Source organism: Leptospira bourretii (assembly GCF_004770145.1).
In the GTDB taxonomy this organism is placed as follows: Bacteria; Spirochaetota; Leptospiria; order Leptospirales; family Leptospiraceae; genus Leptospira_A; species Leptospira_A bourretii.
Genome location: NZ_RQFW01000018.1, coordinates 230,226 through 287,896 on the forward strand (window position 1 = coordinate 230,226; position 57,671 = coordinate 287,896).

Genomic DNA, 57,671 nt, shown 5'->3' on the forward strand with positions numbered 1-57,671 from the left:
TTCAATTCAAAGGATATTTCATTGAACTTGTCGTCCAATCCTTTCCACCACCAGGAGTGGAAGCAATTGCGGAATGGTTACCTCCAACGAGAGAGATCCTCATTTTAGGTTTTTTACCTATGTTACCTTTACTATTATTGGTCTTTAGAGAAAAAATAAATAACGCATTCCAACCAAAAAGTTTAGTATTTTTATTTATCGGAATCCTTAGTCTGATTTTTGCGGGATCTTCCATGAGGGTTTTTGAAATGAGTTGGCTCATGTTCTTTATATTCGTTTTTTTGAATATAAGAATTTCAAATAAATTCCAAATCCTCATAGGGCTTGCACTATTTGTAATCCAATTTCCAATTGCTTACGAAAAGATGGGGCAGCAATTTCGATCTTCAGAAACTAAATATGGCTATATTGTAACTGAATGGATTCGGTTCAATATCCCAAAAGGGGAGAAAATTTTCCTATCTTGGGCAGACTATCCGTACTTTACTTTCAGAATTCCCGAATATAGATTTTTATTTGGACTCAACCCTTTGTATGCCTGGTCTTACAACCAAGACCAATACTTTACACAAAAAGCTTTTTTCGAAGGGGATGTCCAAGGTTTCCAACACATTCCCAAGGTTATGAACTATAACACCGTTGTGATCAATAAACATTATTATAGTTTCTCTAGTTCCGAATTCAAAAAATTATCAACAGATTATCGATTAGTTTTTGAAAATGAAAAATATGATATCTTCGTTAAGATAATTCCAACAAACACAAGTAAAAAAGACAGTACCATACCAATTAAGTAAATAACTCCTCCCGTAGAAGGCAAAACGGGAGTCTCAGCATTCTTAATATCATTTCTTAAGATAAATTCTCTTCCAGTATCATCTAACAAGATATCAACGCTATTTAATACTCGCCCTTTAAAAAAGGAATGTGATTCGGATTGGGTACTATTAGTCTCTATCCTACTTCGAATCTGATTCAAAAAAAGATTCAGAGTCTTAATAGTCTTGTCATCTTTTGGAGGTAATAGTTCTGATTCTTGTATCAGAACCGATGGGACCTTGTTACTTAAACTTTCCATAAAAGAATTTTCACCAAACCCTTTTTCCTTACTCATCACAACCACCGCAGAAAAATAAGGTGCAAGAGAATCTATTTGTTCTAGTTGTTTTCGATTGATCCTAATGATTTTTGTTCTGTAACCTGCATTGTTTAGATGCATTTGTAAAAAGTTGCTTGTTTTCAGAAAGTCTCTATATCCGTAATCAGAGTTTGAATTAAAGAGATCAGAATGAATGAGGCCAATAGGTTTCATTTGTTTTTGAACCGAGTTTGGTAGAATTTTTACAATCGTAAATGGTGATTCCACGGCAACGGTTTGTATACGATCCCTATGCCATTCCAAATAATTATGGTATTCCGGTGTAAACCCAACTAAATGCGTCACTCCAGAACGGAGTAAAAAATCTAAATAATATCCAGAGTCTTTCCCTTCCTGTCGGAGAGATATAAGAGAATCTCTCCAATCCACATCAGTTCCCCAACGAAAACAATGCCCAAAACCAAATTCCTGCCAATGAAACACTAGAGTGGAATAATAAGAAGACTCAACTGTCAAACCAAGATTGTTTCGAAGGCCAGCATTGTATAAAAGTGGTAACCAAAAATGAGGAGTCCCAAACATTAACTTCGATTTAACAATTTCCGGTTGGACCAATGCCTCTTTGGGTAGGGACTTCAATCTTTCTGCCAATCTACCATATAACTCCAGTTCTTCTGTAGTCCTTGCCTCACTCCAAAGTGGGGAAGAGTATTTCTGATATTTTGTCGGATCAAAGTTCAAAAACAAAACAAACTGAACGATGACTACAAAATAAACCAAAGGGAATAAAGGAAGTTTTCCTGTTTTTCCCCCAGAAATAGAACGAATGCCAAACGGAAACAGGATCGAAAAGGCAATAAAGAAACAATCGAAGGCGCGGTAATTATGGATTTTAAAATTCGGGAGGATGTAACCTAAAGAATAATCTAGTGACAACCAAAAGAAGACGAGTGTTATGGTTGTGATCAGTTTACTTCTCGGCGAATTATGAAATTTTCTAAAATTGAACAAGAATAGAAATAATGCGACGAAAGATAACCATCTACCCGACCGAAACAATTCAATTCCATATGCCAATGTTAAATTTTCGCCATTTGTTGATGCTAACAATGCTACATCATAAACATCCTTACCCAAAATAGAAAGTAACGGAGGATACGCGTAGCCATAAAATACACCACTTGTATACTCTGAATAATGAAAATAGCTATAACCGACAGGAATGATGAGAAAAAGAATAAGAACTGATGACAAAAATAGGTTTCGGAGATTCTTTAAGACAAAAAGCCGATACTCAAAAAAATATAATACCAAAATCAAACAGTAAAAAATGGAACTGAGTAAATGCGAATAAAAAATAATAGACGTTAATCCTGAGAAAAGAACCAAATCAATAGACTTTAAACTTTTTCGGTAGTTATCTAATGACACTATGCCAAAAAGAATCAATGAATGAGAAAAACTAGAAATCACTGTCCCTTCAACAATACCTACCAAACTTGTTCCTTGTAACCCCTCTCCCGCATAACTAAAGTAAAACAAAACAGCAGAAAATCCCAATAGAACACGGATGTATCTTGGATAAAGAGACCATAAAAAATGTTTTCCAAACAAATAAATGGAATAGAATAAACTTATAATTGTTAGAAATATTGATACTGAAAAAGCGGATTCGATACTGACAGAAAAGATAAAATGAATTTGATAAACTAGAAAATAATAGAATGGAGGATAAAAATAAAAGATAGGAAATCCACCGAACCAAACATCAGACCAACCAGTGGCAGAACCAGACTGAATTTGTTTCGCAAATTCTTTAGCTAAAACTATGTGGCCTGGAGTATCCCATCCACTCAAAGTTTCTCCAGAAAACAAATACCAAAATTTTATCGGAAGTGATAGTAATATGAAAATGCCGAGTCCATAAGCCAAAGATTTGGCCCATACAACTCGGCGATAGGAAAGTCGATCCATTACAAAAAAATAATGGATCTGATTAGTTTGGCAATCTTATATTCCTCTTTCTCCTATTCGAAAGTTTGGACACTCTATACGGTAATGATTTCTTTTTCCATCTGCACTGAGATACATACCTTCGTGAACTAAGCGGTATTCACCAGATTTGGTTTCAGCACCAGTTTCCCAAAGTAATTCTAAACTTTCTTCATTTTTACCCCAAAGGCCCTTTTTTTGATAAATAAATTTTGTATCAAAGTCTGCGTCGGAACGAATCGGCTTCCAAGTAACACCATCAAGAGCCTCAACCCACAAATAGGAAGAAATTTTTGGATATCCAACATTGGGATGTGCAGAGGCCACTCGACAAGAGACCGCATCTCCTTTTTGATACGTCTCTGCGTTTGGTTGGATGATATTTTGAGGTTTATTTGAAACCACATCAGCAGAAGGAATTTTTAAAGGATGAACTCGATCAGACAAATCCAAAGGCATAAGCGTCGTAGCAGGTGCTTGCGTACCAGTTTTCAATTCCAATGACATTTTATGAAACTCTTGTCTTAGAGCATTTAAACTTTGTGGTCCATGTAAGGTATGACCACCTTCATAGTTTTGTGTAGAATATTCTTCCGGTGTTGTGATGTATCCCGAAAAATCATTTGTTAATCCAGACAATACAATTTCGGAAGCCCCTTCTTTTAGTACAGACTGCACTTCTTTTTTTAATCTTCGACTCGACATTGTTGTGACTTCATGTGGTAACACCAAAATCGATAAATTTCCAATAGTTGCAAGTCCATAAGGCAAAATTTGCGGAAGACTCGGAATGGGTTTTGTCTCCCCCATAGGGAACAGAACAGCTTTCGGATTTTGGCATTCTCTCAACTCTTGAGAAGGTGACTGCAACATGAACCTTGCAATCCAATCAATGTAGAATCGACGATTTTGGTTTGTCATACCTTCGTGGAACAACCAATGCCCTCCTCCTTCTTCAGTAGAACCAGCAGCAAATGAATATCCATAGGCAGAAGGACATGTGATTTCTGTTTTACCAGTCCCAGAAAATTCGCTACTAACAGGATGTTTGCTCATATCAATAAACCGTTGCGTGAATGAAATGCCACCTGACAATCGTTTGCCTTCTGATTTTAAAATCTCTTGGCTTGCTAAAAATTGTCTTTTCCCTATGATAAAACTACTGTCATACATGTCCTTTCCTGGACCGGTGTTATCTAAATTAAGATTGGGTGAAACATCACCTTCGTTTGCTTGAGCAAAAATCGCAACAAAATCGTTTATACCCTGTTTTTTGGCTTCTGACTCTGCCAATAAAGATGCAATCCCTTTGTTATCTGAAGAAATAAGACGATTGTCAAAAGTAATGTTGGTTGGATGTACACCATACCAATTTACGAATCCAATTGGAACTCCCGATATAGATACTGTTAGTTGGAGCATTTCTCGATCAATATTATCTGAGAAAGTTTTTCTTTCCAATTCTGGGTTGGCTAGATATGCAGAAAGACTCCGGTTAACACCCGCTTCCTTCACCATAGCTTTGCCGACGATCAATTCTGCAGGTTTTAATTTTTGATAAGCCTCTTTAATTGATTCAAAAATTCCATCTCTAAGAACCGCATAAGATTCTGAATAAAATTCTTTTGAATAAAAAGAAACTTCAGAATAGTGAAAATGTCCCGCTGGACCACTATGTGTATGTGATGCATTGATTAACACATTCCCATAGTTAAACGAAGGATCTAGTTCCAGTTGAAGCCTTTTGACAACATCTCTTTGAATTTCAAAAGGAATTCCTCCTACCTCAGCAGTCACATAAGCCAATAGTTTTTTGGAACTTTGGTCTCGAATGACTAGGGAACGCGCATACTGCCTTGTATGAATCCCAAGTCCAGTTTGGTCTTCTCTAGCATAACCCCAAAACATAACACCAACAGACGGTCCCGTGATGTCTTTTTTTGCCATCGCGGCTGAATAGACAGGTTTCTCTTCAGAATGGAGAGAAAGTGTGAAACAAAAGAGAACAATAAGTGAAATTCGAAACTGCATCTTTCAGATTGTAATTGTTTAGCCTGAAATGTCAATCCCGAACAATTGTCGACTAATTCTAAATTCAGATCATACAGGAAGGAGTCATTTCTCAAAAAACTCACCATTTTGATTAAAAAAAAGGCAAAAGGAAATCAAAACGGAAAGGTAAGTCACTGAAGAAAGTAAGGACGTATCCAAAGAAATTCGAGAACCTGGAAAATACCGAACTTTAAAGGATTTACTTTTGTATACTTTACTCCAAACAAAATTAGGAAGATTTCGCATTTTGGCTTTTTTGGAAGGCCTTTCATTTCTCACGATTCTCTTTGTGACCATGCCCCTCAAGTATCTGTATCAAAAACCAGAACCGAATAAGATCGTGGGTCTTGTCCACGGATTATTATTCCTTCTGTATTTGGTGGAACTGTTCCAAGTCAAAGTGGAATTAGGTTGGAAACTGAAAAAAACTTTTTTAGCTGCCCTTGCCTCCGTTCTTCCATTTGGAACTTTTGTAGCTGAACGTTATTTATATTTGAAAGATGATTCGAAAGAATCAAAATAAAAAGGATCAGGAAAATATTTATTTTTTTCTAAGCACTGATTGGTGGAAATAGATCAACTTGTAAATTTGTGTTGAGCCACTTTCGTTTTACACAACAAATGGGGACTTTGACAGTCAATTAAACTTCTAGACAATCACCAAAACCCTAGAGAGTTCCTTGCGAATTCCTCTAGGGTTTTTTCTATAGGATCATGAAAGCCTTCCGCCTCCTTTTCCTTTTGGTTATTTTTAACATTAGTTTGAATGCCCAAACAACCAAGGTGGCAAAAAAGCAAAACCCTACCAAAAAGGAAGTCCTTCCCGAAATTGAAAAACCTGTTATAGAGCCAAAAGATCAGTACCAAATTCGACTCATCATGGAAAATGATGCCTTTGGAGCATTTTCTGACCGTTATTATACCAATGGATCTCGATTAGAATTTCATATGACTGCGGGAGAATCCAATCCTACCAGAAGAATATTAGGATACTGGAATGATTTATTTATTACCCCATCTCAAACCACAAAACATCTGCAAGGATTTGCATTAGGACAAGAGTTTTATACACCAACTAATATCACAAAGGCGGATGTATCCTATGGAGACAGGCCTTATTCAAGCCGGGCCTACTTTAGTAATTCTTTAACAACTGCAACAGAAGACACAAGTATCACAACAGAACTAGAAGTGGGAATGATAGGACCATCTGTAGGTGGCAAGTCAGCCCAAATGAATTTTCATAACTTAATTGGTTCGCCAACACCGCAAGGTTGGGATACACAAATTCCAAACTCATATTCAGGTGCATTACGAACTGATGTAAGAAAATTTCATCATCGTTTTTTTGGCACACAATACAATTTGAATCTTGGGAATATCCAAACAGATGCATCATTTGGACTTATCTTTCGATTTGGAAATGTTGATAAAACACCTGGCCCTGGTAGTTCGGCCTTACAACCTGGTCCTCCCATTCTCCATGAAGATGGGAAAGGATATTGGTATTTTTATATTAATCCCGGAGGAACATTTCAATTTTATAATGCGACCATCCAAGGTCAAATGGGAACAGACAAAACTTACAAAGCACAAAATAGACAATCAGCGTTTAGCAATTGGGATAACTATTTAAATAATCCAACGGCAGAAACGGGCGAAAGAGAAATTCTGTACAGAGCCCTTGCAGAAGATAATGGTAGAAACTCGTTACAAAGATATATTTTGTTTAACGAATTTTTAGTAAAAGGGACAACCAACCCCTATGATATTGGACTCAACTATCTAATTTTTAATAATATTTTTAACGGTGCAGAAGATATAGAAAGAGGGATGAGATTATTTTTATTAAAAAATCTTTCAGACCAATGGGACCAAATACCAGATAACGCTCGTGCTCTGGCAATTTATTCCATCTTTAGACCGGACGGAGGGAAACTACCACCCATCGTTAGGCTGTATTCCTATGAAATTTTATCTCAATTCATTTTGGATCCAAAACAAAGAGAAGTCTTATTACAACTGTTACGTGAAGAAATTGAGTATAGAGATGATAAAACCTATGTAGCTGATTTAAAACGTGCTGTTGGTTTTGTTCGTGCTGGATTTGTTTCCGTATCCAATGCTGGTTTTTTATTTGGAATTCATTACAACTACCAAACAATCGATTTCCAATCTGGAAAAGGGTTGCCCCAACAGCACCAATGGCTGGGATTTCAATTAGGAAAAGTATTCTAATCTTTTGTAATTAGAATCACTATCAAAGAAATTTGAACTAGTGTCAAAATTTTGGTCGCCAATACAGGTGGCTTTCGTTGACACTATGCGATCATGAACAATCACAATTTAGGTGGACGGCTCTGGTTTGTACTCATTCTGTTCGGTCTCGTCGGACAGATCGCTTGGTCTGTTGAGAATATGTACTTTAATCTTTTTATATATAACACCATCGCAAAAAATACGGCTTCCGTGACTTTGATGGTCCAACTGAGTGGAATTGTTGCTACCTTCACAACCTTAATCGCAGGAATCTTAACCGATAAAGCAGGGAATCGAAAGAATTTTATCTCTTTTGGTTATCTTCTTTGGGGTTTACTTACACTTTCCTTTGCATTCATCTCAAAAGAAAATACTGCCGAATGGTTTCATCTATCAGACACAAACCAAATCATAAGTCTTACCATTGCAATTGTGATTACTTTAGATTGTATCATGACAGCATTTGGTTCTACTGCCAACGACGCTGCCTTTAATGCCTACGTTACCGATAACACGGAAAATGCGAGAAGTCTTGCGGAAGGTGTTCTATCAGCAATGCCACTGCTTGCAATGTTGATTGTGGCTGGTGGTTTTGGAATCATTGTAAATGCACTTGGATATCCCGGACTCTTTGTTGCGGTAGGAACCATGATGTCGGTTTCCGGACTGATTGGAATTTGGTTAATCAAAGACAACCCAGATCTCAAAAAACAAAACACAAATTTTTTATCTGACCTCGCTTACGGATTTAAATTGGATGTAATCAAACAGAATCAAAGTTTGTATTTATATTTTTTAGCAATGGGAATCTACGGAATTGCAAGTCAAGTTTATATGCCTTATCTTATCATTTATATGCAAGAGTATTTAAAATTTGATGCCATCCAATATTCTATCGTTCTTGCAGGAGTGATTCTTGGAGCTAGTATCATCACAGTTTTACTTGGAAAACAATTCGATGGAAAAAATAAAAACAAATTACTGATATACTTTTCGATTCTTTATATTTTTGGAATGCTTTCTTTATACACAATGTCAAAAACCATTGATCTGAACTTAAAAACAGAAGTTATGTGGTTAACTGGAACAACAAGTCTCATTTTAATCACAGGATTTGTTCAGGTTTTGGCTCTTTTGGGAGCACAGATTCGAGATTACACACCTCAGGAAAATACAGGGAAGTTGCAAGGGATTCGAATGATATTCTTTGTCTTAATTCCAATGTATATTGGTCCAATGATTGGACAAACAATCAACGAGAGAACTAATCTTACTTACATTGATCCTGTCAATGGTGCCACAGCTCATGTGCCTGCTCCAGAAATCTTTTTAGTTGGTGCTATTTTTTGTTTGTTAATCTTCATTCCGCTCTCTTTACTTTTTAAAGGTAACCTTTCAAAATGAAAAAAATTTCTCATACAGAATACCCTCGCCCGCAACTTGAACGAGATAGTTATATTAATTTAAATGGTGAATGGGATCTAACGCATATAAAATCTGACTATAAATCTCAAATCGATTATAAAATCAATGTCCCCTTTTCTCCTGAGTCAATCGCAAGTGGTATCGGAAGTTTTATTCTGCAACCTAATGAAGAGCTAGTATATAAAAAAGAATTCGAGATTCCTTCTGACTTTGTCCAAGATATCACATTACTTCACTTTGGTGCTGTCGATTATTCATGTATTTGTTTTATTAATGGAAAAGAAGTAGGTTCACATAAAGGTGGATTTTTACCATTCCAATTTGATATTAGCAATTGGATTCAAATTGGTAAAAACGAAATCCAACTCATGGTCAAAGATCCAACAGACTTTGGACCACAATCACGTGGAAAACAAAAACTAAAACGCGGAGGAATCTGGTATACACCTCAATCAGGGATTTGGCAAACCGTTTGGCTGGAAAGTGTCTCCAAAGATTACATAAAAGACATTAAGATCACACCAAATATTGATACAAAGACTGTCGAAATCATTGTAACAACAGATAACAATGATGTGAAAATTCAAATTATTGATGGGAACCAGGTCATTGGGGAATCGCCACTAAAAACTGCCAATATAGAAATTCCCAATATGGAACTTTGGTCACCAGAAAATCCAAAACTTTATGAAGTTTTAATTAAATCATCTACTGATACAGTAAAATCATATTTTGGAATGAGAAAATTTTCAATCGGCTTTGATGGTAAGTTCAAAAGATTATTTTTAAACAATAAACCATATTTCCATAATGGACTTTTAGACCAGGGGTATTGGTCTGAAGGACTTTTGACACCGCCTAACGATGAAGCAATGGAAAAAGAAATCAAACTGATGAAAGAAATGGGTTTTAATATGTTAAGAAAACATATTAAAATTGAGCCATTACGTTGGTATTACCATTGTGACCGATTGGGAGTTCTTGTTTGGCAGGATTTTGTTTGTGGCGGTGGTGCGTATGAAACCTGGAAAGTTGCTTACCTACCTTTTATTGGCTGGAAAACCAAAGACACAAAGTACAAATTTTTAAATAGAACCGATGAAGCAGGAAGAAAAGAATTCATATCCGAAATTGACCAAACTGTACATTTATTAAAAAATACAGTCAGTTTATCTGTTTGGGTTTTGTTCAATGAAGGTTGGGGACAATTTGATAGCATACAACTCACTGAGAAATTAAAAAAACTAGATGATACAAGAACTATCGACAGTGTCAGCGGTTGGTATGACCAAGGCCAAGAAAGTAGTGACTTAAAAAGTTTACACTTATATTACCAAAAGTTAAAAGTTCCTAAAAAAGAAAAAAGAGTCATTGTGCTTAGTGAATTTGGTGGATACTCATTAAAAACAGAAGGCCATGTATTCGATGAAAATAAACTTTTCGGATATAAAATCTTACCTGATAAACAAAGTTTGGAATTAGAATATAAAAAGTTAATTGAATCCGAACTAATCCCTCTGATCGACCAAGGATTAAGTGCATCAATTTATACCCAAGTGAGCGATGTCGAAGAAGAAATAAACGGAATCGTTACATACGATAGAAAAGTAATTAAGTTTGATATTGAATTTATGAAAAACTTAAATGCAAAACTTGTATACAAATAGGACATTTCAGTGAATTTTTTGATCAGTCATCCTCTGTTAACTTTTTTCTTTTTTAGTTTAATTGTATTTTTATTCTACTATTTTTGGGAAGTGGTGGAAACACCTGTTCTCAGATTTAGTGAATCCGATTTTTTGCTTCGCGTAATTGACCAATCTCCTCACCTAACAAATAAGTATTACCCGACAATCTGGTGTTTTAATCAACACTTAATGTTACTTCTTCTGATGTTTCGAGAATATCGTCCAAAAAAGTTTGATTATGATCGATTGGAACAATTAAAAATGAAAGACGGGGGAATCACCGGTCTTGCTTGGTCAGGGTTAACTAATAAAACGAAAAATGATACAAATCCGATCATCGTAGTTTTCCATACGATAAGCGGAGATGAACAAGATGTAAAATCCACTGTCAAATACTTACGGGAACGTTACAATTGGATTGTAGTAGTCTGCATTCGCAGAGGCCATGGGAACCTACCTCTCAAAACACCAAAGATTAATACAATGGGATCCACCTCCGACCTAAAAGAACAACTATGCCATATCCAAAAAAAATATCCAGACAAACAAATATTTGGTGTTGGAATTTCAGCTGGGTCTGGTTTACTCGCTCGTTATTTAGGCGAAGCGGGTGCAAAAAGCCAATTTAAAGCTGCTGTTGCGGTCTCTCCAGCCTATGATATAGAAAAAGCATTTCATCGAGTTCATCCTGTATATAGCAAAATAATGGGACAACGATTGATTAACTATTTTCTGAAAACACATTATGAAAGTTTATCAAAACTTAAAGGAATTGATGAATTATTAAAAATCAAAACCATCGGTGAGTTTCAAGACAGGTTGCACACTGTTTCAGGATTCAAAAATAAGGAAAAATACTATTACCATTCCAATCCAGTGTTAGTTGCAAAAAACATAAAAACTCCATTGCTTGTCCTAAACTCGGCAGACGATCCCATTTGTGTGAATCAAAACGTATTGGAAAACTTACATTGGTTAGAAACTCTTCCCAATACAATTCATTTACATACCAAACGTGGTAGTCATATTGCATATTTCCAAGGACTTAAAGCAAATTCTTGGTCGGATATGGTCATTGGTGAATACTTTGCAGCAGTTCTAAACGCAGACACCTCAAAACAAAAAACAACAAAGAAAAAGAAACGAACTTAAGTTAGCTGAGTTTTGATCGATATTTTTGTGGCGATAGACCAAATTCATTTTGAAAGAGTTTATGAAAGGAAGACTTTGAATTAAACCCCGAAGCATAGATCACACTCAAGATTGTCATCTGCGGTTCCTCTAATAGAAGTCTTGCTGATTCCTGCAAACGATACCCGTTTACGAAATTACGAAAAGTACAACCAAGTTTCGAGTTTAAAATTTCGGAAAGTTGGTGGGTATGAATCCCCAACCGTTTTGCTAAAACTGCCAAACTAAGGTCTTCATTTAAATATAACTTTTCAGAACTCATCAGCTCTTCCAGTTGTTGCAGAACCAAAGCGGTATCAACTCCTTTGATGCGGCTTTCTTGATAACGAGCCAATCGAGTTTCTCTCTTAAAATTAGGAATAAACTCTTTATGGTTTATTTTTAATAATAAAACATAGGCCAAAAGAAAAGTAAGTCCAGCACATGCGATAAAAAATATCTCCATAAAAAAAAGCTGCGCAATGACAAATAAAGTAACAACTAACATGGAATAACCCATAAAATAAAGAAAAGGCAAAAAAGATGAATCGATTGTACCATTTAAATCAAACTTCCAACGAAATATTCGGATCATTATGGTAAGTGTATATCCAAAGATTGATAAAACTCCTAAACCCAGAAGCACAACAATTGAAGTATGATCGACGTAAGTAGGATCATGAACCGGTGAATCCATATGTGACCATAAAGAGAGTTTGGACCCAACTACAAATAGATAAATGAAACTAAAAAGACTGGGTAAAAAATGGTACCATCGGATTTTTTTAAAGCCACCACCACTCATATCTTCAAAAAAAATATAACTAAGAGGTCCGATGAGTAGAAGGCAAGGAATATGAATTCCAAAAAGAACTGAAAATATACGAACCTGATTTGCGAATTCTCCATAAATATGAAATTGTAAAATGGTAAGCGAAAAAAAAAGAAACGAAGGTGCATACCGATAAAGAAAACGATTCTCGGATTGAATTAATATTGGGTGATGATGATCTTTTAAAAACTGATTTTTTTTTGTATCCAAACTTTTTTCTTTTGATTCAATCCAGTGTGAGATTGCAAGCAAGCAGGAGATGATGGCACCTGCAAATGGAATCAGATTCATATCTCTATGAAGAATACAAATTTTCTTTCTGTCTATTTTTTTAAAGAATGTTTCTTCTTTTTTAGTCCGTCTGTATCCGGATGGACGACTAAAAAATCAAGAGATGTAATACTTAAGGAATGAAAACAAAAAACATTCCCTCAACAAATCACCTCCTAACCAAAATTTTATTCCTGTGTATCTTCATCTTGATGAGTTTACCATTTGGAATGGGATCATCTCATTTATTTGGGCAAACACCAACAAAAAGTTACTTAGAGAAGATTCAGGTAAAAAAAACTCATCAAAAACCAGTCATTGCCATCATTGGCGAAAATCAATATACAGAACTGACGGACTTTATCATTCCCTATGGGGTGTTCAAACGGGCAGAAATAGCAGATGTTTTTGCCATTGCACCTAACAAAGGACGTATGGATATGTTCCCAACACTTTCAATTGAAATTACTACTTCTATAGCCGATTTTGATACTTTGTATCCCGAAGGTGCTGATCTAGTAATTGTTCCAGCCATACACAATTCTAACAATAAAACAATTATCCATTGGATCCAAAATCAGAATAAACAAGGTGCAACCATCGTTGGAATTTGTGATGGCGTTTGGACATTGGCCCATGCTGGTTTATTAAAAGATAAACAAGCGACAGGACATTGGTATTCTTTACCTGATCTATCAAAATCATTCAAAGATACGATATGGACAAAAAATAAAAGATATCTACAAGACCAAGATATCATTACCACAGCAGGTGTGACAGCTTCTCTTCCCATTGCATTAGCGATTGTCGAATCAATTGCAGGATTCAAAAAAGCAAAAGACATTGCGACTGAATTAGGAGTTTCCCATTGGGACTCTTCCCACAACAGCGATGTTTTTCATTTTGGATGGGATGAATATGCAACTGCGGCAAAAAACCTAACATTTGTTTGGAGTCACGAAACCATCGGGATTCCTATCTACCAAGGGACCGATGAAATTTCGGTTGCTCTTGTTGCTGATGCGTATTCTCGCACTTACAAGTCCAAAGCCTTGGTTGTGACAAGTACCAATCAGCCGATCTTAACAAAATCAGGAATCCAGTTCGTTTCTGAAACTAACGATGAAGATCAAAAGCAAATGCAACTTAGTAAAAAAATTACAAACGAAATCAAACCGATCGACCACTTGAAAAATACATTGTTAGAGATTGAATATAGATATGGGAGAAAAACATTGCGGTTTGTCACAAAACAATTGGAGTATCCCAAGCAGTAGTTTTCCATTATGTCCCGTGCGAGAAGTGAAACAGAGAAAACTAAAATCAAAATTTCCTTCAATAGAGTTTTAGGCTAGCATCTCCTTTGCGAAGTTGAAAATTGGAATTAGAAAAATTATGCATTCAAAACTTAAAACCTATTTCCTTCTTTCTTTTTTGGCTTTCGGATTGCTTTTGCTTTTCAGTTTCGCCATAGTTTTGCAGATTCAAAATGCATTACCTCAAAACGTAACAACGACAATTGGGACTTTATTGACGGTTCTACTAATCCTTAGTATTGTCTTTGGATTTTTTTTAAGTTCTTGGTTTGAAAAGATTTTTGGAAAATTAGAAATGGCTTTTAAAGAGGTGGGACTCGGGAACTTACAAACCCGACTTATTTTCAAGAAGAATGATTTACTCGCAGAATTCTATTTGAACTTCCATAGAATGTTACAAGCGCAAGAAGAACTCATCCAACATATTAAAACTTCTGCTGATACATTATCTTCAGACTCTCAAGAAATGAAACTAGTCACTTTGGACTTTGCATCCAACTTACAATCTCAATCAGCAGCGACAGAAGAGGTATCAGCATCTATAGAAGAAATTTCTGGTGTTGCTGTGTCCATCTCAAATATTGCAGAAAATAATTCACAAAGTATGAACAATCTAACTTCAGAGGTAGATCGACTATCGGTAGCCATCGATCAAACAGGGGAACATGTAGAAGGCACTCTTGATTCCATCAAAAATATTATTGATCGTGCTGAGGCAGGAAAAAATACACTGCGGACAATGAACGAAGCTATGGACAATTTGTCCCAAAGTTCACTTGAAATTTCAAAAACAGTCGATGTCATTTCAAAAATCAGCGAACAAGTCAATATGCTTGCACTCAATGCATCAATTGAAGCTGCGCGTGCTGGCGATGCAGGTAGAGGGTTTGCTGTTGTTGCAGAAGAAGTTTCAAAACTTGCAGAAAGAACAGCTAGTGCTGTGAAAGGAATCGACTCTCTAATGAAAAAAAATCAAAATGATGTTTCGTTAGGAAGAGAAAGAATTGAAAAAACAACAATGGAAATCCAAGAGATCATTGGAAATATTGATTCTATCTCAGAAAAAATTACAGAAGTTCACTCTGCAGTGAATACACAGAAAGAATTAAAAAACAAACTTTTACAAGAAGCTACTTTCGTAAAAGAAAGATCAGAAGAAATTAAAGAAGCAGTCATTGAACACAAAACAGCCACAAACGAAGTGATGGCTTCGGTCTCGTCCATTAGTCAGTCGTCCTTTAGTAATTCGGAAAGTAGCGACCTACTTGCAGAAAAAATTACCGCCATTGCCAATACAGCTGATAAACTGATCTCTATGGTGGATCTTTTTAAAACCAATGTAGTTTCCGATGAATCATCGATTTCAGAAAGAGATGAATCCACACATAAACTCCAATTCCGTTCGGACATCGGAAGTATTTATTATGTAAAAGAAAAAGATCTATTAGAAGTTGTTTGGACACCAAATTTTAGCGAAGATAAATACATAGAGATTTTAAACGAAGCTTTGAATATTATACATAAATATAACATTCGCAAATGGCTAGCGGACACTAGAAGGATGGGTCTTGTCACTCGGACTGCGCAGGAATGGGTGAATGTCAACTGGTTCCCTAAAGCAAGTAATTCAAGCCTAAGAAAAATGGCTGTTGTGGTTCCCAACTCGGCTTTGGCCGCCATTTCCATCGATGACCAAACTCTTAAAACAGGAAACGTTGAATTAAAATCTGTTCCAAGTTTGGAATCAGGAATTGCTTGGCTAAATAACTAAACAATGTAGAAAACACACCCCTTGTTTTTATCATGGAACAAGGGGTATATCTTTACTTATCTCTTTCTAACACAAAAAAGAAAGGTTGTTTCATTCCTTTATAATCCATACAACCAAACAAAGTATCCTGATTTACCTTTTTAAATACATCATGAATCGGTAAATTATCATAGATCATTGCAGCTGTCAGTTGTCCGCGAAACTCAATTCGCCTGACACGCGCCTTTGATTTTGAGGTTTGAAATAAAAAACGAACCATCAAAAACAAATATTTCAAAGGCCATAAGCGAGTTGATGGAACTAACGTTGCTAGTCTCACGGGCATTAGCGATGGATTCACTTTGAATAGGGTTTTTCCAAAGGATTGAAATACAAGTGGGTGAACATTATCAGCATCAACAAACTCTTTTCCATACCAATTAAAGGTCTCCAAAGCTCCATCCATTGTATGAGCAGTGTGAAAACCTGACCCATGCCACCTACCGATTGTATCTTCTATAGAAACTGATTGTAATGCATCAAATAACGCAAACGAATCACTAGTCGAATTGTTCTTTTTACTGCGCATTTCATTGAATTTTTTTTCAAGAGTATTCATAACTATTTTTTTACCTAAGACTATCTTTTAAATATGAGACTCCTAGGAAATAGATATACTGATCCAAATTTCTATTTTTCAGTTTTCAATTAAGAACAGATTGCATTCGGTTTCGTTCTTCGGTGATTTTACTGATGGCTTCTTCTATTTTTTTTTGAAACAAAATGGGACTCGACAACGTCAATGGATTTCCATTAGAAGAAGTCAATCCAAGAGACCTAGCAGTCATTGTGGCAAGATAAACCCGAAAGAGTTCACCATTTTTTTCGTTGATGAACCACATAGATGCCACTCTCGAATTCTTTGCAAAGTCACCTTCAAACAAACGGAAATTGTTGTATTCAGCTAAGGAAACAATTCGGTTGACCTCATCAATCAATATGGTTACTTCTAATTGTAAGTCTTTACGTTCGCCAATGTCCTTTGATTTCGCAATGGAGGACAACCTTTGTGCAATCAAAAGCATCGTATCTAAATACACAATTGCCTTCCGAATCAGAAATGTTTGTTTTTGAAAAGTAGTCCGTGTTGGTTGGAGTTCATACAATTTTTCTAATCTTTCGGAACTTAAAGAAAAGAACTTTAACCTAGAATCGATGGCACTAACATCTGTTCGTTTCAAAACAAAATGTTCGAAAAAATTTGCACTCGTATTGGTTCGAAGTATAATTTCTTTTTTGTTTTGATTTAAAGATGAATCACGAAAAACCCAATCTGTTATTTCTTTTCGAAGGGCATGAATTTGTTTTTGAATGATCGTTTCTCTTTCTGAATCAGCAGATTGAATAGGGTTCTTTGACAATTTCATAGATTTATCAATGCCTCATGGGAAATGTAATCGTCGTTCTTTTTGTAATTGTAACAATGCATCCTCTATAACAGGAAGGGAATCTCTTGCACTAGCAGCGGTTGAGACAGAAATGATTCCGCCATATTGATGAACCAAACGCAACTTCTTAGTTATTTCTTTATTTCCATTTACACTTTCCGAAATTTGATCCATCAGGTGAATGAGTGAAGAAACCACCATTTGTTGGTTTTGCCGATCCATCTCATGATACACTCCACTTTGCATATGAAAGGCTCTTTCTTTGATTGTACGAATGGCAGACTCCAAAGACAAATCACGAATGGAAAACAAACTCTTTGAGTTTTCATTTTGACTATCCGGATTTTTTTTGTTTTGTTTCCTTTCAAATTCTTTTTCGACAAAATCTAGATAATAAAATCTAACCGCATATTGATGCCATCTGGCCTGGTTTGCATTCACACGATAAACTAACAAAGTCAGTATTCTTAAAACTTCAGAGACAATGTTTTGGTTAAATTCAATTGGATCTTTGAATGCTGCTGCCTCCTTCCATACTCTATGTATTTCAAGGGACAAAGGAAAAAACTGTATGATTTCTGTTTTTATAGTTCCAAACCAGGGAAGAGAAACATTTACCTTCGATGTTACCCAGTCCGATTCTTCTTTTGTTTTTAGAAAAAAATGTGGGCTATCACCCATCTTAAATTGATTCCCAAGTGAAATGATCCATTCTTGAATTTTCGCGGAGTCAGATTCAAATTCATTTTTGCCATAACCTTCGAGTCCAAACTGGAGACAAAGATTTTGCCACACCTTCAAGATCACACTAACAAAGCAAAATACGATTTCACATCGTATGGACGCAAAATACAAATCTTTATAAGTTAGGGCTTTGGCTTTTTCATCAAATGGATAGAGACTTTGTAATTCCGATAAAAACAAAACTAAAAAGGAATCAAACTCCATGCCAGATTGGTAGATTTTGTTCGTAATGGACAAAAGAACCTCATCCGCCACAGACATGGGATACAAAGGAATTTCCAAAAGATCTTTGGTTCCATTAGAATCTTTCTTTGGTTCTTTTCCTTCTGTCTTGTTGACAGTAGCCACCAGGAGTGCCGTCAAAGAGATTCTTTTAAGAAATTCAATTCGTAACATCATCGATAAGGATACAAATCTTAATCCAATTAAAAACCACTGCAAGTATTATTGTAATCGTCTCCATTGATTAAATTAAAATCTTATCTCTCCCCATACTTGCAATTTTAATTTCCTATGTTAAACTATCCTCCATGAACGTAGCTGATTCCGAAATAAAATCCCTCCTCACATCATATCCGAAGATTACTGTTTACGGACTCAGCAACGATCCTTCTAAACCAAGCCATTATGTCCCGGTTTACATCAGAGACAAAGGTTGGGGAGTAGTTGGTACCTATCCCAAGGAACATAGTGTAGGTGGATTTACTATCTATAAAAGTTTAAAAGATGTACCAAAAGAAGATCGTAAGTTTATCGATGTGTTTCGTAGCTCCGATAAAATTCCGGAAGTGATTGATGAAATCTTAAGTTTAGGCGGAACCGAAGTAATTTGGCTTCAATTGGGAATATCACACCCAGAGGCTGAAAAAAAAGCAGAAGAAGCAGGCATCCGCGTTGTCTCCAATCGATGCCTTATCATAGAACATAGAAATTATTTTTAAACAAGATACCGATTAAAAAAACTCTACTGAGCATTTTCGAAATCCATATCCTTAGAAAAGAAAAACTTAGTTTTTTCTTTTCGCTTGGAAGTCGACCCAAGATCCACAACTCCAAATGGCCCATAAAACCAACACCGGTTGAAAAAACAAACGAATCAAACGAGCCCTGTCGGTATCCAAACCAAAAGCGCTAATTCCATTCACATATTGTGAAATATTTCCCGGAAAGATTAAGACAAAAAACAAAGCAACAACCCAACCAACTTGCGCTTGTTTGTTGCGAAGCAAAATAAGGGACAATCCCAAAACGATTTCCACGGCACCTGATAAAAGAACAACCAAATCCGCATTGATTGGTAACCAAGTAGGCACCTGCGCTAAAAATTCTGTTCTATGCCAAGTTAGGTGGCCTGCTCCGGCAAAAACCAAAAATGCACCCAAGAGGATTCTTAAGACTGTCTGAAAAATATTTCTTTTGATTGGATTTGTTTCACTCATAGAGCCTTAGACTCCCGAAACAATCCAATCGACATATTGATAGATTTTAGGGAAATCCTAAGTGAGTGATTTTGAGTCTTTATCTCATTTATTAATCGACATCGGACGGTCTATCTGAGGCAATGGCCGTATGACTTTCCTTTTTGAGAACCGATCTCATAAAAAAAATTCCATCAGAAAGCCAATTCTTTCTCTTTTTCGCACCTTCTTCTCCCTAAAAGCCCTCGTCCTTTCTTCCTTTTTGATCTTCTCTGTCTTATTTTCTGCGCCCCTTTCCGCACAAAACCAAGAGAAAAATCCCCAAACCCAAACTGGAACTGGAACCGGGGGAACAGATCCTGCACCTAACCCAACTTCCAAACCGATGGAGGGAGGAATCCGTGTCACGGGCAAAAAAGACCCAAGAGATCGCGAAATCCTTCGAACACCCAATAGCATTAGTCGTTTAAACGAACAAGACATCCAAGATGCAGGAATCAACCGAACCAATGATATCGACAAACAGGTTCCCAATTTTTCCATCATCGATTCTGGATCACGTAACTTTACTTATTTTAATATTCGGGGTATGAGGAGTATCGCCTTTAGTGAGCCAGCAGTAGGCTTAATCTTAGATGGGATTCCATTGAATGATAATGTGGCACTTAACACCGAGTTATACGGTCTTGAAAATATAGAAGTTTACCGTGGGAGCCAAGCAACTCTATTTGGAAAGAATTTTCAAGGTGGTGTTGTTGAAATCAGAACAAAAAAACCAACGAACGTTCCGGAAGGAAAAATTACTTATGATGCTGGAAATTATAAAAAACAAGAAACCTCCATCTACTATAATGCCCCAATCATTCATGATAAACTTTTTTTCGGAATTGCGGGAAAAAGTACAGAACGTGAGGGATACCTTTCCAACATAACTGGATTTTATTATCCTAACAATCGTCCCTATGAAATCCCTGTTGAAATCTACAAAACACATCCCGATGGACGAAAGGGAAAAGCAGGACGTTTTCGTTTGTATTTTACTCCAAACGATATTTTTGAAGCCGATTTACAAATCAGTGCGGAGAGTTTTGATGATGGATCTTTAAATCTAGTTAACTATTTAGGAGCAAAATCAGAAAGAGAAAAAGCCTTATTACAAGGTTGTGTTGCCATGCCATCCAACTGTTCCAAGTTATATGGAACTTATATTAATAGGGTGAATGGAGACAGAAAAGTATATTGGGATTATGAAGGGAAAAGTAACGTTACAGGGAACACATATTCCTTAGCAACAACCACCAAACTCCCACATACAAATTTAAAAACTGCATCAGCGATTCGAAAGATGGATATTGATCCAATCACCGCAGACTCAGACTTTACAACAACAGACCAAAACAGATCCATCTATGTAGAAAAAGCAAAGACCTTTCTCAATGACATCTATGTTGAATCAAAAGATAAACATGATCCTTTACAATTCAAAGCGGGGATTTATGCTTCAAACAAAATCACAAACATAGACCAAGCAAGGGAACATAGATCTCAAGTTTACGTAATTAATGATTTTCCTGGTCTTAGTGCACCAACAAGAGAGAAAAATTTATCAAGACTTCATGATAAAAACGTAAGTTTTTATACCCATAATAGTTATACTTTTGCTGAAAAATTCACCATCACATTAGGAGCCAGGTTAGAAAGGCAAGAGAGTCGCCTTTCCCATACAGAACAAGCCGTTGGAATTTCACGTGCGAACAATCCGTTGGGTGAAACTCTTGTGTTATCAGATCCATATACTATTAACAATCGATACAATTACAATGTCTCTCGATTGATTTTTGATTACAAACCCATTGATAATCTTATGTTTTTTATCGGCTTTAGTCGCGGATATAAAAACGCCGGTTATAGCACTGTAGTAAATGTTCCAAACAGAGCTGCTTTCAAACCTGAGATTAACGATACAATCGAAGCTGGAATCAAATCAGAATTCTTTAAGGGAAAGTTTGGCTTAAAGTATACTCAGTTCTATACGGAAACTCAAGACTTCCACGTAGTCCGTGCCATCAATTTATCTCAGTATATCAACCTTAATGCAGAGTTAGTTACGATCAGAGGTTATGAATTAGAATCATTTATTAAACCTCAAAAAGATACCAAAATAGGCCTTTCGGCAGGTTACACAGAAGGAATTTTCAACAAGTTTCATGATTCCGTTCTCAACCGAGACTTCAATGGAAAGTGGGTTCACTTCATTCCAAAATATGACATTGTCAGTTATCTCCAATATAGAAATGAATATGGAATATTTTTTCGTGGTGAATTCCAAGCAGTCGGCCAGATGTATTTTGCAGCAGATAACACTGTGTATAGCGACCCATACTATGTAATCAATTCAAGAATTGGGTACGAAACGGATACAATTTCCGCTTATCTTTATATGAACAATATCAATGACCGCTATTACTTCACATCTTATATTGATGGGACTTTTCAAGCTGTACCAGGTGCACCAAAAACTTACGGATTTATGTTAACTTATAAAATTTAAATTTCTGGAGAAACCAATGAAAACAAAAATAAAAACCCTTCTCACCCTCATCACAGTTGGACTCTTTGTATTCCAATGCGATTTGTTTGATCCACAAGACAAAGTTACCAGTGACGATCTGGTTTCCATGTTAGCGATTCAACAAATCAATGCAAATAGTATGAGTGAAGCCCAAAGACTAGGACTAAATGTAGCTTATAGCCATAGGTTCAGCATCAAGGATGGTCCACATTTATTTTGTAGAGAGTATTCCACCGCTTATCTTGAGAAAAAAGCTGAGTGGGAACTAAACATGGAACAAACGTATACAACCATCGGAAATGCCATTGGAATTCAAATTGTTGTAGAAAGACTTAATGGACCATGTGCGATTACCAATAAAGTTGCTGCTTGCCATTATGACGGAGTGGACGGAATCAATGATCTAATCCCTTATGCATATACGACGGAAGGGGAACATAAATATCTAATTCCAGCAAATGCTTACTACGGAGTCACAGATTTAAAAAGTGCAAAAGAAGCTTGCGAAAGATTCAAAGGCACTTATGTATGTTACGATCCAAGTAAATGTTGGCAATAATATAAAAATTAAACAGAAGAACTCAAAAGTTTTTTTTGAGTTCTTCTTCTATTCTTTCTTTTAATATAAAAAATACTAATTCCACTAATCGCAAGTATCGCCGGTGTCAGTCCACCTACCACCCATATCATTTTACTTAAATGGTTGGCAAAAGTTCCAAAATGTAAGGGACGAAAAGAATCCAATACTTTGTTTCCCAAACTCTCTTTCGACATATCTACTTGATCAAATATTTGTTTTGAATTCACATCATAACGAACATAAGAACCATAGCGACTTTCTAATCCAGACGAATCAAAACGATTTCCATAAAATCCAATTGGTTCCTCTTTTGAATGATGAGGGAAAGATATATATCCTAATCGAAAACCTGGGATTTGTTTTTTTGTTTCTTCTAATAACTGATGAATAGAATATTCCGATGACCAAAGATGATGAACTACTTTTTCCTCTGGATGACTAAGGATCAAAGTGTCTCTGAGGCTCCACCATCCGCCGGTAATCGCCAAAATCAAATGAAACCACACTGCATTTATTCCAACAAACTTGTGTAAGTCGGAGAATAGGATCTGCATACTTTCTCTTAAACGGAGTCGCAAAAAACTTATCCAAAACCGTTTATAAAGTTTGATTCCACTGATTGCCAAAAACAAATAAACAACTGCAATACAACCAGTAAAAAAATACCCTACTCCTCCAAGAAAAAGACTATAATGCAAAACAAGAAGGAATCCATATAAACTATCACTTCGATTTTCTTTTAATCTTCCGGTTATATTGCCATCATATGGATTAATCAAATAAACTGTTTCTTTACTAGGAATTTCTAAATTATGAAACCAAACCTGATCCGCTTGGTCTTGGGTATCTGAGACTAACCAACCAGCAACACTTCCTTCAGGTACCTGCTCTAACAATCGTTTGTATAGAAGATCAAATGGTAATCGTTCTTGTTTTACCTCAATGGACAGTAGACCTGTGAACGCCTGGAGTTCTTTTCCATAAACCAAAAGTGAACCCGTCACTCCCAAAACCAAAAGGAAACTAGCCCCAAAAATTCCGAGGACCATATGCAGTTGATACCAAGTTTTTGCTTTCAAAAGAAAACTCCGAGTCATAGATAAATTCCATAAAATGAGAATAGGTCTCATTTTCAAGTAATTCTTCAGGAAATCCTGAAGTTATCTCCCGTTGTTTCTTGTTTACGATCGATTGGTTGGCAAAAAGAAATGACCCGAAAAACCGTCTGGGTTTTGTATCAAACGGTAGTTTTGGAATGTTCTAACATTTGTTTGATGATTTGATTTACTTCAGGACGGCAGCTCCCACAGCCAGTCCCAGCTCCCGTGTTCGCCATGATGGCTTCTAAATTGTTGGCTCCATTTTTAATTTCATCTTCAATATTGCCCCGCCCCACACTGTTACAGGAACAAACTAGTGCACCTTTCGGCGGTTTGGTGCCTGTCCCACCGGAAAGAAGTTTTCCTCGTTTTTCACCAAGCTCTACTCCACTGGAAATTAAGTTCTTATATTCAACAAACTCTGCTTTGTCACCGATAAGAATGGCACCAACTAATTTGTCACCTTTCACAATACATTTTTTATAACGTCTTCGTTTTCGATCTAAAAAAACAATTTCTTCATATTCATCGGAAAGATTTTCAAATGAAACACCAGGAAGTCTTAGAGACACTAATTCAAGCCCAGGAATTTTTAATAAATTGGAATGTAAGGAACCGGAATAGGTTTTGTATTTATAACCAAATATATGCAAGGCGGCAATTTTTGCTTGTTCTTCAGCCGCAAGAACAGTCCCATACACACCGCTTGAATGTTCAGCAACTTCCCCAATAGCATAAATATCAGGATCACTTGTTTGTAAAAATTCGTTTACTTTTATACCTTCTCCCAACTCAAATCCTAATCCTTTTGCTAAATGTAAATTTGGACTTGTTCCCATTGCATAAACAATTCCATCTGGATAAAGTTTACGACCATCTTTTAACTCAACATTTGTGACTCGTCCAAATCCATTTACTTTGGAAATTTCAGAATTGAATAATACTTCAATGTCGCGTTTTTGAATTTCTTCTTTTAGGATATCACAAGCAATAGAATCTAATTGTTTGGACATCAATCGATCTGTTCGAACAAGGACTGTTACTTTTACATTCAGTGATTTTAATGCCGCTGCCAATTCCAAACCAAGAAGGCCTCCACCAACAATCAACGCATGGGAATCGGGAACAAAAAAACCTTTGATTCGATCTGCATCATTTTTAGCTCTTAAACTAAATACTCCGACCATATCTTGCGCAATGTATTTCGGAATCTGAGGAGAACTTCCCGTCGCCAAAATCAGTTTGTTATACGAAAAAGAATTTCCGAAAGAGTCTTTCACTATCTTTGCTTCTGGCAAAATTTCTGTAACCGATGTGGAAGTGTGTAAGTTAATATTCCAAGAGATTACTTCCTCCGAATTGGCACTAGAGAGTTCTTGGAATTCTTTTTCACCGCTGATAAAATCAGGAAGAAGGATTCGATTATAAAGCGGATTTTCTTCCTTACAAATAACAGTGATTTCATCATCAGGAACTAATTCTTTATAATTTTTTATAAAAGCATAAGTACTGTTGCCTCCACCAATGATAAGAATTTTTTCTTTTTCTTTGGTATAAGGTTTTACTTGGACAGCAGAAATTTTAAACCCAGGTTGTTTGGAAAATGGATCATAGCCTTTGTTTGTTAGGTTGTTTGCCCTCGATTCGTCGTTTTTATTTTTTTTACCCCAATGCATTGGTAAAAACACAGTTCCTTGTTTGATCGTATCAGTGATTTTAGTACGAACTCGGACAAGCCCCCTTTCATTTGAAACTTCGGCAATGGCGCCATCTTCGAGTGTGATTCGTTTTGCATCTTCTGGATGGATCTCCAGATATGGTTCCGATTTGTGTTCCATCAGTTTTTGAACTTTTCCAGTCCTTGTCATGGTATGCCACTGGTCACGAATTCTTCCTGTTGTTAAAATAAATGGAAACAATTCGGAAGTTTTTTCGGAAGTATCTTCGGGCGAAACATTAAAGATTTTTGCTTTTCCATTCGCTCGATAAAAAATATGATCAGAAAATAAACGTGGAGTTCCGCCGTGATCTTTATGAGGATATGGCCACTGCACAGAACGTTTTTCTTTTAAAATTGCATAATCCAGTCCGCTGATATCAATTTTTGTATTTTTAGTTAAAGCACAATGCTCTAAAAAAACATCTTCTTCCGTTTGATAACTAAAAGAAGATCCAAACCCCATTTTTTCGGCAAATTTTTTAATGATAAAAGTATCAGCTAACGCTTCACCAGGTGGTTCTAAAATTTTTGAAAGATAAGTAACCCTACGATCTGAATTTGTCATGGTTCCTTGTTTTTCTGACCATCCAGCGGCTGGAAGAACATAGTCTGCAAAAGGAATTGCAGCAGAATTCATAGATATATCTTGAACAACAACAAGTTCGGCAGCACGTAAGCCTTGTTCAACCATTCGCGCATCAGGCAAACTTGTTGTTGGATTTGTGCAGATGATCCAAACTGCCTTCATCTTTCCTGTTCTAAGATTTTCAAACATTTCCACAGCAGTAAACCCAGGTTTACTCTGAATGACTTCGGTTTCTACTCCCCAAAACTTTGCCACTTCCTCTCTGTGAGCTGCATTACTCAAATCTCGGTGCGCTGGCAACAAATTACACAGTCCACCAACTTCCCGACCTCCCATAGCATTTGGTTGTCCAGTCAAAGAAAACGGACCACTTCCAGGTTTCCCAATTTTTCCTGTGAGGAGGGACAAATTGATAAGGGCTAAGTTTTTATTGACACCTACAACACTTTGGTTTAGTCCCATTGCCCAAAGTGACAAAAAACCTTTCGCCTTACCAATATAAGATGCTGCTAAATGAATGTCACTGACAGGAATTCCACAGGTTTCTGCTGCTGATTCTACATCAAATTCAGCTAATAAAATCTTTAACTCATCAATTCCTTCTGTATGCGATTGTATAAACTCAGAATCAATCCAGTTGTTATCGATAAGAATTTTTGCGATGGCATGAAAGAGAAAAATGTCGGTCCCTGGATGGATTTGTAAATGTAAATCCGCATCTTCGCAAGTATCAGTTCTTCTTGGATCAACGACTATGATCTTTATTTCTGGATGATTTTTTTTATGTGCTTCAATCCTACGAAATAAAATGGGGTGACACCAGGCTGGATTAGCACCAGCAATTAAAAAACAATCTGCTAACTCAATATCTTCATAAGTAATGGGGACACTATCTTCCCCCAATGCCATTTTATATCCGACCACGGCAGAACTCATACAGAGTCTAGAGTTCGTATCAATATTGTTACTACCAATAAATCCTTTAATGAGTTTGTTAATAATATAATATTCTTCTGTAAGAAGTTGACCAGACACATAAAACCCAACAGAATCAGGTCCATAAGTTTGAATTAATTTTTTAAACTGGTTCGCAATTCCAGATAAAGCGAAATCCCAGCTAACTTTTGATAATTGATTGTTTCTATCTTTTCTATGAAATGGATAAAGAACCCGATCCGTTTTATCCATCACCGTATAATGTAAGTTCATTCCTTTTGAACATAAAAGTCCTTTATTCGCAGGATGTTCCGTATCCCCTTCGATCATAATCTCAGTGGGACTCGTTTTATGTACGGTAACTCCGCAACCTACTCCGCAGTAGGAGCAAGTCGATGGATAGGATTCTCTTGTCATCACAAGAACAATCAGCAATAACTATGCCAATTGCTGAAAAATTCATAAAAATGCTTATTCCAATAGGAATTTGAACTAATTCTTCTCAGTTCGAATTTGGAAACCACGGAGAATCAAAATTTTGAATCAACATTCTGCGTATAAAACGTACATTTTCATTAGATTCTAATGAAAATGAAGAGAACCGTTATAAAAGGAAACTCAGTTACTTTTGTAACTCACTGGCAAAATAGAGCCGATTTCCTTAGAATCTGAATAATTTCTCCTATTTTCTCACTCTGCCCCTCTGAATTCCCTAAGTTTGCCATCTCATCAGTCGGATTTTTAAACTAGCTGCCTCTCTTAGGTACACTTCGTGCATATTGTAGGAAGATTGGAACCGTTCTAGGTCACCAGTCGAAATCCTTTTTTGGTCCAGGTAGGGTAACAAAATGATCAAGCGAAAGTTAATTGTCATTGGGAACGGGATGGTTGGTCACAGATTCTGCGAAAAATTGGTGGAGTTTGGTGGCACAGACAAATTTGAAATCACAGTTCTTGGAGAAGAACCAAGACGTGCCTATGATCGGGTCCATCTTTCCGAATACTTTGCTGATAAATCTGCCGATTCCTTGTATCTTTGTCCCCCAGATTGGTATAGAACCAACGGAATCAAACTTTTATTATCCGAACCTGCCATATCCATTGATACCATCAAACGCAAGTTAGTTACCAATTTAGGCACAGAATTAGAATTTGATGAATTGATTTTTGCAACTGGATCCTCTCCCTTTGTTCCACCTCTCGAAGGATTAGACAAAGAAGGAGTTTTTGTTTATAGAACCATTGAAGACCTCGAACAAACTATGGAATACAGCAAAAAAATAAAAAAAGCAGCTGTGTTAGGTGGTGGTCTACTTGGTCTTGAAGCGGCAAAAGCTTTAGTCGATTTAGGAAAAGAAACACATGTTGTTGAATTTGCTCCGAGGCTTATGCCAAGGCAATTAGATGATGGTGGAGCTTCCATTTTAAAATCAAAAATTGAAGAAATAGGCGTTGAAATTCATTTAAACAAACAAACTGAAAAAGTTCTTGGGAATGAAAAAATTGAAGGTTTCGAGTTCAAAGATGGAGGAAACCTTCAGTTTGATATGTTGATTGTATCAGCTGGAATTCGCCCTAGAGATGAGTTGGCAAAGGAAGCCGGGATTGCCGTTGGCGAACGTGGTGGTATTATCGTTGATGATGGTATGGGGACAAACGTATACGGCATCTATGCCATTGGAGAAGTAGCATTACATAGAAATTTTATATACGGACTTGTGGCTCCTGGATATGAAATGGCCGAAACACTTGCTTTTAACTTATGTAGCCCAGGTAGTAAACCAAAAGTTTATGTTGGATCAGACCTATCCACCAAACTAAAATTAATTGGTGTTGAAGTGGCTTCTTTCGGTGATGCTCTTGGACAAGCCGAACATATACCAATTGTTTTCAAAAACCCAAGAAGTGGTGTTTATAAAAAATTAGTCATCTCTCCAGACGGGAAATACTTACTCGGAGGAATCCTTGTTGGAGACGCAAAAGCGTATGGAAACCTTTTGTCCTTTTATTTGAACAAAATGGAACTTCCAGAAGAACCGGAGACTTTGATTGTTGGATCTGTTTCGGCAGAAAACTTATTTGGCGCAGATACATTACCAGATGAAGCAAAAATTTGTTCCTGCAACAATGTCTCCAAAGGTGATATCCTAAAAGCCATTCGTGAAAAAGAATGTTATGACATTACTAGTTTAAAAAATTGTTCCAAGGCCGGAAGTGGCTGCGGTGGTTGTCTACCACAAGTAAATTCAATCTTAAAAGCAGAACTAAAAGTCCAAGGGAAAGTAGTCACAGAACATCTCTGCGAACATTTCAAATATTCCCGAAAAGAACTTTTCCAAGTCATCAAAGTAAAATCATTAAAAACTTTTCCTGATGTAATCAAAGAACTTGGTCGTGGCAATGGATGTGAAGTTTGTAAACCTGCTGTAGCATCTATCATAGCGAGCATTTGGAACGAACCAATTCTGAAACATAGAGAAATCCAAGATACAAATGATAAATATCTTGCGAATATTCAAAGAGGAGGAACTTACTCTGTTGTTCCTAGAATCCCCGGTGGAGAAATCACCCCGGACAAACTCATTGCCATTGGGGACGTAGCCAAAAAGTACAATCTTTACTGCAAAATCACAGGTGGACAACGTATTGACTTGTTAGGTGCAAGAATTGACCAACTTCCAGCCATTTGGAAAGATCTGATTGAATTCGGATTTGAAAGTGGCCATGCTTACGGGAAATCAATGCGAACGGTTAAAAGTTGTGTAGGTTCCACCTGGTGCCGGTTTGGTGTTCAGGATAGCACATCCTTTGCCATCAAATTAGAAGAACGATACAAAGGAATTCGAGCACCTCATAAATTAAAGTGTGGAGTGTCCGGTTGTATACGAGAATGTGCAGAAGCTCGAGGAAAAGACTTTGGGATTATTGCAACTGAAAGAGGTTGGAATCTTTATATTGGTGGAAACGGGGGAGTAAATCCGAAACATGCAATTCTTTTTGCAGAGGATTTAGATGAAGACACTTGTATCAAGTATATCGACCGTTATATGATGTTTTATATACGAACAGCAGATAAACTAATGAGGACTTCTACTTGGTTGGAACAATTGGAAGGTGGGATTGAATATCTAAAAGATGTGGTGATCAATGATCGATTGGGTATCAATTCACAACTTGATGAAGAAATGAATTCACTTGTGAATACTTACCTCTGCGAATGGAAAGACGTTGTGGAAGATCCAGAAAAACAAAAGAAGTTTAGACATTTTGTGAATAGCCCAGAGATAGATCCAAACATTAAGTTCATTGAAGAACGTGGGCAAATTCGCCCAGTGGATTGGGTGGAAAAAGATTTAGTAAATTCATAATAGGAGAAACAAAATGGGAACAAGTATCAAAAACAAAGAAAGAGTTTTAATAGGTCCAGTTTTTGATTTTGAAAAAGAAGGTGGAGTCTCTGCAAAAGTGGGAGAAAAACAAATTGCCATATTCTATTTTGAATCTCGAAACGAATGGTATGCTTGCGACAATGCCTGTCCGCATACAGGTGATATGGTATTGTCCCGCGGTTTTTTGGGAGACAATAATGGAGAGCCAAAAGTAGTTTGCCCACTTCATAAAAGAAATTTTTCACTCACTAGCGGAGATTGCCTGAGTGGAGAAAACTACAAAGTCAATGTTTATCCAGTGATAGTTGAAAATGGATCTGTTTATCTAGAAATTGATTCATCTTCAGGTAACAATGTTTAATTGGTAGTTATATGGATTCCTTCAACAAAATAACAACCAAAGGTAAAGTGTATTTAGTGGGAGCGGGACCAGGAGATCCAGATCTTTTGACTGTTAAAGCATTCAAAACATTACGCAAGGCAGATATTGTTTTTTATGATGATTTGGTATCTCCTCGAATTTTGGGTGTTTGTCGAAAAAAAATCCAAATGGTTTATGTTGGGAAAAGACTAGGCATCCATAGTTGTTTACAAGACGAAATCAATTCTAAACTCATCCAAGCTGCCAATGAATATAAAACTGTTGTTAGATTAAAAGGTGGTGATCCATCCATATTCGGAAGAGTTGGTGAAGAATATGCATCCCTACTTTCCGAAGGAATTTCTTGTGAGATTATTGCCGGAATCACAACCGCCTCTGGTGTGGCTTCTTCCTTGGGTTTCCCGCTAACCCATAGAGATTATGCGAGAGAAATTTTGTTTTTATCAGGACACAAAAAAGACGGTGTTAACTCAGATGCTTTTAAAAACTTAAACTGTGTTGGTAAAACGATCATTGTCTATATGGGGCTCAATTCAATCGATCTCATCGTATCAGAACTTTTAGATGCAGGGAATTCCAGGGAAACTCATATCGCAGTCATCCAAAATGCAACCTTAGATACGGAACGAGTTTTTACAGGAAATTTAGATTCAATCCAGTCTATCATTCTAGAAAACCAAGTTAAATCCCCTGCCATTCTTGTGATCGGAGAGATTGTCAGATTTTATAGAGAGATGGAAATTTTGAAAAATGACTATTCTTCCATTCTCACATCCCTATAAGGGATAGGAATGAATGATATCACTGGAAAAAGAACCACACTTCGGTATGCGGAAGCCGAGGGATATGTCTATTGTCATCCCAACACCATCGAAAGGGTTAAAGCAAACAATCTTCCCAAAGGAGATCTTTTTGGTGTAGCCAAAGCTGCTGCCCTACTTGGATCTAAAAAAACAGCTGAGTTAATTCCTCATTGCCATCCAGTTCCGATTGATTCTTTTTCCATTTCATTCGAAATTTTAGAATCAAAAAATGCCATTCGAATCCAAACACAAGCAAAGTCGATTGGCAAAACAGGAATTGAAATGGAAGCCCTTACAGGTGTTACTGTCGCAGCCCTTGTGATTTATGATCTATTAAAACCAATCGATAAAGAAATTGAAATCTCTTCAGTCAAACTTTTAGAAAAAAAAGGCGGAAAAACAGATTCACAAATTTCAAAATTTGCAAGCGGATCCAATGCAAAGATTTTGGTTTGTTCCGATTCCTGTTTTGCCGGTAAAAAAGAAGACGGATCGGGAAAGGTAATTGCAGAACTTCTCAAAGCAGAAGGAGTAGATGTTTTAGAAATACAAATTGTACCGGACGAACCAACAGAAATTCAAAAAGTAATCTCTACTTGGAGTTCAGAAAAAATTGACTTAATTGTTACAACTGGAGGGACAGGCCTTGGCCCCAGAGACAATACCACAGACACCATAAAACAGATGTTAGAACAGGAAATCCCAGGGATTGCAGAGGTAATGCGTTCCTTTGGACAAGATAGAACTCCATTTGCAATGTTATCCCGTTCTCTTGCCGGAAGGATTGGAAAATCGCTCATTGTAGCAGTTCCTGGAAGTAGCAATGGGGCAAAAGAGAGTATGACTGCAATTTTACCGGCCATCTTTCATGCAAAAAAAATGATGAGAGGGGAAGGACATTGATCTCTTACAAGGAAGCTCTTAGTAAAATTCTTTCAGAAACAAAAATTTTTCCTACAGAACTCATTCCATTAGAGCAGTCTTTTGGTCGAGTCCTTGCGGAACCAGTTATGGCGGATAGAGATTATCCACCTTTTCACCGTTCGGCGATGGATGGATTTGCTATTTTTTCCGGAGATTTTTCTCCGAACAAAACCTATGTTTATGAAAAAGAACTACCTGCAGGAACAAATATCCAATTAGAACCAGGTGATGAGGCCGTTCGGATTATGACCGGCGCTCCTGTACCAGATGGCTTTGATGTTGTAATTAAAATAGAAGATTGTATTCTAAACGAATCAAACAACAAAAAACAAGTTTCTTTTACGATTCAAGAAGTCAAAACTTGGAATAACATCGCCAAACAAGGTGAAGATGTAAAAAAAGACCAATTGGTTTTGCCAAAAGGCATCCAAATTGGTACATCAGAAATCTCTTTACTCGCAAGCCTTGGAAAAGAAAAAGTTCCTGTGGTCCAATCACCTGAAGTCCATATCATTTCTACAGGAAACGAAGTGGTCCCTGTTCATCAAACACCGCTTCCTTACCAAATCAGAGACTCAAATTCTTTCACCATTAGTACTTTTTTATCCAAATTCAAAATCCAACCAAAATCCATCACTCATGTTCCAGATATAGAATCAAAAATGAAAGATTCTATAAAACAAGGACTAGAAGGTGACATCTTAATTCTTTCTGGTGGAGTGTCGATGGGTAATATGGATTTAGTTCCATCCATATTACAAAAATTAGGTGTAGAACTCATTTTTCATAAAACAGCGATCAAACCTGGAAAACCAATTTGGTTTGGAAAACGAAATGGTACCATTGTTTTTGGAATGCCAGGGAACCCATTCAGTGTCCAAACCTGTTCTCGTATTTTTTTAGAACCTTATTTACGGCAATCATTCGGATTACCCAGCCATCCCGTTTACAAACTTCCTTTCTCTACCACCAAACATAAGAAAGGTTCTCTTACGGAATTTTTCCCCGTAAAACTGGAAACCACCAACAAAACCTATCTTACACCCATTGCTTTTAATGGAAGCGGAGACATCCGTGCGGGGATTTTCTCTGACGGACTTGCTATTTTTCCAAACGAACTCTCAGAAATCCAAAAAGAAGATTGCATCGAATTTTTACCTTGGTAATCACCAAAATCCCCTCCTCCATTTGTACATTCTGTACACAGATCTTTGGGTTTTTGGTCAAAATATTGCCTGATTGTCGTACATATTCTACATAAGGGAAAACCATAAGCGTAAAGTCCATTTTTCAGGCGTTTTAACGCATTTTAGATCATTTCGTGCTATGGTACGCTTTTTGCACTGTTTTGTAGCAAAAGGAGTAAACTTCCCGTGACAATTACACCTCATGCGAAAGCAACTAAAATCGATTTATTCAGCCTGGCGACACCGCAAATGCGGACATTCCACCTAACTTGGATTGCATTCTTCCTCTGTTTTTTTGGATGGTTTGGAATCGCTCCACTTATGGTTTATGTTAGAGAAGAACTATCCTTAACAAAAGCCCAAGTTGGTAATATCATCATCGCCTCTGTAGCCATAACAATTTTTATGCGATTGTTCATCGGTTGGTTGTGTGACAAAATTGGACCACGGATTGCATATACAATTCTTTTAACATTGGGATCTATTCCCGTCATGTGTATTGGCCTTGCCGATAGTTATTTTTCTTTTTTACTTTTAAGATTGGCCATTGGAGCCATTGGAGCATCTTTTGTCATTACCCAATACCATACATCTGTTATGTTTGCGCCGAATATCATTGGTACGGCGAATGCTACAACGGCTGGATGGGGAAACTTAGGTGGTGGTGTGACTCAGATGGTGATGCCAATCCTTTTTGGATTTTTTGTCGCTTTTGGTTTTACGACTGGAGTTTCCTGGAGACTTGCAATGGTGGTTCCTGGTGCTGCTCTATTTTTTATGGGTATCATTTATTATTTTGGAACACAAGACACTCCCGGTGGAAACTTTAAAGATATCAAAGAAACTTATCCCACTTTTCAAGGTGGAAAGAAAAATTCACTTAGCAACTTTTTATTAGTCATCAAAGATCCTAGAGTTTGGTTGTTATTTCTTGCTTATGGAGCTTGTTTTGGCATTGAACTTACGATCAACAATATTGCAGCCTTGTATTATGTAGATCAGTTTCAGTTGTCGCCAACAACTGCAGGACTTATCGCTGGTCTTTTTGGTTTAATGAATTTGTTTGCAAGAACACTTGGCGGAGCCTTTGGTGATAAATTTGGAATTAAGTGGGGTCTTCGCGGAAGAGTTGTTTGGTTATCAGCTGTTTTAGCTGGAGAAGGACTTTGTTTGATTTTATTTTCACAAATGAGTTCACTGATTCTTGCCATTTCATCCATGATCGTCTTTAGTTTGTTTGTGCAGATGTCAGAAGGAGCTACATTCTCTGTTGTCCCTTTTGTGAATAAAAAAGCAATCGGTGCCGTATCGGGTATTGTTGGTGCTGGTGGAAATGCTGGTGCTGTCTCTGCCGGATTTTTATTTAGAGGAGATCTTAGTTACCAAAGTGCTTTACTCATCATTGGAGTCACTGTCACAGTAGCTGCTTTTTTTACCTTACTAGTTCGATTTTCAACAGAAGAAGAAAAAGAAGTAGGCGATGAACTGAGTAAAATATTACCTTCGGGTGAAAAAGAAACCACTTTGGTCTCTGCTACCTAATACAAAAATGGATCGATTTTATCGAAACACGATCCATTTTACACTTGTATCTTCAAAAACTCTCTCTTAAAATCTCCGTCTTAGGAGAGAGTTATGCATCAAATTCATTACCGGTCTTGCAGTTTATGTGAGGCAATGTGTGGACTTCAGATCGAATTGAAAGATGGTTCTATCCAAGGTTTTAAGGGAGATCCAGAAGACAAATTCAGTCGTGGTCATATTTGTCCCAAAGGCCCCGAACTAAAAAGTTTATACGAAGATCCCGATCGGATCAAACTTCCACTCAAACGTACTAAGTCAGGTTGGGAATCTGTTACTTGGGTAGATGCACTTTCTGATATTGCCAAACAAATTGTAAAAATTCAAGCGGAGTTTGGGGACGACTCAGTTGCCATCTATAATGGAAATCCTACGGTTCATAATTATGGATCAATGTTACTCGGACAAAGATTTGCTAGTCGGCTCAAAACAAAAAATAACTTCTCTGCTACTTCAGTAGACCAATTGCCCCACCAATTACTTTCTTATTTAATGTTTGGACACCAACTTTTGGTGCCGATCCCAGACATTGACCATACCGACTTTTTCTTAATTTTAGGCGGAAACCCATTTGCATCTAACGGAAGTTTAATGAGCGTTCCAGATGTGAAAAAAAGACTGAAAGCCATCCAGGATCGAGGTGGGAAGTATGTTGTGATTGATCCGAGGAAATCAGAAACAGCGACCCATGCAAACGAACATCTGTTTATCAAACCAGGAACAGATGCATACTTTTTACTTGCTGTCCTTCATTTTCTTTTCGAAAAACAACTTACCAAACCAAGTCATTTGGTTAGGAATGAAGATCTCAAAGCGTTGGAAAACATCACAAAAGATTATAGTCCGGAAAGAGTTTCCAAAATTACAGGAGTTGCGAAAGAAACCATCGAAAGAATTACATTCGAATTTGCGAATGCTCCCTCCGCTGTTTGTTATGGAAGGGTTGGAGTTTCGACGCAAGAGTTTGGTGCCATTTGCCAATGGCTTATCAACGTCATTAATCTTGTCACTGGCAATTTAGACAAAAGAGGTGGGGCAATGTTCACACTTCCTGCGGTTGATTTAGTGGGAGAAGGATCTGTGATGCGCTCTTCACCCGGAAGTTTTAATTCATACCAATCAAGAGTCCGTAAACTTCCTGAGTTCAGCGAAGAACTTCCTGTCGCAGCCCTTGCCGAAGAAATTCTGACAGAAGGAGAAGGGAAAATTCGTGCCCTATTTACCTCGGCAGGAAATCCAGTTTTATCAACACCTAACGGAACAAAGCTGGACAAAGCACTAGCAAGTTTAGACTTTATGGTAAGCATTGATTTTTATTTGAATGAAACAACAAAACATGCAAATTATATCTTACCACCAACTTCCGCTTTAGAACATGATCACTATGATTTAATTTTTAATGTATTTGCTGTCAGAAATACCGTTAGATACAACCAACCTCTATTTTCGCCAGAACCTGGTATGTTGCATGATTGGGAAATTTTTTCGGATCTAACAAAACGATTGGAATTAACAAGAGCGGGGAAAGAACTACCGAAAGATATCATCAAAACAAAACTAACACCCGCTAGTATCATTGATCATGCGCTCAAATCGGGCCCGTATGGTAACAAAGGGAAACCTGGAGGCGAAATGAGTTTGGACTTACTCAAAAACAATCCACACGGAATCGACTTAGGACCGTTGAAACCCAGTTTCCCAGATCGATTGTATACAGAAGATAAAAAAATCCAACTTTTCCCAAACATCTTAAAAGAAGATCTACCAAGGCTTCGTCGTAAGTTTACTGAATGGGAAGAGTTGGCTTCGGACAATTCTCATTTTTTACTAATAGGACGCAGACATTTGCGCAGTAATAATTCTTGGATGCATAACTTACCAAAACTAATGACCGGAAAACCGCGTTGTACAATTATGATCCATCCAGATGACGCAAGTACATTAGGAATTTTGAATGAAGAAGAAGTGATCGTAGAATCCTCAGTTGGTAAAATTCAAATTCCGGTAGAGATTACAGAAGAATTAATGAAAGGTGTTGTCAGTATTCCTCATGGATTCGGACACAATCGAGTTGGAACGAACCAAAAAGTAGCCAAAGAATTTTCTGGAGTGAGTATAAATGATTTAACCGATGACCAAACCATCGACGAATTTTCAGGTAATGCAGCTTTTAGCGGGATCAAAGTTTCGATCAAAAAACAAACAGCTTAATCAAGAATTTATTTTTAAGAAATGGATGTAAGCTCTCCTCCCTCCCTTCAGAGAGTATTTTTCCAAAGTGTTTGGGAAATAGGCCAGTGCTTTTTTCGAACGGATTCCTGTTTCACAAATACAAACAAGCATTATATCTTTTCCCAACTTATGCGTGATCCCATTTTCCAATTCTGAAAGTGGTAGAAGAAAACTACCGACGATTGGGTGAGATTCCGCTTCCTCTTTTTCTCTTACATCAACAAGAAGGACATTTCCTCTTTTTTGATAAGATAAAAAATCCTCAATGTCAATCTCTGATCGAACCGATTCAAAATGGATTTCTTTTTTCCCTGATCCGCAAGATGGACATTCAACACTAGGTTCGATCTTCGATTGAAAAAGAGTGGGAGGATTCCATTCCATAAAATAAACGGAAGATACATCCGTATTGTCAGGGTCTAGAAGGTATTGTAAAACCAAAGAAGTTTGGTAGGTTCCCGCCAATGCGGTTTGTACACCGAGTACACCACCAATATTACAACTTAAAGTATCTCCTTCCTTTAAATTAGGAAACAAACAACGATAACACGGCTTCCCTTCACCTGAAAAAATTGCAAATTGGGCACTTGTGCGAAACACTGAAGCCGCCACAAATGGAATCGATTTTTTTATACATAGATCGTTAATCGCATACTTAGAATTAATTGTATCCGTACAATCCAATACAATATCCCAAGAATCAAGTAACTCAGGCTTTGTTGATTCAGAAATGAGTTCAGAAAAACATTCCACTTGGAGCCAAGGACAATGTTCCAACAAAATTTTTGCTACTACTTCCGTTTTGGGTTTTCCTACGTCTTCAAACGTAAACAATGTTTGGCGATGAAGGTTAGAAACTTCTACTACATCAAAATCAACTAGACCAATACGACCAATTCCGGCAAGACCAAGGTGCAATGCGGCAGGACAACCAAGCCCCCCAAGGCCAATGATGAGTACAGATGAATCCTTCCATTTTTTTTGACCAACAAAACCAATTTCAGGAACTTGAATTTGGCGCTGAAAGAATTGATCCTCGAGAGAACCCATAAATAAGAGGAGAATTTACGATTGAACGTAAGCAAGGAGAAATTAAAATGCAGGTAAAATAGTTTAATAACTAAATTCATTCCTCTATTTTTGTTTCCACTGGAGAAAACTAGATAAAACTCGACCTTAAGGTGAAAGAAGATACCAGAAAATTTGAAGTTCTTCGAGTGAGCATTTTATCTCATTGTAGTTTTGCCTGTGTTTATTGTGCGCCAAAAAACAAACCCAACCCAAACATCTTATATCCAAAAATTCATTACCTAACACCGGAACTTTTAGAATCAAAAATCGACATCCTAAAAAATCATATTGAAATAAAAGAAGTTCACCTAACAGGCGGAGAACCAACTCTTCACAAAGACTTAATCCAATTAATAAAAACTCTGGGAAATCTTCAGGTCAACGAAATTGCCATTACATCCAACGGTTTTTTTGAAGATGGTCTGATCGAAAAAATGAAACAGGCAGGTCTCACTCGAATGAATTTTTCACTGGATAGTTTTTCACAATCAGGCTTTGAAAAACTTAGTGATCGCAAACTTCCAGTTGAACTTCTTTTTAAACGAATTTTGGAAGCAAAACAAACTGGATTGGAAGTGAAAGTCAACTGCACAGTCTTAAAGGGTTACAACGATGGGGAAATTTTGGATTTATTAAGTTGGGCTGGCGAAAATAAAATCCCCATTCGTTATTTAGAATTTATGAAGATGGGACCGTTACAAGAGGAACATGCGGATTGTTTTTATTCTGCAGAAGAAATTCGAAACACAATCATAAAAAAACACAATTTCAAACCATATCGTACACCTATCGATTCTACAGCCACCTATCATATCACAGACGAAGGTTTTATTTTTGGAATCATAGCCAATCACACTGAACCATTTTGTGAAGGATGTAATCGTTTGCGAATGGATTCCCTTGGAAGAATCTACGGATGTTTGAGCGATCAAACTTCTTTTGATTTACCTTCGGAATCATCGGAAGTGCCTGTTATACTAGAAAAAGCAATGAATACAAAAAAAACACAGTTTACTGGTTCCGAACTGTCTATGAAATTTATTGGAGGATAAATGAAAATACAACTTTTATCATTTGCGGCACTAAAAGATTTTTTTCCACCAAAACAAGAGCTGAGCCTCGATGGAATACACACAGTTTTTGATTTAAAAAACTACCTTCAAAACAAAAATCCAGATGCAAGTAACTTAATCAAAGTCAGCAGAATTTCAATCAACCAGATCATTGCCAAAGATTCTGATACCATAACCGAGGGATCCATTGTAGCAGTTCTTCCTCCATCAAGTGGTGGTTAGGTGAATATAAAATGACGTTTAAACACATCACAGAAGAAAAACTATCACTACCAACTGAGTTCCCTGCTCTACCGAGTATGGGTGGATATGTTTTATTTGCAGGAATTGTGCGAGACATCAATGATGGAAAACAAGTAACACATTTAGAGTATGAAGCCTATTCAGAAATGGCAAACCAAATGATCGCAAACATCATTGCGGATGCGTTCCAAAAATGGGAATTACAATATGCAGATTGTATCCATCGGTTAGGAAAATTAAATTTAGGTGAAGTGGCAGTTATAGTCAGTACCGGATCCATCCATAGAGATGAAGCATACAAGGCAAATCGATACATCATTGACCGAGTCAAACACGAAGTACCAATTTGGAAAAAAGAGTTTTATATCAATGGAAGTTCTGAATGGTCCAAAGGCTGCGTGGATGAATTGCACGAACACTAATCCCACTTTTGTTTTGTTAGCTGGAGGAAAAAGCGTAAGAATGGGAGAGGACAAAGGTTTGGTTTCGATTCACCAAAACTCCAATTTCTTAAGCAGATCATTCAAAAAACTCAATGTTTTTAGTAAGTCTATTTTTATTTCACTTCGTGAAGAACAAATTGATCTATATGCAAAATACATCCCAAAAACATCTTTTATCCTGGACAAAGACCTTCCAATCGAAGGTCCCCTAAAAGGAATTCTTTCCTCCTATCTTTATCTAAAAGAAAACAATTTATCCGATCATTTTATTTATTTTTTACCGATTGATATCCCATTCGTTAAATTACGAACCATCAAAAGATTGTTAGATGTTTATCATACGCAAACCACACCAATACAGGGAATTTTTTACAAATCAAACTCTGGTTTAGAACCATTATGTGGAATTTATTCCTATGCGCTTTTATCCGAATGGACCAAATCAATTTTTCAGGATAAAACCCCTGAATTTTCTTTACAAAAACGAATCAGAAATATGTTACCAAAGCCAATCATTCTAAACTTACCTTCAAATGAAGAATATAACTTCAGGAACATAAACTCTAAAAAGGATTTATAAAATTGGACTTCCATCAGCGAAAAACAAATTGGATCTTCGATATGGATGGCACTTTGACAATTGCAATTCATGATTTTTCGGATATTAAACGACAGTTAGGTCTTCCCCAAGATACAGATATTCTTACTTCTCTTTCTCGCTTGCCTCCAGAGGAATCTTTGGAGAAACGAAAACAGTTGGATACTATCGAATTAGAAATTGCAAAAATGGCAAACCCATCACCTGGTTGTTTGACACTACTTCAAAAAATAAATGTTAGTTCGAATCATTTAGGAATTCTCACGAGAAATAGTTTCCATAACTCAGTCGAAACATTGAAAGCAACTGGTCTTTTAGATTATTTTCATAAAGATTATATTTTCTGTCGTGAACGTGCCATACCAAAACCAAATCCAGAAGGAATTTTACGTTTGATGGAACTTTGGAACGCAAAGCCACATGAGACAGTGATGGTCGGTGATTATGTTTATGATCTTGAGGCAGGTTATGCTGCCGGTGTCGAAACTGTCTACATTGATCCAGAAGGGAAGTTTCCGTTTAGGGAATCTGCAACCCACTGTATCAGACAATTGGATGAATTGCTCTACCTCTAACCAAATTTAGGAAATTCCCTCACCAATCAAAAACTTTTTTGTAGTGTATCTTGTGAAAAAATACGAGGGAATCCAGAAATCCACGACAACATTAATTTTCATATATTATAATGTTTGACTATGTTAATTAACTTCCAAATTTATGGTAAATTTTAACAAAAATTTGACTTTAAACTCTTTAACAATTGTTATAAAAATAAATGAGAGTTCTTTCTTTTAACATAATTACCATTTCCGTTTCTTTCCTATTTTCTTGTAACCAAAGTTCAACCGGAACAGATCTCTCAACTATCGCACTATTAAGTTTTAATGGACAGTCTGTTGCTACATCATTAGAAGAAAAATTTCAATCAGTAGAATCAAAAACTTTTTACCGAAAAGATGGAAACATCCAATTCCAAGACATTCTCATTGAATACAAATTAAAAGAATCCAAAGGAGAGTCAGAGACTGTAGAGGCATTTTTAGGGAACCCTAGTGAGATTTCTTTTAATACTCAAACCAAACAAGTCATAGGACATTTGAATCAAAAAGAAGATCTATACCAAACAAATTCGATTCCTTTTTCTTATTCGGACTACACTAGAAGATTCAAAGTCATCTTAACCTTTAAAAAGGAAGGAAAGATTGTTTCTTACTTAGAAGTGACAACCATCCCCCCAAATCCTCCAACAATTCCACCGAATTCCATCATCTTACCTGCAATTACTTACGAAACAAAACGTTCGTTAATTGGAGGAACTGAATACCAAGTCATTCGAGTCAAGTTCCAAGCGGGAGCAGACTTGAGTCCGTTTACGAAACTAGATGCATACATAGGTAGACCGAGTATCATCGCGCTCGCCGCTGATAATTATAACGTAATCAATTATATCAAAGCTACCTATTACGATACTTCTTTAGGAAATTTTTTATTTTTAACCCCAGAACTAAACGCATCATACAAAATCATTGTTGTTGGTGCCACAGCCGATGCAAAAGGAAATCGAAGTATCGATACAACTCCTCCTGCCCCACCACCTTCCCCATGTGCTGGTAGTGTCAACGCACCTGCCACAATTGGAAACTGTAGCACACATTGTTTGGTTGTCGATTTGGTTGGTAACCAAATGAATTATATTGCAAAAACAAATCTTGAATCTAATTTAGAAGATTACCTATCTTTAGATGCCAACAGTACCACTCCAAGTGGCGGTACTGGACCCGCCAATCTTGCATGGATTGAACATTTCTCTCCCATAGGTGCAGGTGAATACCAAACCGAAAACAGAAGTTTCGATGTCACGACCTACGCTCATTCGTGTATTGTTCTTTCTTCTTATCTTGTAAAAGATGGTCCGAATGGGTTTGTTGATAATTATATCACGGGAAAAGTTAACGTTCCATAAATCCCAAGATATACATTCAAAACTAAATATGAATTGGGTTTTGATTTAAAATTGGAAATCTAATTTCAATGATTGAGCCACTTCGTTTTTCAAATACGATGGTCCCTCGTAATTGTTTTACTAGATTTTTCACGAGAGTTAAACCCATACCTTTCCCATCTAACACTGTATTATCAATTCCGGGGCCATCGTCTTTTACAATCAGTAAAAATTGATCTTCCTCTTTTCCGAGATGGACATTGATCGTTCCAGAATTCCGACTCATAAACGCATGTCGAAAGGAATTAGAGACAAGTTCATTTAATATCAGACCCATAGGAATAGCCCTATCTAAATCCATTTCCAATCCTTTTTCAATAGAATCATGTAGCTCAAATTTGTTTTCATTGTTTATATAAGTATTTTTTAAATTACCCAAAATAGAATCAAAAATACGATTCAAATCAACATATAACAAATTAGGTGAACCATAAATAATCTTATGAACAGAAGCAATCGCCATTATACGATTCTGAATCAAACCCAAGGAGGTAGTTAATTTTATATCATTCTCTGACTCTACTTGCATTGCCAAAAGTCCAGATATGATTTGTAAATTATTATTCACCCTATGATGAATTTCGGTTAATAACTTTGTTTTTAACTTAAAATCGGATTTTATCTGCCTCTCATGTTCAATTCGTTGGGCCTGTTCTTTTTTGACAGAATGGACATAGAGATAAATCAAAAAAAACATCGCATAAAGGTCTTTAAAAAAACCTTCATAATCATCGAAATAATCGATAGAAAATCCATGTTCAAAAACATTAGAAATGCTCACATAACAAGGTATCGTCGCCAAAATTAAGACGAATGCTCCTTCCCCTCGATAACTTGGCTTACGAATTAAACTTCTTATGATAATAACAATTGCGAATACATAAACCAACAAACTTAACAGGTTGAGTATTGCTATAAAACCCATATCAGCGCGCAGCCACCAGGATCTCTTTTCTCAAGCTGACCAAAAAAAGTAAGGAAGAAATAAAGTAAAACGAATGCTCTAATACATTAAAAAAGTCAGGGAAAACATAACCTTCCACAACTGTAAAAATATTGCTAAGCCAAACACAAACGAATCCTAAAATCAAATAATAGAATTTGGGGATAAGTCCTGACCAAAGTAGGCGTAAGGTGATGAGTAACCCAATCGTGTCAAAAATAAGATTCAATACTTCACTAATTTGATACATATCTTCTCAATTCCGAGTGAATTCTACTTTTCCAGAGGATATACTATAACAGGGTTTTGTTTACGGTAAAGTGATAATTTCCGAAAAAAGGGAACATAAAACATCTGAAATTAATTGAATCAAAGCTTTTTAAAAAAAATTGATTGTCCGGGTAGAAATCTGTTTCATACAAAAACAGAATGTCCGACCACCAATTTTTACCATTTACTGCCAAAATAGAAATCATAGGGATCAACCCGTTTGTTTTTTTGCCAAAACCTATTTTAATTACCCTAATGGAACAAGCACAAACAGATAGAGGTAAAATTAGAGTGATTCTCAAAATGGAAGGATTCGAATTTACACAAACGCTCGTTAAATACCAAGGAGAATGGCGGCTTTATCTCAATACTCCCATGAGAAAGGCAGCCAAAAAAGAAGTTGGAGATAAGGCACGGTTTGAAATAAAATTCAATCCAGAATCAGCAGAACACCCCGTTTCTCCAGAACTGCAAGAGGCCCTCGCCAAAAACAAAGAAGCAAAAAAAATATTTCAAAGTTTAAGCCCCTCTCTTCAAAATGAAATCATGCGTTATATCTTTAAAGTAAAATCGGAAAAAAGTAAAAAAGATAACGTAGAGCGAGTCATCCTTTATCTGTTGGGAAAAGGAAAGTTTTTAGGAAGAGAAATGAATAAAAAACTTTAAATCGAAATTTTAAAATCTATTACAACAATTCTTCTGGTTTCATTTTAGCCAACCGCAACACATCCGTTAGAAATTTTCTGTGACTTATGATCGATTCTTTTTTGGACTCTCTTGCCGGATTAAAAATCCCACGTTTTCTAAAAACTTTCCAAGGATCTAATTGGATATCTGACCAAGTTCCAATCTCAAGCGTTAATGGAAGAAACCTTGAATCTTTTGTAGGTGAAAGTTCTTTTGTTTTTTGAAATTCGTTATACAAACGGTCCCAAAGATCTCCATGTGTTGTATAAGTCTCACTCTGAGGTCCAAATCGATATAATATATGATTTAACCTAGTAGTAAGATGATTTGCTATTTTTTGAAACAACGATTCGTCCACACATTGATCATGTGTTCCTGCATAAGGCCACCAAACATGATCCACTGCACCAAATCCTGAGTGGATGTCTATCACTGGAATCATTGTATTTTTAGCAGGCAAAAAGTATTCACTATAAAAACGATCCAAAACTCTCGACTCAGCTTGCAAAATATTTCCTCGATAATAAGGAAAGACATTCGAAATTTTATGCCCGCCAAAAAAGAAGGGAGCTTTCACAGCTTCCACGCCGGAGTTGCGCATCAAATCGACACCATTCGGATTTGATCTACGTTTCATTGCAACCCCACCAGGATTTAAGATAGGAATACAAACAATCCCTAATTCACCATCTTTAATTTCACGATACAATTCAGAAGTTTTGCGAGCGAAGAGATCATCCAAAAAATCCAACAGAACACGGATACCGATTGTTTCGAGTCCATGTACACCTGCGACAAGACCAGCTACATTCCGTTTGATAGCACTTTCTTTCCCAATCTCTAAAACATAAATTGGAAAACGAAACCCAACTTCCGTTTTGGTTGAAAAACCAAACTGTTTGAATCGGACTAATTTACCACCTAACTTAACGATTTTTAATATCCTATTTTCATATCGATTTAGACGTTTCATTCCTCTAAGCATCAATCATTACCTACTTTCCCTGGCCTACTTTGTCCCAATTACCTTCTATCATTTGAAGGGACATTCCTCACTCTCGCAAAAAGAATCATTTTAGAGAAATTCTATTTAAGAAAAATATATTACAATTTGGTTACGAAAAATATAAGAAAACAAAAAGAGAAACAAACTAATTCTATTGAAATCATAAACTCAAAACCATTTTATGATTTCAATAGTAAAGAACCCTCTTTCATTACGAATCAATTTTATGAATCAACCAACTGCCAAATCCAAACAAAAGAAATACAGAGAAGAGTGGATTAATTCAAATGGAATCAAAATTCACACAGGGATTTGGCCAGGAAAAAAACAAACAATCATTTGTCTCCATGGTTTATCAGGCAACCTATATTCTATGAAATCTCTTGCCGAGCGACTCAACCGCTTAGGCCATCGGGTAATCTCTTATGATCTGAGAGGACGCGGAAAATCGGACAAACCTGAATCCAATTATGGATTTCGTAACCATCTCGATGATCTAAAGTCGATCCTGACACATTACAAAGTTAAAAATCCAATATTTTTTGCACATTCCTTTGGATGTATGATTGCTCTTCGTTATGCCATTCTTTATCCAAATGAAATAAAAGGGATGATACTCATGGACGGAGGTGGGCTTCTTTCTTTGCCAAAAAGAATCCAAGTTCTAAAAGTATTAAAACAATCTTTTGAAAGATTGGATATTATTTATCCAACAGTATCCGAATATTTAAAACTCATTCAAAACTCTCCTCTTGTACCAAGATGGTCCAAAGAGATAGAGGAATACTTCCGATTAGAACTACACAAAACCAAAGATGGTTTCATCTGCCATATGCCAGGTTTCGTTATGGAAGAAGAATTGAAAGAGATGGGAGGTTCTATGGATTTTTATAAAATATTCAAATATTTAATCCAAGATCCAAAACGAGTTTTTTCAAAAATGAAAGACAACAAAACTTTAAATTTTGAAAAAATAACAACACCTACCTTAATTCTACGGGCTACTGAGATGAATTTATTTCCAAAAGATGATTTATTACCAAAATCTTCTTTTGATTCTATGTTGAAGAGAATTCCGAACTCTAATGGAAAAGAAATCAAAACAAACCACTATGGAATCCTTTTTGACAAAATCAAAGAAAGAGACAATGCGATTGAAAATTTTCTTTTTGGGTTAAATGAAAAAAAAATGGGAATTTCCCAATAACGAAATCCCCTATTCGCTGAAATTTTACGGATGTCCCTTTCCTTTACACTTCCCACCCTTAACAGTAGAATCCCAATAACAATCGGGATTTTTCAAACACTTGGTGCTGTCTGGTTTTTTGGTACAAAGTTTATGAACTTTACCTTCCACTTTATCAGGGTTTAAAGCCGGTTCATTTTCAGCAGTTTCTACTTTGCCCTGCATTTTGCAGGAGAGATCATTTTCTTCGCATTCTTCCGCAAGTAAGGGAGAAATAGAAAAAACAAAAACCACTAGTAACTTTAGAATTAAAAATCGATTCATATCTACTCCTTAAACTTTCCCAATTTCATAGAGGGCAAGTTTAACAAGAGATGCAACCAAAAGGCAATAAATTTTTTACTCAATACTCAAAACCATACCACAAAGAGTTACTGAAACCTACCACTGAATCATCGATTGCAATTGCATTGACTAGTTCCGTACAATTTCTAAGTTATGGTAAGATAAAAAGCCAATTGATTTCGAAATGAATCCTTTTGGTTTGCAGAATGGATCTCGATACATGAAAACGCATACAGAAACGGAACGATGTTCCTGGTGTCTCAAATTTGACCAATACATCCAATACCATGATAAGGAATGGGGAGTTCCCGTTCATGATGACCAAACCCATTTTGAATTTTTGATCTTAGAAGGAGCACAAGCAGGCCTTAGTTGGTCGACGATCTTAAAAAAACGAGAAGGTTACAGAAAAGTTTTTGCAAACTTTGATCCCATCAAGGTTGCAAAATTCACTGATCAAAAATTGGAAAAGATACTTCTCGATCCATCGATAATAAGAAATCGATTGAAGGTTTTTGCAGCAGTCAACAATGCAAAACGTTTTTTAGAAATCCAAAAAGAGTTTGGTTCTTTCGACCAATATATTTGGAGTTTTGTTGGTCACAAAACCATTAACAAAAAAAGAAAAAGTTTAACTGAAGTCCCAGCCACTACCATTGAATCAGATAATTTAAGCAAAGATCTAATCAAACGCGGGTTCAAGTTTGTAGGCAGTACGGTCATTTACGCTCATATGCAGGCCTGTGGCTTGGTGAATGACCATATAGAAAGTTGTTTTCGTTATAAAGAATTAACTTCTATCTCTTCAGAACCCCATAAAAAATAACATTTACAACTTCCAGTTGAAATTCATGAATGTTCAGTGGAATTGTGATAGAATTTTTGTTACTAAGAATCATTTCAATCGAAGAAAGAAAGAGATGAACGGCGACCTCGGGCATAAAGCCGTCCCGAAGTTCTCCTTTCATTTTCGCCATATTAAATATTTTGCCAATCGATTCAGGAATTTCTTTTTCCCTTCGTTTTTTAAATCGTTCCATATGTTGCGGAAACATTTCAGAAATTTCTCGGATAAACAAATCATTCATCACATACGGTGATTCCTCCACAAGCGATCTGTGCATTTTAGAAAACTTCTGCACGGCAGTCAAGGTCTCATCATCTGCAATCTCTTGGATGATTTTCTGAATCTCCGATTGTTTATGATCCATATAAAATTCCATAAGGTCTTGTTTATTGGAATAGTATTTATACAAAGTTTTGCGACTAATCTTTAAAGAACTTGCAATTTCTTCCATTTTTGTTTTGGAATATCCATACTTCAGGAAAAGTTCTTCCGCTTTTTCTAATATTCTAATTTGAACTGGATCCAAATGCAAAACCCTCACTTTTTCCTTTTCTTCATGGAATCAATCATCCGTGTAATATACTGGTAAACCGCTGGGATCACGTAGAGAGTCAAAATCGTTGAGGAAATCAAACCTCCAATCACAGTCACTCCCATACTGGTTCTCTGTTTCGAGGCTTCATTGAGTCCAATGGCCACAGGCAACATACCTGCAATCAGTGCAATCGATGTCATTAGGATAGGTCTTAACCTTGCCCGACCCGCTTCAATGAGCGCCGTCCTCGTATCCACTCCAGTATTTTGTAAGTCTTTTGCAAAATCAATGAGAAGAATCGAATTTTTAGTTGCCAATCCAAAAAGTAAAATCATTCCAATGTTAGCAAATATATCCATTGATTTCCCGGTTAGATAAAGTCCGAAAAATGCTCCCGTCATTGCCAAAGGAATCACCACCAATATGGAGATGGGAATGATAAAACTTTCATACAAAGAAGCAAGCACCAGATAAATAAACACAACTCCAAGCCCAAGCGCAATGGCCATATTTTTTCCCGTAGATTCCAAGTTCTCCGTTTGTCCACTATAGGAAACTTTGAGTCCTTCTGGAAGAGGTAGGTCTTCTTTTAATATCCTTTGTAGTTCGGACATTGTGTATCCAGACCCTCGCCCATTGGGATTGGTATCTGCGGAGATTTCAACCGAACGACTTCGGTTTTGTCTTTGGATGGTGGCAGGGCCCGTGGTCGAAACTCCAGAGGTTACAAAAGAAAGTGGAACCAGATAACCGTTGATATTCGGAACCATGACCTGATTAAAATTCTTCTCAATATTCCTTTGATCTTCTAACATACGAACACGGATGTCGTATTCTAAGTTATTTTCACGAAACACTGCCGAAGTATCACCCTCAACGATGGTTCTTAGTTCGCGACCCAGAGCCTGCGGGTTCACACCTAACCTAACAATTTGTTCTCCTTTCGGAACAATTTTAAATTCAGGGGCACCTTCTCGCAAACTAATGTCAGGATCTGTTAAGTCAGGAATTTTTTTGATTTTTTCAAAGAGAAGTTTGCTATAGGCTTCCATTTTTTCCGCATCATTTCCAGTAATGACAAAAGAAAAGGATCTTTGCCCACCACCAATCGCATCATAGTTTTTGACTATTGGTTTTGCATCAGCATAGGGAGTGAGTTCCTTTCTGATGTATTCCTTAAACTGAGGAGTATTGAGTTTTCTTTTTTTAGAAGATACAAGTTCCACATAAATATCAATTTTGTTTTGTTTTACATATCCAGCAGTTAGATACACTTCTTTCTTAGATCGCAAAAGTGCATTCACTTCTTCATTTAGTTTTTTTGTCGCCTCAACACTAGAACCCGGCGGCAATTCAAAGGTCACTGTAAATTGACCTAAATCCTGTGTGGGGATGAATTCAGATTTTAACGTTTTAGAAACAAATATACTACTTACAAATATAAAAAGAGCAATCGCCAATATCAACAATGGATGTTTGGTTGATACCTCCAATGTTTTTACATATCCATTCGTTAACTTTTCTTGGAACCTGTCAAAGGCATGTAAGGGAATCGAAAGAAATTTTTCTATTTTGTTTGGCTCTTTGGTTTTGAGTTCTCCCCCAAAGTAAGCTGACATCATTGGAGCAATGGTTAAAGCATCGTATAAGGAAATGAGTAAGGCAAAACAAACGGTAAGCCCGAAGGGACGTAAAATTTGTCCAATCACTCCATCGATAAAAGCAATCGGACCAAACACGGCAAGAATGGCGAAGGTAGTAGCAAGAACAGCAAGTGTGACTTCTTTTGTTCCATCAAGGGCAGCCTGTTTGCTATCTTTACCCATTTCTTTATGTCTATGGATATTTTCTCTGACCACAATTGCATCATCAATGAGAAGTCCTACCGCAAGAGACATGGCAAGTAATGTCATTTGATTGATGGTAAATCCAGCAAGACCCATAAGGATAAAAGATCCAAGGAGTGAGGTAGGTAGAGCAAGGCCTGTAATTAAAGTCGAACGGACACTCCCCAAAAAGAATAGAACTACAATGATCGTCAGTGCAATTCCAATGTAGATGGATTCTTCTACGTCCCAAACATTATCTTTTACCACTTTGGAAGAATCATTATAATAATCGAAAGTTACTTCCGGAAATTCTTTCTGAAGGTCGCTGACCTTCTTCTTAACTCCTTCTGCCACCTGCACGGAGTTAGCTCCCGATTGTTTATAAACCAGTAAAAAAAGAGCAGGTTTTCCATTCCAATAAGCAAGGGAAGTAATATCTTCCGAACCTACAAGGACACGTCCCACATCTGACAACTGAATGGGAATTTCGTTATTCAAAAAACTAATAGGAACATTTCGAATTTCATCAAAACTTCTGTATTCATTGATCGTTCGAAAAGATAAATCGGAATCTTTCCCGCGAACTTTCCCGGCAGGAATATTGGCACCACCGGCAGCAATTTTCTGTGAAACCTGTGAGGCAGATAAATTCCTTGCTTTCAATTGATTTCGATCTAACTCTACCCAAATTTCTTTTTTTCGCCCACCAATGATGTCCACTGAACCTACATTCGAAACAGAAATTAACCTTTGTTTGATTGTTTCAGAGGCAAAATCATAAAACTCGTTATCACCTAATTTGGATTGAAGGGAAATACTTAAGATCGGTTGGTCAGCTGGATCCAATCGTTTGATGACTGGTTCTTCCAATTCGGCTGGTAATTTTTTTTTGGCAAAGGCTACCTTGTCCCTGATTTGTTGCTCCGCATAACTGATTACAGTTTCAGAGGAAAATTCAGCCACAATCACTGCCGAACCTTCATTACAAATAGATCGGAGTTTTTTTAATCCTGAAATGGTAGAAAGTTCGTCTTCAATTGGTTTGGCGACCAAGGTTTCAATTTCATTGGGAGCCGCACCTGGATAAGTAACATTAACGGATATGGTGGGAATACTCATATCAGGGAAGTTTTCAACCCCGAGTTTACCAAAACTCACAATCCCAACCACAACGATGAGAATCACCGTACAGGCGATAAATACTGGCCTTTGTATTGATAATTTTGCTAAATTCATTGATTTTCCTCTGTATTAAGTAATGTTAGTTGTTCTGGATCTAATGAATATTTTTCAAAGAAAGTCCCTTTGGAAATTTCATATTGTACGATGGCGATATTGTAAGTGATGAGAGATTGGGAATGATTGGACTGAGACCTAACATAGGCATCCATAGCATTTTTTAATACAACGGAAGTCCCTCTTCCATTACGAAAAGCAGACAAAGCTTTATCATAAAAAAGTTTACTTTCCTCTTTGTTTTTTTTGGCTTCCAAAAAGAGTTCGTAACTAACGTTTAAGTTTTCTCGTTTCGATAATAAATCAGCCCTTACTTTGTTTTGAGCTTCTGTCCATTCCAACTGCGCTTGTCTTTTTTCTGATTCGGCTTTTTTGTATTCAGCTTCGGCAATCTCATTTCCTAATGGATATTCCAATTTAAATTCGGCAGTATTTTGATTGAACCTTCCACCAAGGATTCCATAAAAATCTTGGGGAAACTGTTGGTCATAATTTTTAAAATTGTATGTCCCACCTACCGAAAACTTTGGCAACAAACCGTTGTCTGCTGATTTAAAATTGTCTTCAGAGTTCTTTAGTTGTAAGAGTGCTGCTCGCACATCATATCTTTTTTCAAGGGCAGAGATCACTTCTTCTTCGTAGTTCGAAGTGACGGCAATTTTTTCCTCAATCAAAACTGGTAAAAAAGAAAAGTTCTCTTCCGGTTCCTTACCAAGAGAGGCAAGCAAATCACGTCTGTTTTTGTTTCTTTCCAATTCGGAATTTTTAACAGCACTGGTAGCGGTTAGAACAATGGAATTCCATTGGTGGATATCACCTGTTGGATCCAATCCAAAGTTGGCTTTTTTAGAATAAATATCCCGAATCGTTTTTGCATTTCCAAGAAGAGATGAATTTGTCTGAAAAATCTCCTCTGACAAACTTAAATTCCAAAATTCAATGAGTGAATTCACCAAACTTTTTGATAAAGAATCCAATGTATTTAATCTTTGAATGGAGGAAGACCGTCTAGCAGTCGCTAATTTTAATCTGTCTTGGTATCCAAAAAAGTTTTTCAGGAGATCCTGGCTGATATTGATACCGACCGTCGCAAAATGGTAAGAAGGTTGCGCAAAACTAGAGAACCCACTCGAATTTTGTGTTTTACCGGCATTCGTTTCAAAACGATTGTCGATGACTGCAATTCCAAATGTTGTTCCTGTGCTAAACTTTTTATTGATTCCCGCCTGCAGGCTGTTATCTGTGATTCTTGTTCCTTGGATGGCATATTGAGGAAGGTTGAAGTTTGTGGTATTCTTTGCCGTCCCTTTCGCCTCTGCAGTCCATGCGTAAGCCCCGTTTGCTTTTTCCCAATCGTAGTTTGTCGTCTTTAACTGCAGTTTGAGAGTTTGTAGGCCAACTTGGTTTTCCCAGGCCATCTTTAGGATATCATCCATCCGCAAGGAGGTGGTTCGCTCCGGTTCCTTGGCTGAAAGTGGCCCCATTCCAGCGAAAAGGGCGAAAAGCACTGCCGCGAGACAAATGGTGGAGGAAAAATTCTTGGTTTCGATCATTTGCTTTGGAAACATATTTTGTATCCTTTGTTTCTTTATGAAACAAATACAGTTTTCTTTGTTTCCATACAAGCAAAAAAATTAGAATCCTTAGAAATCGAGAAACAGGCCGGAGTTGTACGAGGAAATTTGAAAAAACGTAAGAGGATTTATGACTTTCGGAACAAAAGTTCCCTTTGATCCAATGCAGTTGCTGCAACGGCAGAGAGTCCAGAAAGGTTTTTCAATCTGGGACCATCCCCTTAAACCAAAAACCTTCCGGACATGGTTGACTTCACTTTATTTCTTTTCGGCCACCACAACAGCTTTGATCATTTTCCACCGCTCCTGATCGTTGTAGAACGTATACAAGGATTGAAACTTCATCACTGGACTTTCCAAATCTGCTTTTACAAATCCGAACTGATCCAAAAATTCAATTGAATGGATATTCACAGCCCTGTCCACTCCACCAATTTTTCCTTCTTTTAGGGAATCAATATACTTTGTTTTATCAGAACTAAATACAGAAGCACTTCCCTTGATAGACACACTATCTGCATAGTCCGAATGAAACCCAGACTCCACTTCTGCAATTTTTCTTTGATCAATATTCTTCATAAGAGAGAGAAACTCTCTTTTCAAAATATCTTGATTTGTTTCTACTTTTGTTTGGTTTGTCATTATCCTTATCCTTATTTTGAGATTACTAAAATACAATCACACTTATCATCCAATGACTTATAATTGTTGCTATAGCAACAATATATGTAAAAAAAATCAATCCATTGATTCCTCATAAATTTGATCAATAATCCGTTTGAACGTTTTAAAATCCTGAGTTGAAAGTTTTTTAAACATCCGTTTTCTCTCTTCTGTCACAACAGAAGCCATCAACTGATAAATCTCTATCCCTTTTTTTGTGGGGTATACTTGATTTTTTCTTCGGTCTTCGGGGTCGGCTTGAATTTTAATCCAACCTTTCTCTTCCATATTACGTAGAGCACGAGCCATAGAAGGCCGATCATCAAAATCCCTTCCTAAATCAGACTGGCTACAACCAGGTTGTTTCACCAAACGAACGAGAACAAACCACTGCTCTGGAAATAACTCCAACCCATTTGTAGAAGCAAGTCTCATAAACTGACGTCGTAAGGCACGGACAGTCCGATAAATCAAATAAGCATAGGAATTTTCTAAATCAAATGTATCAGACATATTGTTGCTATAGCAACAATAAAAAAAACCAAATATTTGTCAAGGAATATAAGATTCCAGAGAACAGATCTTCCAATCAATCATCCTTGACAGAAACTTCCCATACATTATAGTATAAAGTTTTTGCACAAATTAAAAGGAGTATTTTAATGAATACACAAAACAAAATATGTCTAACACATTTTGATTATGACCGACTCAAACTCATGATTTCGGATCATACCAAAAAAAACAAAGTAGATAACAATATCAAAGATCTACTCGGTGAAATTGAAAGAGCACAAAAAGTAGACTCACATGTTATTTCAGCTAACTTCGTCACAATGAACTCAATCATCGAGTTAAAAAACCTCGAAGAATTAGAGTTTCAAGAATTTCAATTGGTATTTCCAGAAGAAGCAAATTCAGAAGAAAACAAAATTTCAGTTTTAGCTCCTATCGGAACAGCCGTATTAGGTTACAAAACCGGAGATGTCATCCAATGGAAGTTTCCTGGAGGTGAAAATCTCTTCCAAATCACCAATGTCAAATACCAACCAGAAGCCAACGGTGACTTTCATCTCTAAAAATAAAAACCATTAAATTTAACATAGGTTTGGCGCTCCCAATCCAATGTCATTTGGTGGTCTTATCCTTTATGGGCCGGGCTCCTACGGGGTCCGCATACGCTCCCGTCTGCCATACGGCAGACCAAGGCCCTACGGATCCACTAGCGCTTGTCAGTTTTCGTTTAATACGGCTTTACAGGGAGCAGAAATCGAAGCCTCATTTTGAAACAAACATTTCAGAATACGACCTCCTCCCGGAATGATCCAACGACAGTATTCACTCACATCTTCCTTGCAAAATCCTTGGGACTTCTCCTTCATCGAATCTGAAAGTGCGTTTTGTCCGGCTTCGCAGGCTTCTGATAAATTTTTCCCACGTTCTTTCAAACATTGTAAAATACGAGCTTTGGTAGGTTTGACTCCCTGACAAAAACTGGTTATTTCAGGTTTACAAATTTCATAAATTGTTTTTGTCTCAGCAAACAAACTGATATGAAAACAGAGTAAAAGAAAAAGTATAAATCGATTCATAAATCTATTGTTCCTCATTTTATCTAGATTGAAAGTCAGGTTGAATTTACCTGATCTTTTTGTTATCTGCAAATCAAAAAATAGTCCATTCGATTGTAAGATTTGGATCTTGCATTGAACAAAATCATTCAATTTAAAAATTCCAAAAATGAAATTCCTCTTTTTTTTAAAAAAAACAATGATTGTCAAAAATCTTTGAATATCGTTTATTTTTGGTAAAATGAAAAGAGAACTGAGGAAGGTAAATGTAGCCAATGTCCCAATTTTAAAAATAGATTGAGTAAGGACTGTTTGATGATCCCGTTCTTTTGAAATCTGTGTGCAGAAGTAATGGCGGTATAAGGAAGTAAAACTGGCCAAATGATTTTTCTAAACTTTAAACTCAATTCCGTGTCTTCAAAGATAAAATCCAAACTCAGATCGGATTTCCAAAGTTTACGGTCAAAAAAAACACAATGGTCCAAATAAACGATTCCCTTATACTTGACTCGAATCCAATTTGAATACCAAGAAATCAAACGTAATAACAAATGTTCCTCATCAAATCGATGCAAAAAACCTCCCCAAATTTCTTTTTTTTCTTTATTACAACTTATCTGGATTAGGTGATCGATTGCCTCTTTCGGAAGTTTAGTTCTTGGATGATGGAATAATACAATTTCTCCCTTCGATTTGTGAAACCCAATGTTTAATCTTTCCGCCCTAGTAACAGCTTCCGATGTATTGATTTGAATGATTTCGATCTCTGGATGATTGGCAAACCCAAGTAAGGAACTTTGAAATAAATAGTTTTCGCCATTGTCCGTTGGAATGATGATACTGAGCATTGGAATTTTTCTATTTTGGTTCTATTCAGTTTAAGAACCAAAAAAAGAAAAGCGAAAAGTAAAACAGGAAAATTGAAATGAAACCCTCATTCCGAAGGTTTCACAGAAATTAGTAACTTTGTTTTATTCTTTACTAATGGAAAATGTAGGAAGGAAAAAACCAATGTCTCTGCCATTGGAAGGATCTGGTTGGTTTGGTCCAGGAGTTGGAAGAACCCATTGTTCTAGATACCTTCCATTGGTAACAATAAAGTTTGTATTTAAATAATAATCATAAAATTCATTTAGTTTATAATCAAATTTTATAAAATCGATGGGAGAAAACTTAGCAGATGGAAATCCTTGTTCTGTTTGGTAGACAAAATTATTCAAAGCAAACATATTTAAAACCAAAGTTTCTCGATTTCCTTCTGGTAAATTCAAAACAATAATTCCATCCTCTGTATATCGATCCATTGCATACTCATTGTCTAAATACTCAAAATCGAGGCGATCAGTATATGGGGCACCTAAATAATCCCAAAAACTGTTCCCTATTGGATCTGCTAGTTCGGCAGCTTCCGTACTGGCATTTCTATGAATTTGCGGATGATAATTTCTAAGAACGTTTAAAGCTAAATAACCTGTTGTGGCAGAGATAGAAAAATCAACACTATTTACCTTTTCAATGCCATCATCAAAAGGATAAGCCATAACTAAATTTCTTTTCCCATATTGAGGGTCAGATTTTCCCAATTCCGATTCATACCACATACTATAAACCAAATGTTTGTTATGTTTGTTTTCCAATTTCGAATCGTCTAATTGACATTTTATGGAACCAATACGAAGTCCAATCCGATCATATTTTCCATCTTTCCAAGCATAAGCATTGGCGTTGTCAAAACCTCCAATTCCAAAGATAGTTTTTCCAGAATCAAGCGGATAAGAAACTTTCATCCGACCACCACTTAGGTTATCAATCCACTTTCCATCATAAACAACTACCGCAGCATTAGCGATGCGTTCTTGGCCTGGAGAAACCAATCCCTTTTCCCATAAAAAGATAGAATGAACCTCAATCCTTGCTTTCGTACAACCAACTGAATGAGTTAATTTACCATCGTTTAAAAAACGATTTGGTAATGATTGATTTCCCAGCCCAGACTTTGCATTTTGAAATAAAAACTGTGGGTTTTGGGGATCCACAATGCGAAAGGAAATATTCTTTTGAGAAAGAAACAATGAACCTAAAATAAATAAATCT

General features: G+C 36.7%; 51 protein-coding genes (2 of these 51 cut by a window edge). 28 read left to right on the top strand and 23 right to left on the bottom strand.

The genetic code is table 11. The features are described 5' to 3' along the window. Window positions 1–797, top strand: the 3' portion of a protein-coding gene (locus EHQ47_RS13105) for a hypothetical protein (RefSeq protein ID WP_135777323.1). Its footprint begins 646 nt before the window's first position; the window shows 797 of its 1,443 coding nt (coding positions 647–1,443); its start codon lies off the left edge, out of view; its stop codon occupies window positions 795–797. On the opposite strand, the gene EHQ47_RS13110 is transcribed toward EHQ47_RS13105, so the two are convergent. Both EHQ47_RS13110 and EHQ47_RS13115 read right to left on the bottom strand, forming a co-directional pair. After that, a complete protein-coding gene (locus tag EHQ47_RS13110) occupies window positions 701–3,073 on the bottom strand; it encodes a hypothetical protein (RefSeq protein ID WP_135749562.1) in 2,373 nt (790 codons plus the stop codon). The genes EHQ47_RS13105 and EHQ47_RS13110 overlap by 97 nt on opposite strands. 36 nt (window positions 3,074–3,109) lie before the next feature. Next, the gene (locus EHQ47_RS13115; protein ID WP_135749561.1) at window positions 3,110–5,122 is read right to left on the bottom strand and encodes a neutral/alkaline non-lysosomal ceramidase N-terminal domain-containing protein; all 2,013 of its coding nucleotides are present in this window, start codon (window positions 5,120–5,122) and stop codon (window positions 3,110–3,112) included. 226 nt (window positions 5,123–5,348) lie between these two features. On the opposite strand from EHQ47_RS13115, the gene EHQ47_RS13120 reads away from it, so the two are divergent. From EHQ47_RS13120 to EHQ47_RS13140, 5 genes are all read left to right on the top strand, one after another. Next, window positions 5,349–5,666: a DUF3817 domain-containing protein gene (locus EHQ47_RS13120; protein WP_135749560.1), complete on the top strand. Its 318-nt coding sequence runs from the start codon at window positions 5,349–5,351 to the stop codon at window positions 5,664–5,666. Between the two features lie 191 nt (window positions 5,667–5,857). Further along, complete coding sequence (locus EHQ47_RS13125; RefSeq protein ID WP_135777324.1) at window positions 5,858–7,381, top strand: lipid A deacylase LpxR family protein; 1,524 nt, start codon at window positions 5,858–5,860, stop codon at window positions 7,379–7,381. 93 nt (window positions 7,382–7,474) lie between these two features. Continuing rightward, complete coding sequence (locus EHQ47_RS13130) at window positions 7,475–8,806, top strand: MFS transporter (protein ID WP_135749558.1); 1,332 nt, start codon at window positions 7,475–7,477, stop codon at window positions 8,804–8,806. Continuing rightward, window positions 8,803–10,494, top strand: coding sequence for a glycoside hydrolase family 2 protein (locus EHQ47_RS13135; RefSeq protein ID WP_135750052.1), 1,692 nt, complete (start codon window positions 8,803–8,805; stop codon window positions 10,492–10,494). Before EHQ47_RS13130 ends, EHQ47_RS13135 begins: the two co-directional genes overlap by 4 nt. A 9-nt stretch (window positions 10,495–10,503) precedes the next feature. Then, on the top strand, window positions 10,504–11,667 hold the full coding sequence (locus EHQ47_RS13140) for a YheT family hydrolase (RefSeq protein ID WP_208727441.1): 1,164 nt from the start codon (window positions 10,504–10,506) through the stop codon (window positions 11,665–11,667). Window position 11,668: 1 nt separating this feature from the next. On the opposite strand, the gene EHQ47_RS13145 is transcribed toward EHQ47_RS13140, so the two are convergent. Beyond that, entirely contained in the window at window positions 11,669–12,808 is a 1,140-nt protein-coding gene (locus tag EHQ47_RS13145; protein ID WP_135747515.1) for an AraC family transcriptional regulator, read from the bottom strand. Between the two features lie 209 nt (window positions 12,809–13,017). Here EHQ47_RS13145 and EHQ47_RS13150 point away from each other — a divergent pair, with 209 nt between their 5' ends. Both EHQ47_RS13150 and EHQ47_RS13155 read left to right on the top strand, forming a co-directional pair. After that, window positions 13,018–14,064: a DJ-1/PfpI family protein gene (locus EHQ47_RS13150; protein ID WP_135747538.1), complete on the top strand. Its 1,047-nt coding sequence runs from the start codon at window positions 13,018–13,020 to the stop codon at window positions 14,062–14,064. A gap of 118 nt (window positions 14,065–14,182) precedes the next feature. Beyond that, a complete protein-coding gene (locus EHQ47_RS13155; protein WP_135777325.1) occupies window positions 14,183–15,874 on the top strand; it encodes a methyl-accepting chemotaxis protein in 1,692 nt (563 codons plus the stop codon). A gap of 52 nt (window positions 15,875–15,926) precedes the next feature. Here EHQ47_RS13155 and EHQ47_RS13160 read toward each other — a convergent pair whose 3' ends face one another. The 3 genes from EHQ47_RS13160 to EHQ47_RS13170 all read right to left on the bottom strand — a co-directional run bounded on the left by EHQ47_RS13160 (window position 15,927) and on the right by EHQ47_RS13170 (window position 18,486). Beyond that, the gene (locus EHQ47_RS13160) at window positions 15,927–16,472 is read right to left on the bottom strand and encodes a DUF4334 domain-containing protein (protein WP_135747517.1); all 546 of its coding nucleotides are present in this window, start codon (window positions 16,470–16,472) and stop codon (window positions 15,927–15,929) included. Window positions 16,473–16,557: 85 nt separating this feature from the next. Beyond that, window positions 16,558–17,280: a flagellar filament core protein flaB2 domain protein gene (locus EHQ47_RS13165; protein ID WP_135777326.1), complete on the bottom strand. Its 723-nt coding sequence runs from the start codon at window positions 17,278–17,280 to the stop codon at window positions 16,558–16,560. A 15-nt stretch (window positions 17,281–17,295) separates the two neighbouring features. Then, window positions 17,296–18,486, bottom strand: a complete 1,191-nt coding sequence (locus EHQ47_RS13170; RefSeq protein WP_244290343.1) for a hypothetical protein — start codon at window positions 18,484–18,486, stop codon at window positions 17,296–17,298. Window positions 18,487–18,575: 89 nt separating this feature from the next. On the opposite strand from EHQ47_RS13170, the gene EHQ47_RS13175 reads away from it, so the two are divergent. Further along, on the top strand, window positions 18,576–18,986 hold the full coding sequence (locus EHQ47_RS13175) for a CoA-binding protein (RefSeq protein ID WP_135747519.1): 411 nt from the start codon (window positions 18,576–18,578) through the stop codon (window positions 18,984–18,986). Window positions 18,987–19,052: 66 nt separating this feature from the next. Here EHQ47_RS13175 and EHQ47_RS13180 read toward each other — a convergent pair whose 3' ends face one another. Then, window positions 19,053–19,484, bottom strand: coding sequence for a DoxX family protein (locus EHQ47_RS13180; RefSeq protein WP_135777327.1), 432 nt, complete (start codon window positions 19,482–19,484; stop codon window positions 19,053–19,055). Between the two features lie 130 nt (window positions 19,485–19,614). Between EHQ47_RS13180 and EHQ47_RS13185 the strand changes: the two genes are divergently transcribed. Together EHQ47_RS13185 and EHQ47_RS13190 are read left to right on the top strand one after the other, a co-directional pair. Beyond that, a complete protein-coding gene (locus EHQ47_RS13185; RefSeq protein WP_135777328.1) occupies window positions 19,615–22,014 on the top strand; it encodes a TonB-dependent receptor in 2,400 nt (799 codons plus the stop codon). A 16-nt stretch (window positions 22,015–22,030) separates the two neighbouring features. Further along, window positions 22,031–22,594, top strand: a complete 564-nt coding sequence (locus EHQ47_RS13190) for an LIC_11695 family lipoprotein (protein ID WP_135747522.1) — start codon at window positions 22,031–22,033, stop codon at window positions 22,592–22,594. An 8-nt stretch (window positions 22,595–22,602) separates the two neighbouring features. On the opposite strand, the gene EHQ47_RS13195 is transcribed toward EHQ47_RS13190, so the two are convergent. Beyond that, window positions 22,603–23,745, bottom strand: coding sequence for a PepSY-associated TM helix domain-containing protein (locus EHQ47_RS13195; protein ID WP_244290344.1), 1,143 nt, complete (start codon window positions 23,743–23,745; stop codon window positions 22,603–22,605). A gap of 107 nt (window positions 23,746–23,852) precedes the next feature. After that, window positions 23,853–27,374 (bottom strand): nitrate reductase, encoded by a 3,522-nt coding sequence (locus EHQ47_RS13200; protein WP_135777329.1) that lies wholly within the window; start codon window positions 27,372–27,374, stop codon window positions 23,853–23,855. A 431-nt stretch (window positions 27,375–27,805) separates the two neighbouring features. On the opposite strand from EHQ47_RS13200, the gene nirB reads away from it, so the two are divergent. From nirB to EHQ47_RS13235, 7 genes are all read left to right on the top strand, one after another. Then, window positions 27,806–30,325 carry a nitrite reductase large subunit NirB gene (nirB, locus tag EHQ47_RS13205; RefSeq protein WP_135747523.1) on the top strand — a complete coding sequence of 840 codons (2,520 nt, stop codon included), beginning with the start codon at window positions 27,806–27,808 and terminating at the stop codon, window positions 30,323–30,325. Between the two features lie 13 nt (window positions 30,326–30,338). Further along, window positions 30,339–30,707, top strand: a complete 369-nt coding sequence (gene nirD, locus EHQ47_RS13210; RefSeq protein WP_135747524.1) for a nitrite reductase small subunit NirD — start codon at window positions 30,339–30,341, stop codon at window positions 30,705–30,707. A gap of 11 nt (window positions 30,708–30,718) precedes the next feature. Next, on the top strand, window positions 30,719–31,510 hold the full coding sequence (gene cobA / locus EHQ47_RS13215; RefSeq protein WP_135747525.1) for a uroporphyrinogen-III C-methyltransferase: 792 nt from the start codon (window positions 30,719–30,721) through the stop codon (window positions 31,508–31,510). A gap of 9 nt (window positions 31,511–31,519) precedes the next feature. Then, window positions 31,520–32,434: a bifunctional molybdenum cofactor biosynthesis protein MoaC/MoaB gene (gene moaCB, locus EHQ47_RS13220; protein ID WP_135747526.1), complete on the top strand. Its 915-nt coding sequence runs from the start codon at window positions 31,520–31,522 to the stop codon at window positions 32,432–32,434. Continuing rightward, on the top strand, window positions 32,431–33,621 hold the full coding sequence (locus EHQ47_RS13225; RefSeq protein ID WP_135777330.1) for a molybdopterin molybdotransferase MoeA: 1,191 nt from the start codon (window positions 32,431–32,433) through the stop codon (window positions 33,619–33,621). Before moaCB ends, EHQ47_RS13225 begins: the two co-directional genes overlap by 4 nt. Before the next feature lie 207 nt (window positions 33,622–33,828). Continuing rightward, window positions 33,829–35,184: an MFS transporter gene (locus EHQ47_RS13230; RefSeq protein WP_208727442.1), complete on the top strand. Its 1,356-nt coding sequence runs from the start codon at window positions 33,829–33,831 to the stop codon at window positions 35,182–35,184. 93 nt (window positions 35,185–35,277) lie between these two features. Then, a complete protein-coding gene (locus EHQ47_RS13235) occupies window positions 35,278–37,434 on the top strand; it encodes a molybdopterin-dependent oxidoreductase (RefSeq protein WP_135777331.1) in 2,157 nt (718 codons plus the stop codon). On the opposite strand, the gene EHQ47_RS13240 is transcribed toward EHQ47_RS13235, so the two are convergent. Continuing rightward, window positions 37,435–38,505 carry a HesA/MoeB/ThiF family protein gene (locus EHQ47_RS13240; RefSeq protein ID WP_135747529.1) on the bottom strand — a complete coding sequence of 357 codons (1,071 nt, stop codon included), beginning with the start codon at window positions 38,503–38,505 and terminating at the stop codon, window positions 37,435–37,437. 131 nt (window positions 38,506–38,636) lie between these two features. Between EHQ47_RS13240 and EHQ47_RS13245 the strand changes: the two genes are divergently transcribed. From EHQ47_RS13245 to EHQ47_RS13270, 6 genes are all read left to right on the top strand, one after another. Then, window positions 38,637–39,578: a radical SAM protein gene (locus EHQ47_RS13245; protein WP_135747530.1), complete on the top strand. Its 942-nt coding sequence runs from the start codon at window positions 38,637–38,639 to the stop codon at window positions 39,576–39,578. Next, on the top strand, window positions 39,579–39,821 hold the full coding sequence (locus tag EHQ47_RS13250; RefSeq protein WP_135747531.1) for a MoaD/ThiS family protein: 243 nt from the start codon (window positions 39,579–39,581) through the stop codon (window positions 39,819–39,821). A gap of 11 nt (window positions 39,822–39,832) precedes the next feature. Next, window positions 39,833–40,264: a molybdenum cofactor biosynthesis protein MoaE gene (locus EHQ47_RS13255; RefSeq protein ID WP_135747532.1), complete on the top strand. Its 432-nt coding sequence runs from the start codon at window positions 39,833–39,835 to the stop codon at window positions 40,262–40,264. Further along, the gene (locus tag EHQ47_RS13260) at window positions 40,245–40,865 is read left to right on the top strand and encodes a molybdenum cofactor guanylyltransferase (RefSeq protein ID WP_135747533.1); all 621 of its coding nucleotides are present in this window, start codon (window positions 40,245–40,247) and stop codon (window positions 40,863–40,865) included. Before EHQ47_RS13255 ends, EHQ47_RS13260 begins: the two co-directional genes overlap by 20 nt. 41 nt (window positions 40,866–40,906) lie before the next feature. Beyond that, complete coding sequence (locus tag EHQ47_RS13265) at window positions 40,907–41,458, top strand: HAD family hydrolase (RefSeq protein WP_244290346.1); 552 nt, start codon at window positions 40,907–40,909, stop codon at window positions 41,456–41,458. Between the two features lie 200 nt (window positions 41,459–41,658). Beyond that, window positions 41,659–42,846: a hypothetical protein gene (locus EHQ47_RS13270; protein WP_135777332.1), complete on the top strand. Its 1,188-nt coding sequence runs from the start codon at window positions 41,659–41,661 to the stop codon at window positions 42,844–42,846. A 22-nt stretch (window positions 42,847–42,868) separates the two neighbouring features. Here EHQ47_RS13270 and EHQ47_RS13275 read toward each other — a convergent pair whose 3' ends face one another. Together EHQ47_RS13275 and EHQ47_RS13280 are read right to left on the bottom strand one after the other, a co-directional pair. Continuing rightward, a complete protein-coding gene (locus EHQ47_RS13275) occupies window positions 42,869–43,810 on the bottom strand; it encodes a sensor histidine kinase (RefSeq protein ID WP_135777333.1) in 942 nt (313 codons plus the stop codon). A gap of 1 nt (window position 43,811) precedes the next feature. Continuing rightward, on the bottom strand, window positions 43,812–44,078 hold the full coding sequence (locus EHQ47_RS13280; protein WP_135749261.1) for a hypothetical protein: 267 nt from the start codon (window positions 44,076–44,078) through the stop codon (window positions 43,812–43,814). A 179-nt stretch (window positions 44,079–44,257) separates the two neighbouring features. Here EHQ47_RS13280 and EHQ47_RS13285 point away from each other — a divergent pair, with 179 nt between their 5' ends. After that, the gene (locus EHQ47_RS13285; protein WP_135749260.1) at window positions 44,258–44,764 is read left to right on the top strand and encodes a YdeI/OmpD-associated family protein; all 507 of its coding nucleotides are present in this window, start codon (window positions 44,258–44,260) and stop codon (window positions 44,762–44,764) included. Between the two features lie 19 nt (window positions 44,765–44,783). On the opposite strand, the gene EHQ47_RS13290 is transcribed toward EHQ47_RS13285, so the two are convergent. Next, window positions 44,784–45,770 carry a M14 family zinc carboxypeptidase gene (locus tag EHQ47_RS13290; protein ID WP_135777334.1) on the bottom strand — a complete coding sequence of 329 codons (987 nt, stop codon included), beginning with the start codon at window positions 45,768–45,770 and terminating at the stop codon, window positions 44,784–44,786. 247 nt (window positions 45,771–46,017) lie between these two features. Here EHQ47_RS13290 and EHQ47_RS13295 point away from each other — a divergent pair, with 247 nt between their 5' ends. Beyond that, entirely contained in the window at window positions 46,018–46,998 is a 981-nt protein-coding gene (locus tag EHQ47_RS13295; protein ID WP_135777335.1) for an alpha/beta fold hydrolase, read from the top strand. 24 nt (window positions 46,999–47,022) lie between these two features. Here EHQ47_RS13295 and EHQ47_RS13300 read toward each other — a convergent pair whose 3' ends face one another. Continuing rightward, on the bottom strand, window positions 47,023–47,301 hold the full coding sequence (locus EHQ47_RS13300) for a hypothetical protein (protein ID WP_135748427.1): 279 nt from the start codon (window positions 47,299–47,301) through the stop codon (window positions 47,023–47,025). Window positions 47,302–47,542: 241 nt separating this feature from the next. On the opposite strand from EHQ47_RS13300, the gene EHQ47_RS13305 reads away from it, so the two are divergent. Then, entirely contained in the window at window positions 47,543–48,148 is a 606-nt protein-coding gene (locus EHQ47_RS13305) for a DNA-3-methyladenine glycosylase I (protein WP_135748428.1), read from the top strand. On the opposite strand, the gene EHQ47_RS13310 is transcribed toward EHQ47_RS13305, so the two are convergent. The 6 genes from EHQ47_RS13310 to EHQ47_RS13330 all read right to left on the bottom strand — a co-directional run bounded on the left by EHQ47_RS13310 (window position 48,120) and on the right by EHQ47_RS13330 (window position 54,519). Next, a complete protein-coding gene (locus EHQ47_RS13310; protein ID WP_244290347.1) occupies window positions 48,120–48,695 on the bottom strand; it encodes a TetR/AcrR family transcriptional regulator in 576 nt (191 codons plus the stop codon). The genes EHQ47_RS13305 and EHQ47_RS13310 overlap by 29 nt on opposite strands. An 11-nt stretch (window positions 48,696–48,706) precedes the next feature. Next, the gene (locus EHQ47_RS13315) at window positions 48,707–51,769 is read right to left on the bottom strand and encodes an efflux RND transporter permease subunit (protein WP_135777336.1); all 3,063 of its coding nucleotides are present in this window, start codon (window positions 51,767–51,769) and stop codon (window positions 48,707–48,709) included. Continuing rightward, on the bottom strand, window positions 51,766–53,205 hold the full coding sequence (locus EHQ47_RS13320; RefSeq protein WP_244290348.1) for a TolC family protein: 1,440 nt from the start codon (window positions 53,203–53,205) through the stop codon (window positions 51,766–51,768). The genes EHQ47_RS13315 and EHQ47_RS13320 overlap by 4 nt, the downstream gene beginning before the upstream one ends. Continuing rightward, the gene (locus EHQ47_RS19855) at window positions 53,198–53,368 is read right to left on the bottom strand and encodes a hypothetical protein (RefSeq protein WP_244290349.1); all 171 of its coding nucleotides are present in this window, start codon (window positions 53,366–53,368) and stop codon (window positions 53,198–53,200) included. The genes EHQ47_RS13320 and EHQ47_RS19855 overlap by 8 nt, the downstream gene beginning before the upstream one ends. 233 nt (window positions 53,369–53,601) lie before the next feature. Then, the gene (locus tag EHQ47_RS13325) at window positions 53,602–53,985 is read right to left on the bottom strand and encodes a nuclear transport factor 2 family protein (RefSeq protein WP_208727443.1); all 384 of its coding nucleotides are present in this window, start codon (window positions 53,983–53,985) and stop codon (window positions 53,602–53,604) included. Window positions 53,986–54,081: 96 nt separating this feature from the next. After that, on the bottom strand, window positions 54,082–54,519 hold the full coding sequence (locus tag EHQ47_RS13330) for a MarR family winged helix-turn-helix transcriptional regulator (protein ID WP_135777337.1): 438 nt from the start codon (window positions 54,517–54,519) through the stop codon (window positions 54,082–54,084). Window positions 54,520–54,668: 149 nt separating this feature from the next. Between EHQ47_RS13330 and rnk the strand changes: the two genes are divergently transcribed. Then, complete coding sequence (gene rnk, locus EHQ47_RS13335) at window positions 54,669–55,085, top strand: nucleoside diphosphate kinase regulator (protein WP_135777338.1); 417 nt, start codon at window positions 54,669–54,671, stop codon at window positions 55,083–55,085. 153 nt (window positions 55,086–55,238) lie between these two features. On the opposite strand, the gene EHQ47_RS13340 is transcribed toward rnk, so the two are convergent. From EHQ47_RS13340 to EHQ47_RS13350, 3 genes are all read right to left on the bottom strand, one after another. Further along, window positions 55,239–55,598, bottom strand: a complete 360-nt coding sequence (locus EHQ47_RS13340; protein ID WP_135777339.1) for a cysteine rich repeat-containing protein — start codon at window positions 55,596–55,598, stop codon at window positions 55,239–55,241. Between the two features lie 206 nt (window positions 55,599–55,804). Beyond that, on the bottom strand, window positions 55,805–56,425 hold the full coding sequence (locus EHQ47_RS13345) for a hypothetical protein (RefSeq protein WP_135748434.1): 621 nt from the start codon (window positions 56,423–56,425) through the stop codon (window positions 55,805–55,807). A 123-nt stretch (window positions 56,426–56,548) separates the two neighbouring features. Beyond that, window positions 56,549–57,671: the 3' portion of a hypothetical protein gene (locus EHQ47_RS13350; RefSeq protein WP_135777340.1), read on the bottom strand. 74 nt of this gene lie beyond the right edge of the window; the window shows 1,123 of its 1,197 coding nt (coding positions 75–1,197); its start codon lies beyond the right edge, outside the window — the gene reads right to left on this strand; the stop codon is at window positions 56,549–56,551.

Excerpts from the sequence above, each read along its gene's own strand:
- moaCB (WP_135747526.1), top strand. The coding sequence starts at position 31,520 with ATGAATGATATCACTGGAAAAAGAACCACACTTCGGTATGCGGAAGCC.
- EHQ47_RS13320 (WP_244290348.1), bottom strand. The coding sequence starts at position 53,205 with ATGGATGATATCCTAAAGATGGCCTGGGAAAACCAAGTTGGCCTACAA.
- EHQ47_RS13240 (WP_135747529.1), bottom strand. The coding sequence starts at position 38,505 with ATGGGTTCTCTCGAGGATCAATTCTTTCAGCGCCAAATTCAAGTTCCT.
- EHQ47_RS13255 (WP_135747532.1), top strand. The coding sequence starts at position 39,833 with ATGACGTTTAAACACATCACAGAAGAAAAACTATCACTACCAACTGAG.
- rnk (WP_135777338.1), top strand. The coding sequence starts at position 54,669 with ATGAATACACAAAACAAAATATGTCTAACACATTTTGATTATGACCGA.
- EHQ47_RS13160 (WP_135747517.1), bottom strand. The coding sequence starts at position 16,472 with ATGAATACTCTTGAAAAAAAATTCAATGAAATGCGCAGTAAAAAGAAC.
- EHQ47_RS13290 (WP_135777334.1), bottom strand. The coding sequence starts at position 45,770 with ATGCTTAGAGGAATGAAACGTCTAAATCGATATGAAAATAGGATATTA.
- nirB (WP_135747523.1), top strand. The coding sequence starts at position 27,806 with ATGATCAAGCGAAAGTTAATTGTCATTGGGAACGGGATGGTTGGTCAC.
- EHQ47_RS13155 (WP_135777325.1), top strand. The coding sequence starts at position 14,183 with ATGCATTCAAAACTTAAAACCTATTTCCTTCTTTCTTTTTTGGCTTTC.
- EHQ47_RS13330 (WP_135777337.1), bottom strand. The coding sequence starts at position 54,519 with ATGTCTGATACATTTGATTTAGAAAATTCCTATGCTTATTTGATTTAT.
- EHQ47_RS13340 (WP_135777339.1), bottom strand. The coding sequence starts at position 55,598 with ATGAATCGATTTATACTTTTTCTTTTACTCTGTTTTCATATCAGTTTG.
- EHQ47_RS13295 (WP_135777335.1), top strand. The coding sequence starts at position 46,018 with ATGAATCAACCAACTGCCAAATCCAAACAAAAGAAATACAGAGAAGAG.
- cobA (WP_135747525.1), top strand. The coding sequence starts at position 30,719 with ATGGATTCCTTCAACAAAATAACAACCAAAGGTAAAGTGTATTTAGTG.
- EHQ47_RS13280 (WP_135749261.1), bottom strand. The coding sequence starts at position 44,078 with ATGTATCAAATTAGTGAAGTATTGAATCTTATTTTTGACACGATTGGG.
- EHQ47_RS13270 (WP_135777332.1), top strand. The coding sequence starts at position 41,659 with ATGAGAGTTCTTTCTTTTAACATAATTACCATTTCCGTTTCTTTCCTA.
- EHQ47_RS13135 (WP_135750052.1), top strand. The coding sequence starts at position 8,803 with ATGAAAAAAATTTCTCATACAGAATACCCTCGCCCGCAACTTGAACGA.
- EHQ47_RS13185 (WP_135777328.1), top strand. The coding sequence starts at position 19,615 with ATGACTTTCCTTTTTGAGAACCGATCTCATAAAAAAAATTCCATCAGA.
- EHQ47_RS13125 (WP_135777324.1), top strand. The coding sequence starts at position 5,858 with ATGAAAGCCTTCCGCCTCCTTTTCCTTTTGGTTATTTTTAACATTAGT.
- nirD (WP_135747524.1), top strand. The coding sequence starts at position 30,339 with ATGGGAACAAGTATCAAAAACAAAGAAAGAGTTTTAATAGGTCCAGTT.
- EHQ47_RS13260 (WP_135747533.1), top strand. The coding sequence starts at position 40,245 with ATGAATTGCACGAACACTAATCCCACTTTTGTTTTGTTAGCTGGAGGA.
- EHQ47_RS13235 (WP_135777331.1), top strand. The coding sequence starts at position 35,278 with ATGCATCAAATTCATTACCGGTCTTGCAGTTTATGTGAGGCAATGTGT.
- EHQ47_RS13275 (WP_135777333.1), bottom strand. The coding sequence starts at position 43,810 with ATGGGTTTTATAGCAATACTCAACCTGTTAAGTTTGTTGGTTTATGTA.
- EHQ47_RS13175 (WP_135747519.1), top strand. The coding sequence starts at position 18,576 with ATGAACGTAGCTGATTCCGAAATAAAATCCCTCCTCACATCATATCCG.
- EHQ47_RS13325 (WP_208727443.1), bottom strand. The coding sequence starts at position 53,985 with ATGACAAACCAAACAAAAGTAGAAACAAATCAAGATATTTTGAAAAGA.
- EHQ47_RS13315 (WP_135777336.1), bottom strand. The coding sequence starts at position 51,769 with ATGAATTTAGCAAAATTATCAATACAAAGGCCAGTATTTATCGCCTGT.
- EHQ47_RS13195 (WP_244290344.1), bottom strand. The coding sequence starts at position 23,745 with ATGAGACCTATTCTCATTTTATGGAATTTATCTATGACTCGGAGTTTT.
- EHQ47_RS13115 (WP_135749561.1), bottom strand. The coding sequence starts at position 5,122 with ATGCAGTTTCGAATTTCACTTATTGTTCTCTTTTGTTTCACACTTTCT.
- EHQ47_RS13305 (WP_135748428.1), top strand. The coding sequence starts at position 47,543 with ATGAAAACGCATACAGAAACGGAACGATGTTCCTGGTGTCTCAAATTT.
- EHQ47_RS13145 (WP_135747515.1), bottom strand. The coding sequence starts at position 12,808 with ATGAATCTGATTCCATTTGCAGGTGCCATCATCTCCTGCTTGCTTGCA.
- EHQ47_RS13190 (WP_135747522.1), top strand. The coding sequence starts at position 22,031 with ATGAAAACAAAAATAAAAACCCTTCTCACCCTCATCACAGTTGGACTC.
- EHQ47_RS13285 (WP_135749260.1), top strand. The coding sequence starts at position 44,258 with ATGTCCGACCACCAATTTTTACCATTTACTGCCAAAATAGAAATCATA.
- EHQ47_RS13265 (WP_244290346.1), top strand. The coding sequence starts at position 40,907 with ATGGATGGCACTTTGACAATTGCAATTCATGATTTTTCGGATATTAAA.
- EHQ47_RS13250 (WP_135747531.1), top strand. The coding sequence starts at position 39,579 with ATGAAAATACAACTTTTATCATTTGCGGCACTAAAAGATTTTTTTCCA.
- EHQ47_RS13130 (WP_135749558.1), top strand. The coding sequence starts at position 7,475 with ATGAACAATCACAATTTAGGTGGACGGCTCTGGTTTGTACTCATTCTG.
- EHQ47_RS13200 (WP_135777329.1), bottom strand. The coding sequence starts at position 27,374 with ATGACAAGAGAATCCTATCCATCGACTTGCTCCTACTGCGGAGTAGGT.
- EHQ47_RS13110 (WP_135749562.1), bottom strand. The coding sequence starts at position 3,073 with ATGGATCGACTTTCCTATCGCCGAGTTGTATGGGCCAAATCTTTGGCT.
- EHQ47_RS13180 (WP_135777327.1), bottom strand. The coding sequence starts at position 19,484 with ATGAGTGAAACAAATCCAATCAAAAGAAATATTTTTCAGACAGTCTTA.
- EHQ47_RS13300 (WP_135748427.1), bottom strand. The coding sequence starts at position 47,301 with ATGAATCGATTTTTAATTCTAAAGTTACTAGTGGTTTTTGTTTTTTCT.
- EHQ47_RS13345 (WP_135748434.1), bottom strand. The coding sequence starts at position 56,425 with ATGCTCAGTATCATCATTCCAACGGACAATGGCGAAAACTATTTATTT.
- EHQ47_RS13150 (WP_135747538.1), top strand. The coding sequence starts at position 13,018 with ATGGGATCATCTCATTTATTTGGGCAAACACCAACAAAAAGTTACTTA.
- EHQ47_RS13165 (WP_135777326.1), bottom strand. The coding sequence starts at position 17,280 with ATGAAATTGTCAAAGAACCCTATTCAATCTGCTGATTCAGAAAGAGAA.